Origin of the sequence: Marisediminicola senii, assembly GCF_011057645.1 — a bacterium.
GTDB classification, from domain to species: Bacteria; Actinomycetota; Actinomycetes; order Actinomycetales; family Microbacteriaceae; genus Marisediminicola; species Marisediminicola senii.
The window spans coordinates 1-52576 of the sequence record NZ_JAALGE010000017.1; the positions used below are offsets into that span (position 1 = coordinate 1).

A 52576-nucleotide genomic window follows, 5' to 3' on the forward strand; every position below is an offset into this window, starting at 1 on the left:
GGCGTCTACTCCCGAATCGCAGGCCGACTACTCGCCCTCGCCGCAGGAATCTGGCACAACTGGCTCATCGGAGCACCCAACAAACGCTCCCTCATCGCCTACGACCATTAGGACTCACTCATCTAGGTTTTACCACAGGGTCATCGGTTGAAATGAGCCGGAAACGTGCACCGTCAACGATGTCAGAACGCATTACGTCCCCGAGGAGAACCGTGACTGTTGTACGCGCCGCCATCACTCAGACCACCTGGACGGGTGACAAGGAGTCGATGATCGAGAAGCACGAGAAATTCGCCAGGGATGCCGCGGCCGACGGAGCGCAGGTCATCTGCTTTCAGGAGCTCTTCTACGGCCCGTACTTCGGCATCACCGAAGACAAGAAGTACTACGCATACGCGGAGCCGGCCGACGGGCCGATCGTGCAGCGCTTCGCGGCCCTCGCGAAGGAGCTCGGCATCGTCATGGTGCTCCCCATCTACGAGGAAGACATGACGGGGGTGTATTACAACACCGCCGTCATCGTCGAAGCCGACGGCACCATCCTCGGCAAGTACCGCAAGCACCACATCCCGCACCTCGACCGGTTCTGGGAGAAGTTCTACTTCCGTCCAGGCAACATGGGATACCCCGTGTTCCAGACCTCGGTCGGACCGATCGGCCTGTACATCTGCTACGACCGGCACTTCCCAGAGGGATGGCGCGAACTCGGCCTGAACGGCGCACAGATCGTGTTCAACCCCAACGCCACCAAGCCCGGCCTCTCCAACCGCCTGTGGGAGGTCGAGGGCCCGGCCGCCGCCGTCGCGAACGGCTACTTCGTGCTGCAGCCCAACCGCGTCGGCCGCGAAGACAACGAGTACGGCGAGCTCGCCGTCGACTTCTACGGCACCAGCCAGGTCATCGACCCGCGCGGCAACTTCGTCGGCGAGCGCGGCTCCGGCACCGACGAGGAGATCATCATCCGCGACCTCGACATGGACCTCATCAAGCAGATGCGCGACGACTGGCAGTTCTACCGCGACCGTCGCCCGGAGTCGTACACCTCGATCCCCAAGCCGTAGCCCCACTGCACCAGTGATCTCCACACCCCAGTGACTTCCACGAGAAAGGACGGTCGATGAAGACCCTCATCAAGAACGGCACGGTCGTGAACGCGACCGGTTCCGGAGCCGCAGACGTGATCATCGACGGCGAGACCATCGCCGCGGTGCTCGCCCCCGGTTCCACCCTCCTCGGGTTCGACCTCGAGGCCAACGTCGACACCGTGATCGACGCGGCAGGCAAGTACGTGATCCCCGGCGGCATCGACGCGCACACCCACATGCAGATGCCGTTCGGCGGCACCGAGGCATCCGACACCTTCGAGACCGGAACCCGGGCCGCCGCGCACGGCGGAACGACGAGCATCGTCGACTTCGTCGTGCAGTACGCGGGCGAGAACGTGCTCGACCAGTACGCGCTCTGGCAGCAGAAGGCCGCGGGCGAATGCGCCATCGACTACGGATTCCACCAGATCCTCAGCGACGTGCAGGACTCGTCGCTCACCGCGATGGACGAGCTCGTCGCCGAGGGGGTCTCCAGCTTCAAGCTGTTCATGGCCTACAAGGGAGTCTTCCTCTCCGACGACGGGCAGATCGTCAAGGCCATGCAGAAGGCAGCATCCAACGGATCGATGATCATGATGCACGCCGAGAACGGCAGTGTCATCGACCTCCTTGTGCAGCAGGCCGTCGCGGCAGGCAACACCACTCCGTATTACCACGGCCTTACCCGCCCGTGGCAGGCCGAGGAGGAGGCGACGCACCGCGCCATCATGCTCGCGCACCTCACCGGGGCGCCGCTCTACGTGGTGCACGTGAGCGCGAAGCAGGCCGTCGAGCAGATCGCCACCGCCCGCGACCGTGGACAGAACGTCTTCGGTGAGACCTGCCCGCAGTACCTCTACCTCTCGCTCGAAGACCAGCTCGGCGCGACGAGTGAGGAGTGGGGCGACTTCGAGGGCGCCAAGTGGGTGTGCTCCACCCCTCTGCGCTCCAAGCACGAGGGCCACCAGCACCACATGTGGCAGAGCCTGCGCACGAACGATATCCAGATGGTCTCCACCGACCACTGCCCGTTCTGCATGAAGGGCCAGAAGGATATGGGCCTCGGCAACTTCTCCAAGATCCCCAACGGCATCGGCTCGGTCGAGCACCGCATGGACCTGCTGTACCAGGGCGTCGTCGACGGCCAGCTGTCGCTCGAGCGCTGGGTCGAGGTCACCTCGGTCACCCCCGCCCGCATGTTCGGCATGTACGGCAAGAAGGGCGTCATCCAGCCGGGAGCCGACGGCGACATCGTCGTCTACGACCCCAACGGGCATACCTCCATCGGCATCGGCGAGGGCAAGACGCACCACATGAACATGGACTACTCCGCGTGGGAGGGCTACGAGATCGACGGTCACGTCGACACCGTGCTCTCCCGGGGATCCGTCGTCGTCGACGACAACCGGTACCTCGGTCGCAAGGGCGACGGAAAGTACATCAAGCGCGGCCTGTCGCAGTACCTGATCTGAATCGAGGAACCGTGGACTTCGGAGCAGTACTCCAAACCAACCCGCCAGCGTCGCGCACCGTCTACCTGGCGAAGCTCGCCGAGCAGCACGGATTCAGCCACGTCTGGACGTTCGACTCGCACCTGCTCTGGCAGGAGCCGTACGTGATCTACAGCCAGATCCTCAACGAGACCAAGCGCGTGATCGTCGGCCCGATGGTCACCAACCCGGCCACCCGGGACTGGACGGTTACCGCGTCGACCTACGCGACCCTCAACGAGATGTACGGCAACCGCACCATCTGCGGCATCGGGCGCGGCGACTCCGCGGTGCGCGTCACCAACGGGGCGCCCACCACGCTGAAGACGCTGCGCGAATCGATCCACGTCATCCGCGAGCTCGCCAACTCCCGCGCCGTCGAGTACAACGGGGCCACACTGCAGTTCCCGTGGAGCACCGGGTCGACGCTCGACATCTGGGTCGCGGCCTACGGACCGCTGGCGCTCAAGCTGACTGGAGAAGTCGGTGACGGATTCATCCTGCAGATGGCCGACCTCGACGTTGCGGAGTGGATGATCCGCACGGTGCGCGACGCGGCAGAGAAGGCCGGGCGCGACCCGATGTCGATCAAGTTCTGCGTCGCGGCCCCGATGTATATCGGCGACGACTGGGCGCACATGCGCGACCAGAACCGCTGGTTCGGCGGAATGGTAGGCAACCACGTAGCCGACATCGTGAAGAAGTACGGCGCAGACAGCGCGGTGCCGAAAGCGCTCACCGACTACATCGCCGGTCGCCAGGACTACGACTACAACGAGCACGGCCGTGCGGGCAACACCCACACCGCGTTCGTGCCAGACGAGATCGTCGACAGGTTCTGCCTGCTCGGCACCCCGCAGCAGCACATCGAGAAACTGACCGCCCTGAAGGAGCTCGGGGTCGACCAGTTCGCCGGGTACCTCCAGCACGACAACAAGGAGGAGACCCTGAGGGTGTACGGCGAGACCGTGATCCCCGCCATGCGGGACACCATCGTGGCCAGGTCGTGACCGCCCCGTCGGCTCTCGACGCCCCACCCGCAGTGCGACCGGCACGGGGGAGGGGCACCTCCCCGCGCGCCAACCTCATGCGCATCGGGCTCGGGGCCGCCGCGCTGCTCGGGATCGCCGTCGTCTGGGAGCTCTACAAGTGGCTCGGGCCCTCCGATGGGTTGGTGATCGGCGAGGCGCGGCTACTGCCCCGCACCAGCGACCTCGCGATGCCGCATATCCCCGACATGCTCACGAGGCTGTTCGAGCCCGTGACCAGGGCAGACGGTTCCCCGCCACTATGGCTCGAGGTCGCGAACGCCGCGGCCGTCACGCTCGGCATCGCGGCCGTGGGCTGGCTGCTCGGACTCATCGTCGGCCTCGCGCTCTCCCTCGTGATGGTGCGCTGGCGCCTCGCCGAATCCAGCCTGATGCCGTGGATCGTGCTCAGCCAGACCGTTCCCCTCATCGCCTTCGCGCCCGTCGTGCGCAGCTGGGGGTCGAGGATCGAGATCGGCGCCTTCGAATGGCAGGACTGGATGTCGGTTGCCCTCATCGCCTCCTACCTCGCGTTCTTTCCCATCGCGATCGGTGCCCTCCGCGGCCTGCAGTCGCCCACCGCCATGCACAACGACCTCATGAAGTCCTACGCCGCGGGGTGGTGGGCGACCCTCATCAAGCTCCGGCTGCCGGCGAGCGTGCCGTACCTGCTCCCCGCCCTCCGCCTCGGGGCAGCCAACGCCGTCGTCGGCGCGATCGTCGCGGAGGTCTCCACCGGACTCCGCGGCGGCATCGGCCGCATGATCGTGCAGTACGCCGGACAGGCCAGCGGTGACCCGGCCAAGTCGTGGGGTCCCATCTTCGGAGCCATCATTCTCGGGCTCCTCGCAGCGGGTTCGGTCGCCCTCATCGGCGGCGGGCTGCGCAACTATCGCAGAGCAGAGGTGAGTGCATGACGCTCCACAACCCGTCCGTCAAATCCGTCCAGACCACCGACGCCGTCGTCGCCACGGGCGTCAGCAAGGTCTTCGACGCCGCAGGCGTCACGGCGCTCGACGGCGTCGACCTCGTCGTCAGGGCTGGCGAGTTCGTCTCGCTGATCGGCCCTTCGGGCTGCGGCAAGAGCACGCTCCTTCGGCTCATCGCCGACCTCGACGAGCCGTCCGGCGGCACCCTGCAGATCTTCGGCAAGTCGGCGAAGCAGGCCCGCATCGACCAGGACTACGGCATCGCCTTCCAGCAGGCCGGGTTGCTGCCGTGGCGCACCGTCGCCGCCAACATCGAACTGCCCCTCGAACTGCACGGCTTTCCCAAGGCGCAGCGCGCGGACCGCTCCCGCGAGCTGCTCGACTTGGTCGGCCTGTCGGACTTCGGGCAGCGCTACCCCGACGAGCTGTCGGGAGGGATGCAGCAGCGCATCGCCATCGCGCGGGCGCTCGCAGAGAAGCCCAACCTCCTCCTCATGGACGAACCGTTCGGCGCCCTCGACGAGATGACCCGCGAGCGCATGCAGACCGAGCTCACCCGGATCTGCGCCGAGACCGGCGCTGCGGTCGTCTTCGTCACCCACTCCATTCCCGAGGCGGTGTTCCTCTCCGACCGCGTCGTCGTCATGTCGCCCCGCCCCGGCCGCATCGAGACCGTCGTTCCGATGGCGCTCGGCCCCGCGCACGAGCGTGGCGACCAGATCCGCGAAGACCCGACGTTCTTCAGCATGGTCACCGCGGTGCGCGAGGCCCTGCACCAGGGTGCCCCCGCGCGGGGCACGGACAACCGATGAGCGCCCGCTCCCGCGACACCCTCGTGCGCGCAGGCGCACCGGTCGCCCTCGGTGTCTTCGTGCTCGTCGCCTGGCAGCTCATCGTGACCGTCGGCGAGATCGACGACTACCTCCTCCCCAGCCCGCTGAGCATCGCCGGGCAGGTCGTCGAGTTCTGGCCGTCGCTCGTCGCCGCGGTCGGCAGCACGGGGCTCAACGCGCTGATCGGCCTGGTCGTGGGATCGGTCGTCGGGGTGGGCATCGCGCTCCTCGCCTCCCTCAGCCGCGTCGTCGACTACCTGTCGGCCCCCCTCGTCGCCGGCCTGGCGGTCGTGCCGATCGTTGCCCTCGCCCCGGTGCTCAACACCATGTTCGGTGCCGACTCAGAGACGGGCAGGCGCACCATCGCCGGCCTCGCGGTGTTCGTGCCGGTGTTCATCAACACGCTCCGTGGCCTGCGCCAGACGGCGCCAGTGCACCGCGACCTGATGCGCTCCTACGCCGCGAAGCCCGGCCAGGTCGTGCGCGTGCTCACCATTCCCGCCGCGCGCCCCTACATCTTCACCGGTATCCGCATCGCCTCGTCGCTCGCCGTGATCTCCGCGCTCGTCGCCGAGTACTTCGGCGGCCCGCGCGGCGGCCTCGGTTCGCTGATCTCGTCGTCCGCCGCCACGAGCGCCTACGCACGGGCGTGGGCCTACGTCGTCGGTGGCATCGTGCTCGGCCTCCTCTTCTTCGTCGTGACGTCTGCCCTCGAGCGGCTCGTCACTCCCTCCGCAGCATTCCCGCACGGCACCACCGACAGCACCACGCGCACCAGCAGCACCAGCAGCACCAACCTCTCGAACACAGCACCACGAAAGGAACTGACATGACACACAGCAGGCGCAGGTCCCTCGTCGTCGGCGCGGGGCTCCTCACCTCGGCACTCATCCTGTCGGGCTGTTCGACCTCCGGGGACGACTCCGGCGGGGGAGACGGCGGATCGGACGACCTCACCCCCGTGAGCCTCCAGCTGCAGTGGCTGCCCCAGGGGCAGTTCGCCGGCTACTACGCGGCGCTCGACCAGGGCTTCTTCGAAGAGGAGGGCCTGGACGTCGAGATCATCCCGAGCGGCGGCGACATCGTGCCGCAGGACGCCCTCGTCGCGGGCGACGTCGACTACGCCATCGCGTGGGTGCCCAAGGCGCTCGGATCGATCGAGGCCGGTGCGAACATCACCGACATCGCCCAGATCTTCCAGCGTTCCGGCACCCTGCAGGTGGCCTGGGCCGACAGCGGCATCGAGACCGTCGCCGACTTCGAGGGCAAGCGCATCGGCAGCTGGGGCTTCGGCAACGAGTGGGAGATCTTCGCGGCCATGGCCGCGGAGGGACTCGATTCCACCAGCGTCGAGATCATCACGCAGGACTTCAACATGAACGCCTTCCTCGAGGGCGACATCGACGCGGCCCAGGCGATGACCTACAACGAGTACGCGCAGCTGCTCGAGAGCACCGACCCCGACACGGGTGAGCTCTACCAGCCGGAGGACTTCTCGGTCATCGACTACAACGAGGCGGGCGGCGCGATGCTGCAGGACGCCATCTGGGCCGACACCGAGCGCCTCGAGAGCGACGAGGAGTACCAGGAGACCACGGTCGCGTTCCTCAAGGCCGTCATCAAGGGCTGGGCGTACGCGGCCAGCGACCCCGAGGCCGCCGCCGACATCACCATCAATGAGGGCTCGGGCTGGGGCCTCACCCACGAGCTGTGGATGGTCAACGAGACCAACAAGCTCATCTGGCCGTCGGACAACGGCATCGGCATCATCGACGAAGAGGCGTGGAACAGCACCGTCGAGGGGGCCCTCTCGGCGACCAACGAGAGCGGCGCCTCGCTCATCACCGAAGAGCCGCCGAGCACCGCATACACGAACGAGTGGATCCAGATGGCCCACGACGAACTCGAGGGAGACGACATCGACCTCACGGGGGCCGACTTCGAGCCCATCGAGGTCGAACTCACCGAGGGCGGCGAGTAGCAGCAGGGCGCCCGGCAACGGGACGGAACGTCAGGGGCGGTAGGTATGGTGCGACCATGTCGACCGCCCCTGATGTGTCCCCTGACAGCTCTCCCTCCGAATCCGGCGAGACCGATACCGGCGAATTCGCGCCGACCCGCGCCGCCGGCCTCGACCTCCTCACCGACTTCGTTCCGCACGCCGGACGTGACTACGCGACCGGCCGCAACACCGACCCGGGTCCCGGCCGTGAGACCGCGGTCTCGATGCTCTCGAGGTACGTCAGCCACCGGCTGGTTACCGAGCGCGAGATCGTCGAGGCGGTGCTCGCGCGGCACAGCCAGGCCGCCGCACAGAAGTTCGTGCAGGAGGTGTTCTGGCGCACGTACTGGAAGGGGTGGCTCGAGCTGCGGCCCAGCGTGTGGGCCGGCTACCGGGCCGACGTAGACAGGCTCGCGGCGGCATCCATCGACGCGTCGCAGTTCGGTGCGTCAGACCTCGACTCCGCCGATGACCTCGCGCGGGCCCTCGAGGGCCGCACCGGAATCGAATGCTTCGACGCGTGGCGCGACGAGCTGGTCGAGACCGGCTACCTGCACAACCACACCCGCATGTGGTTCGCGAGCATCTGGATCTTCACCCTCGGCCTGCCGTGGCAGCTCGGCGCCGACTTCTTCTACCGGCACCTGCTCGACGGCGACCCGGCGTCGAACACGCTGTCGTGGCGATGGGTCGCGGGGCTGCAGACCACGGGCAAGACCTACCTCGCGACCGCCGACAACATCGAGAAGTTCACCGAGGGGCGCTTCCGGCCCACCGGGCTCGCTCCCGTGGCACCCGCCATCGACGACGACCCGGTTCCCGAGGCGCGCGAGCTTCCCGCGGCCGACGCCGCACCCGACGGCCGCGTCGTGCTGCTGCTGCACGACGACGACACCCACGCCGAGAGCCTCGAGCTCGGCACGGCTACGGTGGTCGCGGTCGGCGGCTTCTCGGCCGCGGCGGCGCGATCGCCGCTCGGCACCGCGGAGCCCGTGCTGCGGTTCGCTGCCGCAGCCGTGCGCGACGGCGTCGACCGTGCGCGACGGCACTTCGCCGCCGACGAGCTGCCCGGCCTCGACGGGCCCGGCCCCGACGGCACAGACGCCGATGGCACCGCTGCCGATGCAGGCCTCGACGTCGACCAGCTCGTCGAGGCGATGGCCAGGGTGGATGCCACCACGATAGTCACCCCGTACGCCCCGACCGGCCCCGTTGCCGAGCGGCTCGATGCCCTCGAACGCGCGCTGCCCGCGGGCATCCACCTCGTGCGCGTGCGCCGCGAATGGGACACCCTCGCCTGGCCGCACGCCCGGCGCGGGTTTTTTCCGTTCCGCGAGCGCATCGCCGGGCTGCTCCGTGCGCAGGGCCTCGTGTAGGAGATGCTCGGGGCTCAGGGCCTCGCGTAGGAGCTGCTCGGGGCGCAGGGCCTCGCATAATAGTGTGAGACTCACCCAGAATCGGCACCAGCGGTGCTCTGCACCGGCTGGTATCGGCTGGCCCCGCCCCTGAGACCGCAGGAGACACCATGAACGGCATCGATCCAGCAGACGGGCAGGTCGCCTACGACCTCGACCGCTCCCACGTGTTCCACTCCTGGTCCGCGCAGGCGGCGCTCACGCCCTTCGTCATCGCCGGGGGACTCGCCTCCACCGTCTGGGACTTCGACGGCAAGAACTACCTCGACTTCTCGAGCCAGCTCGTCAACATGAACATCGGCCACCAGCATCCCAAGGTCGTCGCCGCGATCCAGGAGCAGGCGGGCCTGCTCACCATGGTCGCCCCTCCGCATGCCAACCTGGCCAGGGGCGAGGCGGCGAAGCGCATCCTCGAGCGCGCGGGCGAGTCGTTCGGCAAGGTGTTCTTCACCAACGGCGGCGCCGACGCCAACGAGAACGCCATCCGCATGGCCCGGCTCACCACTGGCCGCGACAAGGTGCTCTCGACCTACCGTTCGTACCACGGCAACACCGGCGCCGCCGTGGTCGCCACCGGCGACTGGCGCCGCATGCCCAACGAGTTCGCCCGCGGCCACGTGCACTTCTTCGGACCGTTCGCCTACCGCTCCGAGTTCTGGTCCGATTCGGTCGAGCAGGAGGGCGAGCGCGCCCTGCACCACCTCCGCCGTGTCATCGAGGCCGAGGGGCCGCAGACCATCGCCGCGATCCTGCTTGAGACGGTCCCCGGAACCGCGGGGGTCATCGTGCCGCCGCCCGGCTACCTCGCCGGCGTACGTGCACTGTGCGACGAGTTCGGCATCCTGCTCATCCTCGACGAGGTGATGGCCGGGTTCGGCCGCACCGGCGAGTGGTTCGCCTTCCATGGGTTCGATGTCGTTCCCGACCTGGTCACCTTCGCGAAGGGCGTCAATTCCGGCTACGTGCCCATCGGCGGGGTGGTGATCTCCCGCGACATCGCGAAACAGTTCGACGAGCGGGTGTTCCCCGGGGGACTCACCTATTCCGGGCACCCGCTCGCCGCAGCATCCATCGTCGCCTCGATCGACGCGATGGCCGACGAGGGCATCATCGAGAACGCCCGCATGATCGGCACCGACCATCTCGGCCCCGGCCTCGCCGCGCTGGCCGAGAAGCACCCGCTCATCGGCGAGGTGCGCGGGCTCGGCGTCTTCTGGGCGCTCGACCTGGTGGATGACCCGGCCACGCGCCGCCCCGTCGGGCCGTCGGTCATCGGGGCCCTCAAGAAAGAGCTCATGTCACGCGGGCTGCTGCCGTTCGCCGCAGACAACCGCATCCACGTGGTTCCGCCGTGCGTCGTGACCCCCGACGAGGTCGCCCGCGCCCTCGCGATCTACGACGAAGCATTCAGCGCGGTAGAAGCAGCCCTGTAGCTGACCTGCGGTCGTTGGCGCCACCTGCCCAGCCCCGCCCAGCCCCGGCCGCGCGACCGGCCGGGGCTGGCGCCCGGGTCGGGCCTGTAGAATCCCGTGGTGCAACATAACCCCACCACCCCGTTCACCATCCCGGTCTTCGACCTGATGCACCGTCCGGGCGAGATGCGCGAGAAGACCCTCGACCCCGTGCTCGACGACGCGATGGGCAACGCCGTGATCGGCGTCCCCGCCGGGGCACCCCTCCACATCGACGTTCGCCTCGAATCGCTGCACGACGGCATTTTGGTCAGCGCCGATGTCACCGGCGAGTCGGTCGGCGAGTGCGTCCGCTGCCTCATCGAGGTGCGCCAACCGCTCGAAGTCGACCTTCAGGAGCTTTTCGCGTATTCTCAGGACGAAGCTTTCGATTACGACGTTCACGACGAGACCATTGACCTCGAACCCGTAGTCAGAGACGCGGTAGTGCTGTCACTGCCGTTCCAGCCGGTATGTCAGGAAGATTGCCTTGGTCTGTGCCCGCAGTGTGGGGCACGACTTCTTGATGACCCGAGTCACGAGCACGAAGCACCCATCGATCCTCGGTGGGCTGCCCTGGCCGGACTCGGGGGACTGACCGGCACCTCGACCAATGATGTAGCTGGCGCCGACAACGACGACGCCACCGAAGAAAAGAGATAGTCATGGCTGTACCGAAGCGCAAGATGTCGCGTGCGAGCACCCGCATGCGCCGCGCCCAGTGGAAGGCGACCCCTCCCACCCTCGTGAAGACCGTCGAGAACGGCAAGACCACCTACAGCCTCCCGCACCGCGCGAAGGTCGTCGAAGACTCCACGGGCGACCCGATGTACATGGAGTACAAGGGCCGCAAGGTCGCCGACGTCTGATTCTCGGTCTCCCGTGCACTCGCCGGAATTACCCCCGGTCGGTGAACTGGCGTCGCAACTGACGGTGGACATCAGCCCGCAGCTCCTCGAGCTCGCGCTGACCCACCGTTCTTTTGCGTACGAGAACGGCGGAATTCCGCACAATGAACGCCTCGAGTTCCTCGGGGATTCGATCCTCGGCCAGGCCGTGACGGTGATGCTCTACACGGAGCACCCCATGCTCGACGAGGGGGACCTCGCCAAGCGCCGGGCATCGCTGGTCAGCTCCACCGCGCTGGCGGAGGTCGCCAGGTCGATCGGGTTGGGCAGGCACCTGCGCCTTGGCAGGGGTGAAGAGCTGACCGGCGGTCGCGACAAGTCGTCGATCCTCGCCGACACCGTCGAGGCCGTCATCGGTGCCGCCTACATCTCTGCGGGGGCGGATGCCGCGACCGGCCTCGTGCTGCGATTGATCGAACCGCTGCTCGGCGATCCCGAGCGCTTCGGTGCCTCCATGGACCCCAAGACGGCGCTCCAGGAGATCGCAGCGAAGCTCGGGCGGGGCGTTCCGCGCTATGTGATCACCGACAGCGGCCCCGACCACTCCAAGCGGTTCCATGCCGACGTGCTACTGGGCGACACCCTCGCCGCGTCCGGCGCGGGGTCGAGCAAGAAGCAGGCGGAGATGGCAGCCGCGCTGGACGCGTGGACGCGCCTCAGCGCCGCCGTGCGCTGAGCCATGCCAGAGCTCCCCGAGGTCGAGGTCGTTCGCGCCGGCCTCGCGCCCGCCGTGACCGGTGCGACCGTGGCATCCGTCACCGTTTTCGACGAGCGGTCGCTCAGACGGCACCCCGGCCCCGCCGAGGACTTCGTCGACCGGCTCATCGGCCGCACCATGCTTGCGCCGCAGCGTCGCGGCAAGTTCATGTGGATCCCGCTCGACGGCGGGAGCGGCGACCTCGGCGGTGGGTACGGCGACGGCGGCATTGAGCACGGTGCCGGCGGCGTCGAGCACCGCGACGGCACCAGCGACACCACGGGCGCCGGCGGCCCCGCAGCGCTGGTGGCCCACCTCGGCATGTCGGGGCAGGTGCTGCTGCGCGACACGGCGACCGACGACCTCCGCACCCGCATCCGCATCGACATCACGCACCCCGACCACGGCCCGCTGCGCCTCAACTTCGTCGACCAGCGCATCTTCGGCTCGATGGCCATCGATACCCTCGAGCCGACGACCGACCACCCGCACCAGCGGGTGCCCACCGCGGTGCGCCACATCGCGCGCGACCCGCTCGATGCGCTGTTCGACGACGCGCTGTTCCTCGCGCGGCTCGCGGCCAGGAGAACGACCGTCAAGCGGGCCATGCTCGACCAGACCCTGATCAGCGGCATCGGAAACATCTATGCCGACGAGTCGCTCTGGGCAGCACGCATCCACTACGACCAGCCGACCGCGACGCTGTCGCGTGCCAGGGCAAAGCTGCTGCTCGCCGAGGTGCGACTCGTGCTCACCAAGGCGCTGGCCGAGGGCGGCACAAGTTTCGACACGCAGTACCTCAACGTCAACGGGCAGTCCGGCTACTTCGCGCACTCACTCAATGCCTACGGGCAACAGGGCGAACCGTGCCCGCGCTGCGGCCGCCCGATCGTGCGCGAGTCGTTCATGAACCGCGGCTCGCACTTCTGCCCGCACTGCCAGCGCATGCGCCTGCGGGCGGCGGTCTGACCCACGCGGTCGCGGCGGTCTGACCCGCGCACGCTCGCGGCGCGCGGCCTGACCCACGAGATCCTGCGATGCGTCTCCGCCTCGAGGCGGAGGCCGGCAGGGCGCTCCGCCGGTAGGTTGGGCGGGAGATGACAGTCGATCCCGATTCCCGCGCCTGGCAGAGGTCGCCGGCGACCACCGACCAGCGACGAGTGGATGCCGCGACCGCCGCCATCCTGTTCGGCGCCGCCATCCTCTCCCTCGTCCTCGGCCGCGCGATCGGCATGTGGCCGGACCCGGCGAGCCCGGCGCTCAGCGCGGGCATCCTCGCGCTCCTGACGCTGCCGCTGGCGTTCCGCCGGGTCGCCCCGGTGCCCGTGCTCGGCATCCTCGGTGCGGCCTTCGTGCTCCTCGGCGAGCTGCGCGTGCCGGAGGTCACCATCAGCAACATCGCGCTGTTCATGGCGATCTACAGCGTGGGGGCGTGGGATGCGAATCGGTCACGGGCCGATTGGGCGCGCGGTGTGCTCGTCGCGGGCATGGCGTTCTGGTTGCTGACCTCGTTCTTCCGCGCCAGCACGCAGGAGCTCGACTTCGACGGCGAGGGCATCGGCGTGCTCACCCCGGTCGCGGCCTACATGCTGCAGCAGGTGCTCGTGAATACGCTCTATTTCGCCGGGGCCTGGTGGTTCGGCAACCACGCCTGGTCGTCGGCCCGGCAACGCGCCCTCACCGACTTTCGCACCCGGCAGCTCGAGAACGAACAGGCCAAGGTCGCCCGGCAGGCCATCACGATCGAACGGCTGCGCATCGCGCGCGAACTACACGACGCGGTCGCGCACCACGTCTCGCTGATGGGCGTGCAGGCGGCCGCCGCGCGAACGCTGCTCGACACCGACCCGGCGAAGGCACGCGACCAGCTCGAGGCGCTCGAGGGCACGTCGCGGTCGGCGGTCAGCGAGCTGTACAGCCTGCTCGGCACCCTCCGCGACGAGGAGGCGGCGATCGGACCGGTCACCGCCTCGCTCGGCCTCGACTCGCTGCGGGCACTCGTCGACGACGCCGTCGCCGCGGGCCTGCGGGTCTCCCTCGAGGAGGTCGGCGAGCCGTTCGCGGTGCCCCCACTGGTCGGCATCAATCTCTACCGCATCGCCCAGGAGTCGCTGACGAACGTGCTCAAGCACGCCGGTCCAGGCACCAGGGCGCGCATCCACGTGCGCTACGGCGACGACACGGTCGAGCTCGAGGTGACCGACGACGGTCTCGGGCGCCCCGGCCCTCCCCAGCGCGGCGGCGGGCTCGGCCTGCTCGGGATGCGCGAACGCGCCGCGACGCTCGACGGCACCCTGGTGGCCGCCCCGCGCACCGGCTCCGGGTGGGTGGTGCGGGTTACCGTGCCCGTGGGGGTGCGGGTATGAGCGGCATCCACGTCGTGCTGGTCGACGACCACGCCCTGATGCGCCAGGGAATCAGCACCATCCTCTCTGCCCAGCCCGACATCGAGGTGGTGGGCGAGGCGTCGAGCGGCGAGGAGGCCATCGACGTGGTGGCGCGCACCCGGCCCGATGTGGTGTGCATGGATGTCGAGATGCCGGGCATCGGAGGGCTCGAAGCCACCCGGCTCATCGTCGCCGACCCCGGGGTCACGGCGCAGGTGCTCATGCTCACCACCTTCGAACGCGAGGACTACCTGCTTGCCGCGCTCGACGCCGGCGCCAGCGGCTTCCTGCTGAAGAACTCCCGGCCGGAGCAGCTGGTCGACGGGGTGCGGGCGATCGCGGCGGGCGAGGCGCTCCTCGCCCCCGAACTGACGCGCGCCGTCATCGAACGCGCCGTCGCCCGCGATCGGACGGTGTCGCCCAGCACGACATCGAGCTCGCCCATCGGGGCGACACCCGACCAGCTGACCGAGCGCGAGACCGAGGTGCTGCGGCTCATGGCGCAGGGGCTGTCGAACGACGAGATCGCCGGGCAGCTCATCATCGGTCGCGCGACAGTGAAGACCCACGTGTCGAACGTGCTCATGAAGCTCGCGCTGCGTGACCGGGTGCAGGCCGTGGCCTATGCGTACCGCACGGGCCTCGTCGGCTGACGCCGCGCCCGCAACTCCCGCCCGCAACCTCGCCGCCCCGGAGCTCGCAGCTCCGCCCCCCCGTCTCCACCCGCAGGGGGAGCGCGCGGATCACCCTCCGGCCGGAGGTGCCAGGCTGCCGGCGCTCGTAGCGTTGGATCATCAACCGACCCAGGGAGGCCACATGCTCAGCGTGCGGAACATCAGTCGCAGTTTCGGAACCCACCGCGTCGTCGACGACGTCAGCTTCGACGTCGGCCGCGGACGCCTCACCGGCTTCGTGGGAGGCAACGGTGCGGGAAAGACCACCACCATGCGCATGATCCTGGGCGTGCTCAGGCCGGACTCCGGCTCGGTCACCCTCGACGGTGAGCCGGTCGGCCAGGCCGCGCTGCACGGCTTCGGCTACATGCCGGAAGAGCGCGGCCTGTACCCGAAGATGGAGATCGGCGAGCAGCTGGCCTACCTCGCCCGCCTCCATGGCATCGACAAGGCGACCGCGACGCAGCGGGGAGACGACCTGCTCGAGCGCCTTGGCCTCATCGAGCGGCGCCGCGACAAGCTCGAGGCGCTGTCGCTGGGCAACCAGCAGCGCGTGCAGGTGGCGGCGGCGCTGGTGCACGACCCCGACGTGCTCATCATGGACGAACCGTTCTCCGGACTCGACCCGCTCGCCGTCGACGAGGTCGTCGCGGTCATCGCCGAGCACGCCGCGCGCGGGGTGCCCGTGCTGTTCTCCTCCCACCAGCTCGACGTCGTCGAGCGCCTGTGCGACGACCTCGTGATCATCGCCGGAGGCAAGGTGCGCGCGGCGGGCGAGCGCGAGGCCCTGCGGGACCAGTACTCCGGAAACCGGTGGTCGCTGGAGATGAACGGCGATGTGGGCTGGGTTCGCGGCATCCCCGGCGTCACCGTCGACGAGCTCGCCGGTACGACGGCGCTGTTCGACGCCGAACCCGCCGCAGCCGACGCGGTGCTGCGGTCCGCGGTCGACCGCGGAACCGTGACGTCATTCCGGCCGGTCAGGCCGACGCTCGGAGAGATCTTCCGGGACATTGTGGTGAATGCGCCCGCGGGCGCCGAGGAGAAGGTGGAGGCAGCCTGATGAGCGACAGCAGCATCAGAACCAGCAACAGCGTCGGTACCACGAGCGGCAGTGCCACCGGCACCGCCAACCGCACCGGCGGCAACCGCAGAAGCAGCACGGGCAGCAACCAGGAGCGGGTCGGCACGTGGGGGGCGACGCTGCTCGTCGCCGAGCGCGAGATCCTCTCGCAGGTGCGATCGAAGGCCTTCATCATCTCGACCGTGATCACCCTCGCGCTGGTCATCGGCGGAATAGTCCTGTCGAGCGTGCTGGGCAATCGCGCGGTCGACGCCACTCCGGTGGCCGTCGTCGGCTCGGTGCCCGCTGAAGTGACCGACTCCGACGCCCTCGATGTCACCGCGGTCGCCGGTCGCGCCGAGGCGGAGGAGCTGGTGCGCGCGGGTGACGTCGACGCGGCGCTGGTTCCCGACGGCAGCGCGATCGGGTTCTCGCTCATCGCCCTCGACGAGGCGCCGGAAGGCCTGGTCTCCGCGCTGTCGGTGAGCCCGACCGTCGAACTGCTCGACGCCGCCGAGACCACGTCCGGGTTGCGCACCCTCATCGGCCTGGCATTCGGGCTGGTCTTCATGCTCGCCGTCATCGGCTCCGGCGCGACGATCATGCAGAACACCGTGCAGGAGAAGCAGTCCCGCATCGTCGAGATCCTGCTCGCGGCGGTTCCCGCCCGCGCGCTCCTGGCCGGAAAAATCCTCGGCAACTCGGTGATCGGGGTCGGAACCGCCGCCGCGATCTCTGCCGCTGCTGCCCTCGGGCTCGCAGTGACCGGCCAGACCGAGCTGCTCGACCTGCTGTCGGCGCCGCTGATCTGGTTCGTGGTGTTCTTCGTCTTCGGGTTCGTGCTGGTGGCGAGCGTCTTCGCGGCCGGCGCCGCACTGGTGTCGCGCCAGGAAGACACCGGCGCGGTCATGACCCCGGCGATGATGCTCGTGATGATCCCGTACTTCGGCGTCGTGTTCTTCGGCGACAACGCGCTGGTCATGACGATCCTGTCGTACATCCCGTTCAGCGCCCCGGTGGCGATGCCGGTTCGCCTGTTCTTCGGCGAGGCGGAGTGGTGGGAGCCCGTGCTCTCGCTCGGCCTTCTGGTCGCCGCGACCGCAGCCGTCATGCTCGTCGCCAGCAAGATCTACACGAACTCGCTGCTGCGAATGGGGTCGCGGGTCAGCCTGCGCGAGGCGCTCAAGGCGAGCTGAGGCCCGCCGCACGCACGACCGCACGAACGAACGAACGGCAGGTCCGCCGAGCTGGCGGGCCTGCCGTTCCGCGCTACTCGATCGTTCTGTCGTTGCTAGCTGCTCTTGCCGCGAGAGGCGAACCGCTGCTGCAGCAGCACCGCGACGACGATGATCACGCCCTTCGCGACGTTCTGCACCGACGTCGACAGGTTGTTCTGGGTGAACACGTTGGTCAGGGTGCTGAAGATCAGCACGCCGAGCACCGTGCCCACGATCGTGCCGCGTCCACCGATCAGCAGCGTGCCTCCCACGACGACCGCGGCGATCGCGTCGAGCTCGTACAGCGTGCCGTGGGTCGAGGTGCCCGCGGTGGTGCGGCCGAGCATCATGATCGCGGCGATGCCGGCGGTGAGACCCGAGAGTACGTAGAGGTAGACGATATGGCGCTTCACGTTGAGCCCGGCGAGCTTCGCCGCCTCGCGGTTGCCGCCGATCGCGACCGTGCGGCGTCCGAAGGTGGTGCGGTTGAGCAAGAACCAGGCGGCGGCCGCGACCAGGACGAAGATCCAGATCAGCACCGGCACCCCGATAAAGTCGGCCCGCGTGAACGACAGGAATCCGGTGTTGTTCACGATCTGCGTCGACCGGTTCGAGATCAGCTCGGCGAGTCCCCGCGCTCCCACCAGCATCGCGAGGGTCGCCATGAACGCGACCACATTGCCGTAGGCGATCACGATGCCGTTCACAAGCCCGGCTGCCATGCCGACCAGCAGCGCGATGAGCACCATCAGCACCCACGAGGTCTGGGTCGCCGCCAGCTGCACGGCGGTCAGGCTGGCCACCACGGTCGCGAGGCCCATCACCGACCCCACCGAGAGATCGATCCCGCCCGCCGTGATCACGAAGGTCATGCCGATGCTGATCACGCCGATGATCGACGCGAACCTGATGATGGTCAGCATGTTGTCGATGCTGAGGAACCGCTCGCCCGCCGTGGCCCCGCCGACGATCACCAGCAGCGCCAGGGCGATCACGAGCCCGAGGTTGCGCCCGGCCGACCCTGCCATCAGCCTCTTGAGGGGCGAGGGGGTGGATGCCGCGCCGCCGCCCCGCGGTGACGACTCCGTGGCCGGAGCCACAGTGCTTCTCTGCTCGCTCACGCGGCACTTCCTTTCATGACGAGATCGAGCACGCCGTGCTCGTCGATATCGGTCGAATCCTTCGTTGCCAGCACCCTGCCGTCGCCGATCACGAGAACGCGGTCGGCGAGGCCGAGCACCTCCTCGATTTCGCTGGAGACGATCACGATGGCGTTGCCCGCCGCGGCCAGCCGGCGGATGAGCGCGTAGATCTCGGCGCGGGCGCCGACGTCGACGCCGCGGGTCGGTTCGTCGAGCAGGAGCACCCGGGTGCCGTGCACCAGCCACCTCGCGAGCAGGATCTTCTGCTGGTTGCCCCCGGAGAGCGTGCGGGTGATGCGGTCGGGGTCGTCCGGCCGCAGCTCGAGCGCCGCGATCTGCTCGACGGCGGCGTCACGCTCGCGGCGGTCGTTGAGCACGCCACCGACGGCGAAGCGCCCGAACGTCGACAGAGTGATGTTCTTGAACACGGGTTCGTCGAGCAGCAGCCCCTGGCTCTTGCGTTCCTCGGGCGAGAGCCCGATACCGGCGGCGACCGCGGAATCCACCGACCCTGCCCGAAGCGCGGTGCCAGACACCGACACCCGCCCCGTCGAGGCCTTGCGTGCTCCGTAGACCGTCTCGAGGATCTCCGACCGGCCGGAGCCGACGAGGCCGGCGAGCCCGACGATCTCGCCGGCGCGCACCGTGAAATCCACCCCGGAGAACTCGCCCCGCAGGCCGAGGTCCTCGACCTGCAGCACGACGGGGGAGTCGGCGGCGACGGGCACCCTGGCCGGAAAGACGTTGGCGACATCGCGCCCGGTCATCAGCCGGATCAGCTCCGCAGTGGGAGTTGCAGACACGGCGAGGCCCGATGCGGTGCTGCGGCCGTCCTTGATCACGGTGATCCGATCGCCGATCTGGCGGATCTCCTCGAGCCGGTGCGAGATATAGATGACCGCGATGCCGCTCGCGGTCAGTTCCCGCACGACTCGGAACAGGTTCTTGACCTCTTCCGAGTCCAGCACCGCGCTCGGTTCGTCCATGATGATGAGCTTCGTGTCGTGCGACAGGGCACGCGCCATGCTCACGATCTGCTTGTTCGCGGCGCTGAGGGTGCCGACCTCGGTCTTCGGCGAGATCGAGCCGTGGCCGAGGCGGGTCATGAGCTCGCCGGCGAGGCGGTTCGACCCGGCGACGCGCAGTACACCGCCCCGCGCGTTCTCGTGCCCGAGGAAGATGTTCTCGGCCACGGTCAGGCCGTCGACGACGTCGAGCTCCTGGTACATGGTCGCGATGCCCAGCCCGAGCGCCGCGACGGGGCTGGCGATGGTGGTGGGCTCGCCCTGCCAGTGGATCGTTCCACCATCGGGCTGGTGCACGCCGGAGAGCGTCTTGATGAGGGTGGACTTGCCCGCGCCGTTCTGGCCGAGCACGCAGTGCACCTCACCGGCGCGCACCGTCAGGTCGACCCCCCGCAGGGCGGCCACACCGGCGAAGCTCTTGGTGATCTGGCGCACGTCGAGTAATGACGGTGAATGGTCGTCTTCGATCATGCGGAGAACATAACACAGGGCACGATCGGCCGATGAGCCCCATTCTCGAATGTTTTCCGGGCCCGGGGGAGGCCGATCCGGGGGACAGTGACCGATATTTGCGCGCCGCCAGCCTGGTAACGACTTATGACGAAGAACATAAATAAGTTGCCGAATAGCGGGCGGCGTTGCTAGCGTGACCCTCGTCAGGGTTGACAGGCGAGCTTGCCGCACGTGTCTCCTCCGGCACACACGCAGATCATCCACCAGGAGGAACCACATGCTTGCAGCAACCACGCGGCGTCGACGCTTTCTCGTCGCCGCCGGCGCATCCCTCGCGACAATCGGCCTGCTGGCCGGGTGCACGCCGGGCGACACCGACACCAACGTCGAGCCGGAGACCGCCACCGTCGAGGGCAACGAGGCCGAGGGTGACACAATCGCGATCGGCTTCTCCGGCCCCGCCGCCGACCACGGCTGGCTCGGCGCAATCAACGCCGCGGCACTCGCCGAGGCGGAGAAGTACCCCGACATCGACCTGCGGGTCGCCGAGGGCACCAATGACGCGAACCTGCAGATCAGCCAGGTCGAGGGCTTCATCAACGACGGCGTCGATGCCATCGTGCTGCTGCCGACCGACGGCGCCGCCCTCACCGAGGTCGCGATCCAGGCCATGGAAGCCGGTATCCCCGTGATCAACGTCGACCGGGAGTTCTCGAGCACCTTCGCCTCCCGCGTCACGATCCTCGGCGACAACTACGGAATGGGCGTCAGCGCCGGCACCTACATCTGCGAACAGCTCGACGGCAACGACGACGCCGTGGTCGCGGAGATCGCCGGCATCGACTCCCTCCCGCTCACCCAGGACCGCAGCGCGGGCTTCTCCGACGCGCTCGGTGACTGTGGACTCGAGGTCAGCAACCGCGTGGCGGCGGACTTCACCGTGCAGGGCGGCGAGGCCGCGGCATCGCAGCTGCTCGCATCGGCACCGCAGATCGACGCCATCTGGAACCACGACGACGACCAGGGCATCGGAGTGCTCGCCGCGATCGATGCGGCCGGGCGTGACGAGTTCTTCATGGTCGGCGGCGCCGGCTCCGCGAACGCGATGCGCGAGATCGAGTCCGGCGACGGCGTGCTGCAGGCGACGGTCATCTACCCGTCGACGCAGGCGGCAGACGGCATCCGCCTCGCCCGCCTCGTCGCCCAGGGCAAGGCGCTGAGCGACCTGGTCGAGGTCGAGGTGCCGAACCGCATCGTGCTCAACGCCCCGGTGGTCACCAGCGAGAACGTGGCCGACTACCTGCCGACGGCGTTCGAATCCTGACCGACTGATCGCATCACCCATCCAGGGCGCCCCGCCTTCCCGGCGCGGGCGCCCTGCCCATTCCCCGCACCACCCGCTGCCACTCTCGCGAAGGCAGCCACACATGAGAAGGCAGCACCGTGTCTGAAAACTCCCGCTCCCTGAGAATCGCCATGCTCGGCCACGGATTCATGGGAGCCGCCCATTCGCAGGGGTGGCGCGTCGCGCCGCGCTTCTTCGACCTGCCCGCCAGCCCCGAGATGGCGCTCGTCGTCGGCCGCCGCGCGGAGCCGGCGCGGGCAGCGGCCGAGAAGTGGGGGTGGGCAGAGGCATCCACCGACTGGCGCGAGGCCATCGAACGCGATGACATCGACGTCATCGACATCGTGACCCCCGGCGACTCGCACGCCGAGATCGCCATCGCCGCGCTCGCCGCGGGAAAGCACGTACTGTGCGAGAAGCCGCTGGCCAACACCCTCGCCGAAGCCGACGCGATGGCAGAGGCCGCGGTGGATGCCGCGAGCCGCGGCGTCTTCGCCATGGTCGGGTTCGTTTACCGCAGAACACCCGCCGCCGTCCTCGCGCGGCAGCTCGTCGCCGACGGTGCCGTGGGCGAGATCCGGCAGGTGCGCGCCGCATACCTGCAGGACTGGCTCGTCGATCCCGATGTTCCCCTCGGCTGGCGGCTGCAGAAGGAGCACGCCGGATCCGGGGCGCTCGGCGACATCGGGGCGCACGCCATCGACCTCGCCCAGTTCATCACCGGCCTCCGGCTGGATGCGGTGAGCGGCATCCTGCAGACCGCCATCACTCGTCGCCCGCTCGTCGAGGCGGCGGCCGGACCCTCAGGGCTGTCCGGGGCGGCCGACGGTTCCGGCGAGTACGGAGAGGTCACGGTCGACGACCTCGCGCTGTTCACCGGCCGGTTCGACAGCGGCGTCTACGGGTCGTTCGAGGCGACCAGGCTCAGCACCGGCCGCAAGAACTCCCTGCGCATCGAGGTCGCGGGCTCCGCCGGCGCGATCTCGTTCGACCTCGAGCGGTCGAACGAGCTCGAGTTCTACGACCGCACCGCGAACGCCGGCCGCCAGGGATTCGCGCGGGTGCTCGTCACCGAACCCGAGCACCCCTATATCTCGGCGTGGTGGCCCGCCGGACATATGCTCGGTTATGAGCACGGCTTCACGCACCAGGCGAAGGACTTCGTGGAGGCGATCTGCGCCGGCACCCAGCCGACGCCGTCGTTCGCGGATGGGCGGCAGGTGCAGGCGGTGCTCGACGCGGTGGCGGCCAGCGCGGCATCCAACAGTTCATGGACCAGCACGAGCTGACGCAGCACGCGGCACGATCGCCGGACCCGGCAAGACCTCACGCAACACCCAGCACGACCGAACACGCAGACCCCTCGATGAAGAAGGAGCACCACCGTATGTCTCGTCCTGTCACGTTGTTCACGGGCCAGTGGGCCGACCTGCCGTTCGAGGAGGTCGCGAAGCTGGCCTCGGGGTGGGGGTATGACGGCCTGGAGATCGCGTGCTGGGGTGATCACCTCGACCCGTGGCGGTGGGATGACGCCGAGTACGTCGCCGGCAAGCTCGCGATCCTGGAGAAGTACGACCTGAAGGTGTGGGCGATCTCGAACCACCTGAAGGGGCAGGCGGTGTGCGATGACCCGATCGACCAGCGGCACCGCGACATCCTGCCCGACGTGGTGTGGGGTGACGGCGACCCGGAAGGGGTGCGCCAGCGCGCGGCGGAGGAGATGAAGAACACCGCCCGCCTCGCCGCGAAGCTCGGGGTGAAGACGGTGGTCGGGTTCACCGGGTCGTCCATCTGGAAGTACGTGGCGATGTTCCCGCCCGCATCGGAGGCGATGATCGAGGCCGGGTACCAGGACTTCGCCGACCGGTGGAACCCGATCCTCGACGTGTTCGACGAGGTCGGGGTGCGGTTCGCGCACGAGGTGCACCCGTCGGAGATCGCGTACGACTACTGGACCACCGTGCGGGCGCTGGAGGCGATCGGACACCGGGAGGCGTTCGGGCTCAACTGGGACCCGAGCCACTTCGTGTGGCAGGACCTCGACCCGGTGTCGTTCCTCTGGGACTTCAAGGACCGGATCTACCACGTGGACTGCAAGGACACCAAGAAGCGGATGAGCAACGGCCGCAACGGGCGGCTGGGGTCACACCTGCCGTGGGCCGACCCGCGGCGCGGCTGGGACTTCATCTCCACCGGGCACGGCGACGTGCCGTGGGAAGACAGCTTTCGCATGCTCGGCGCGATCGGCTACGAGGGCCCGTTGTCGGTGGAATGGGAGGACGCCGGAATGGACCGGCTCCTCGGCGCCCCCGAAGCGCTCGAGTTCGTGCGCCGCCTCGGGTTCGAGCCCCCGACGGCCTCCTTCGACGCCGCCTTTAGCGCCCGGTGACTTTCACTAGCGACCCGCCCGACGCGGTGGTCACAGCGGCTAGCCCGCGGTGACCATCGCGTCGACGCGTTCGGGCGACAGTGCGAAGTGGATGGCGAGCATCGCGGCGCCGACGACGGCGGCCTGCGGTCCGACGCTCGAGTGCGTGATGTGCAGGTGCTGCGTCGCGAGCGGCGTCGACCGCGTGTAGATGACCTCGCGAACGCCCGCGATCAGGTGCTCGCCAGCCTGCGCCATCGACCCGCCGATCACGATGACCGACGGGTTCATGAGGCTCACGCACGTGGTGAGCACCTCGCCGAGGTCGCGTCCGGCCTGCCGCACCGCCTGGATCGCCTCCAGGTTGCCGCGCTTGACGAGGTCGATCACGGCCTGCGCGCCGTCGGCGTCGAGTCCGGTGTCGCGGAGTGCCTGGGCGAGGGCCCGACCGGAGGCGAGGGCTTCGAGGCATCCATGATTGCCACACCGGCAGAGCACGTCGCGGCCGCGGGAGATCTGCACGTGGCCGATGTCGCCGGCGATGCCCTGCGCGCCGCGCTGCAGGAAGCCGCCCGAGATGACGCCGGCGCCGATGCCGGTCGCGACCTTGACGAAGATCAGGTGCTCGACGTCGGGCCAGGCCAGCTCGCGCTCGCCGAGCGCCATGATGTTGACGTCGTTGTCGACCAGCACCGGCACGCCGAAGCGGGAGGTGAGGGCGGCCGGAACGTCGAAGCGATCCCAACCGGGCATGATCGGCGGGTTGATCGGCCGCCCGGTGCTGTGCTCGACCGGCCCCGGCAGGCCGACGCCCACCGCGAGCAGGTCGCTGGGGGAGCGCACCGCGCCGTCGACGAGCGCGGCACCGGCGATGGCGACCCAGTCGAGCACCGCGTCGGGTCCGCTCGAGACGGCCATCGGGGTCGAGTCCTCGGCCAGGATGCGACCGGTGAGGTCGCTGACCGCGAGGTGGATGTGGGACGCGCCGATGTCGACGCCGAGCACGACCTTGCCGCGGGCGTCGAGGGCAAACTGCGACGATGGGCGGCCGCCGGTCGATGCGGCGTCGGCGGTCGGACTCACCAGCCCGAGGCGCATCAGCGCGTCGACCCGCAGCGCGACGGTCGAGCGGGCGAGCCCGGTGATGGCCGCGAGCTCGGCGCGGGTGCGGGGTGTGCCGTCACGGAGGATCTGGAACAGGTCACTCGTGGCGACGGTGCGGAGCGGACTCGCACCACTTATGTCGACCATTGTGCAATTCAACCACGTCGATCAGCCGAAGGGGTGCGCGAGGGTGCCTCGCGGGGGCTTGCGCACCCGTCGCCCGTCGCGCCGCTACCGCGCCTGGCTTCGGGCCCGGCTCCACGCCCGCTTCGCCGTCCTCGCTACAGGTCGAGCCGCCAGCTGCCCGGGTAGCCGGCGGCGACGAATCCCAGCGCCTCGTTGACCGCGAGCATGTGGCGGTTCTCCTCGGCGTTCCAGGTATAGACGGATGGATGCCCCGGCGCCAGCTCCTCGAGCCTGGCGAGGTTCGCGGCCTTGACGACCATGCCCAGCCGGTGACCGCGATGGGCCTCGAGCACGACGGTGTCCTGCTGGAACACCGGGCGGGACAGGTCTGCCGGCACCGTCAGCTGGGTGAATCCGACCAGCGAGTCGGTGGCGTCGTGGCGCACGACGGCGGTGAGCCAGCGGCGGCCCTCGGCGTCGCCCCGGGTATCGACGTCGCGCACCCGAGCCTCGTCCCACACTTCCGGCTGGTAGTCGGTCTCGCCGAGCGGCGGCTCGGTGCTCATGGCCGCGTGCAGGATCGCGAGGTCGGCGAGCCGGTGCTCGGGAGTCGGGCCCTCCCACACCTCGAGCGAGTACCCGGCCGGCTGTTCGACGACGGGAGGGGAGGCCGGAAGCGGCAGCCGGCTCATCCGGTCCACCTGCGCGAGCCGGTAGCCGCGCGCGAGCAGGAACCGGGCGCCGGGGTCGTGCCGCGACACCGAACCGTAGCCGGTCGGCGACGTGATGCGCTCGCCGCCGGCGATATCGCGGTGCATCGCGAACACCTGCAGCACGGTGCGTCCCTCGTTCACCGCGATCGCGGCGGCGGTGTCGTACAGGGCACCGCCGATGCCGCGTCCGCGCACCTCGGGCAGCACGTCGACGGTGATCCAGGCCGAGGGCACCGCGTCGCCGCTCTGCACCTCGTGCACCGCCCTGCCGACGATGCGGCCATCCACCCGCGCCACGAACATGCGCCGCGGCTCGTAGGGGTCGTGCCAGGTCGGCAGCAGCTCCGCCGGCGTGTATGCGAGGTCGAACGAGCCGACGATGTCGGCCTCGACCCGGCTGACCACCCCGGTGGCCTCGATGAAGTCCGCGGCGTCCGCGGCGTCGATCGATGCGGGGATGGTCACTTCGTCGATGGTGAACGACGGCGTTCCGGTGGGTGTCGACGGCATGGTGCGCCCAGAATATCGCCGCCCGCGCACGCCCACCAGAGCGCGCACGGCGAGGCCTCTCCGGCCACCGGCGAGGTGTCGGGTACCGTTGTGCCAGTTCCGACCGAGACTTCACAGAACGGCTGCGCGTGTACCTGAAGAGCCTGACCCTCAAGGGATTCAAGTCCTTCGCCCAGCCGACCACCTTCGCCTTCGAGACCGGCGTCACCTGCGTCGTCGGGCCGAACGGCTCCGGCAAGTCCAACGTCGTCGACGCCCTCGCCTGGGTGATGGGCGAGCAGGGAGCCAAGACCCTGCGCGGCGGAAAGATGGACGACGTCATCTTCGCCGGCACCGCCACCAAGGGCCCGCTCGGCCGCGCCGAGGTCGTCCTCACCATCGACAACGCCGACGGCGCCCTCCCGATCGAGTACGCCGAGGTCACCATCAGTCGAACGCTGTTCCGCAACGGCGGCAGCGAGTACGCGATCAACGGGCAGGGCTGTCGCCTGCTCGACGTGCAGGAGCTGCTCAGCGACTCCGGACTCGGGCGCGAGATGCACGTCATCGTCGGGCAGGGCCAGCTCGATGCCGTGCTGCATGCGAGCCCGGAGGATCGCCGCGGATTCATCGAAGAGGCCGCCGGCATCCTCAAGCACCGCCGCCGCAAGGAGAAGACGGTGCGCAAGCTCGACGCGATGCAGGTCAACCTCACCCGCCTCAGCGACCTCGCGGGCGAGATCCGCCGCCAGCTCAAGCCGCTCGGGCACCAGGCCGAGATCGCGCGGGAGGCGCAGACGATCGCCAGCATCGTGCGCGATGCGCGTGCCCGCCTGCTGGCCGACGAGGTCGTCACCCTGCGCGGCACGATCTCGGTGCAGGGCCGCTCGGAGTCCGACCGCAAGACCGAGCGCATCGTGCTGCAGGAGCAGCTCGATGCGGCCAGGCTCCGCCAGCAGCGCATCGAGCAGCAGCAGGTGGGCGACGCCGTCGACCTCGCCCGCCGCACCGCGTTCGGTCTCGAGTCGGTGCAGGAGCGCCTGCGCAGCCTCTACACGCTCGCGAACCAGCGCCTCGCCCTCCTCGGCGAGCAGGCGGAGGCCCCGGAGCAGGCGCGCGGCGTGACAGACCAGGCCGTGATGGATGCCAGTACCGAGGCCGCCCGGTTGCGCGACCTCATCGCGGTGACCGAGACCGCGTGGGACACCGCACGCGCGGCGACGGCGACCGCGCGGCGCGAGCTCGACACCGTCGACGAGCACATCGCAGAGCAGAGTGCGCTGGTCTCCCGGCACGACCTCGAGATCTCTAAGCTCACGGGGTCACTCGATTCCGCGGCATCCCGCCTCGCCGCCGTTCGGGGAGAGGTGCTCCGGCAGTCCGCGGCCCTCGACGCCGCGCGCGCCCGCCGCGACACCGCGGCCGGGGAGCTCGCCGAGCTGGAGTCGGGCGCCGAGGAGTCGGCCGTCGGGGCGACCGACCTCGACGGGTCATATGTCATCGCCCAGGGCGTCGTCGTTGAGGCCGAGGCCGAGATCGAGCGGCTGCGCGACGAGCTGCACGGCCTGGAGAAGGAGCGCGAGGCGCTGTCGGCCCGCGCGACCGCGCTCGGCCAGGCCCTCGACCAGAAAGACGGCTCGGCGGCCCTCGTCGCCGCGGGCCTCGCCGGCATCAGCGGGCTGGTAGCCGAGAGGATCCGCGTGACGCCGGGATTCGAGGCGGCGATCGCCGCGGCCCTCGGGTCGCTCGCCGATTCCGTGCTCGCCGACGACCGGGCGTCGGCCGTCTCGGCCATCGACCACTCGCACGAGCGCGAGTTCGGCCGGGTCGAGCTGCTGATGGCCGACGCGGGTGGTGCGCCGGACGACGAACCGCTCGCCCTGCCCGACGGCGCGGTCCTGGCGACCGACGTGGTGACGGCGCCGGCTGGCGTGCTCGCGCTGCTCACCCGGGTCGTCGTCGCCGACGACGTGCCCGCGGCGCGCGCCGCGTGGCAGTCGCTCGAGACCGTTCCCGGACTGACCGTCATCACCCGCGGCGGAGACGTGCTCAGCCGCTACGTGCTGCGCGGCGGGTCGGGTGCGCAGCGGTCGAGGCTCGAGCTGGTGGCCGACCGGGATGCCGCGACCGACCGCCTCGGCGAGGTGACATCGCTCATCGAGCGCGCGAGATTCACGCTGGGCGAGCAGCGCGAGAGGCACGCGGTCGCCAAGCGACAGGCCGGCCAGGCGCTCGCCGCGCTGCGGGAGTTCGATGCGAAGCTGGCGTCGCAGACCGAGAAGCTCAACCGCGCCAGGGTGCGGGTCGAGGCGACCCAGGGCGAGGCCGACCGGCTCGAACGCGCCCTCGACCAGTCCGCGGGCGCCGTCGACGACGCGGAGCGCGCCGTCGAGAAAGCCAGGCGCGAGGTCGACGAGGCCACCTCCCGCCCCCGCCCGATCCTCGACGTCGCCGCCCGCGACGCTCTGTTCGAGGAGGTCGAGGCCGCCAGGGAGCGCGAGGTCGAGGCCCGGCTGCAGGTCGAGACCGCACGCGAGCGGGTCAGGGCCGAGGAGGCCCGTGCTGCCGCGCTCGAACGCCAGCTCGAGGAGGAACGCGTGCAGGCCGAGGCCGCTGCGCGTCGCGCCGTGATCCGACGCCGTCAGGTCGACGCGGCCCAGTCGGTGATCTCCGCGCTGCCCGCCGTGCTCGACTCCGTCGACCGGTCGGTCTCCGAGGCGCGGGTCGAACTCGCCGCCCGCGAGGCCGAGCGCTCGCAGCAGAATGCCGAGCTCCAGGCGCTGCGCACCGAGGAGGCGGGGCTGCGCGAGCGGCTGCACGCGATCAGCGAAGACCTGCACGGGCTCGAGATGCAGCTCTACGAGGCGCGACTGCACCTCTCCGCCCTGCTCGAGCGGGCCGGGTCGGAGCTCGGATTCGTCGAAGACGTTCTGGTAGCCGAGTACGGGCCGGACCAGCTGGTGCCCGCGGATGGCAGCATCCGTGCCGCCGATGGAGCGAAGCAGGCAGCCGACGCCGACGATGACCCCGGGAGCGAAGACGACGCCGACGGTGACGCCGCCGACGACGCGGGTGCTACCGCGCGTGCTGGCGACGCCGACGCGGAGACCGATGCGCAGGCCGGCGTGCCGTTCGTGCGCGCGCAGCAGGAGAAGCGGCTCGCGAAGGCCGAACGCACCCTCGCGCAGCTGGGCAGGGTCAACCCGCTCGCCCTCGAGGAGTTCAGTGCGCTCGAGCAGCGGCACAGGTTCCTCACCGAGCAGCTCACCGACCTCGCCAACACCCGCAAGGACCTGCTGACGATCATCGACGATATCGACGAGCGCATGCAGACCATCTTCGCGGCGGCGTTCGACGACACCAGGGCGGCGTTCGACCGGGTGTTCCCGATCCTGTTCCCCGGCGGGACTGGAAGCATACACCTGACCGACCCGGCGAACCTGCTTACGACCGGTATCGAGGTCACGGTCAAGCCGGCAGGCAAGAAGATCGAGCGGCTGTCGCTGCTCAGCGGAGGGGAGCGGTCGCTTGCGGCCGTCGCGCTGCTGATCGCCATCTTCAAGGCCAGGCCGAGCCCGTTCTACATCATGGACGAGGTCGAGGCAGCGCTCGACGACGCGAACCTCGGCCGGTTGCTCACGATCTTCGAGGACCTGCGCGAGTCGTCGCAGCTGATCATCATCACGCACCAGAAGCGCACCATGGAGATCGCCGACGCGCTGTACGGCGTCTCGATGCGCGTCGACGGCATCAGCGCGGTCGTCGGCCAGCGCGTGGTGCAGGAGCGCGCCGCGAGCTGACCCGAGCCGCGGCGATCAGTACTGCGTCGTGTCCGGGTGCCGGATGACCCGCAGCCAGCGGTATCCATATCCGACGAGGGGAATCACGGCGTGCCCCGACGCCGTGAGGTCGATGACTCCACCGTCGAGCATGTCGTTCAGCGAGGCATCCCCGTCGATCCCCGGAATGTCCAGGGACAGTTCCTTCGCCTCCGAGGAGAAGTTGTGCACGGCGATGACCTCGCCGCCGTTCCAGCGGAGTCGATGGGCGAGAACCGAGGGGAGGGCCTGGTCGAGGACCTCGAACTCGCCCCAGCCGAACTCCGGCGAGTTGCGGTAGTGGCGCACGAGCGACCGGATGAAGTTCAGCAACGAGTCGGGGTCGCGGCGCTGGGTCTCGACGTTGACGTGCTGCGGGCCGAACCCGCCCTCGACGATCGGGGTGCGCATGCGCGACGGCTTCGCGGCGGAGAACCCGCCGTTCTTGCCCGCGTTCCACTGCATCGGCGTGCGCACCGCCAGGCGGCCGTCGAGATCGAGATTCTCACCCATGCCGATCTCCTCCCCGTAGAACAGCACGGGGGTACCCGGAAGGGTGAACAGCAGGCTGTAGACCATCCGCACTCGCCGAGGGTCACCGCCGACCATGGGAGGAAGGCGCCTGGTCAGCCCTCGCCCGTACACCTGCATGCTCTCGTCCGGGCCGAACGCCGCGAAGACCTCCTCCCGCTCGGCGTCCGACAGCTTGTCGAGGGTCAGTTCGTCGTGGTTGCGCACGAAGTTCGCCCACTGGGAATCCGGATGCCCCGCGGGGCGTGAACGCAGCGCATCGGCGAGCGGCGTTGCATCCTGCCGCGCCATCGACAGGTACAGGTTCTGCATCGCGATGAAGTCGAACTGCATGGTGAGTTCGTCGCCGTCCTCGCCGTCCGCCCCGCCGAAGTAGAGGGCCTGCTCGTCGCGGGGGAGGTTCACCTCACCCAGCAGGACTCCGTCCCCCGTGCGGCGCCCGAGGAATGCGCGCAGCGACCGCAGGTAGGCGTGAGGATCGGGGAGAGCCTCCGGCCCGCCGACGATCCCGTCGGTGTCGAGCAGGAACGGAACCGCGTCGACGCGGAACCCCGACAGGCCCAGCTGCAGCCACACACCCATGATCTTCGCGATCTCGTCGCGCACGAGCGGGTTCGCCACGTTGAGGTCGGGCTGGTGCTTGTAGAAGATGTGCTGGTAGTACTGCCCGGTCTTCTCGTCGAGCTCCCAGTTGCTCGTCTCCTGGTCGGGGAACACCGGTTCGGCGTCCTCCTCCGGGGCCTCGTCCCGCCAGACGTAGAAGTCGCGGTACGGCGAGGTGACGCTGGAGCGCGCGGCCTTGAACCAGGGGTGCTGGTCGGACGTGTGGTTGATCACGAGGTCGGCGATGACCCGGATGCCACGGTCTTTCGCGATCCGGATCACCTCGACCAGATCGCCCAGATGACCGAGCCGGGAATCCACCCCGTAGAAGTCGGTGATGTCGTATCCGTCGTCGCGATCGGGCGTCGGATAGAACGGCATCAGCCACAGGCAGGTCACGCCGAGTTCGGCGAGGTAGTCGATACGGTGGGCGAGTCCCGCGAAGTCGCCGACGCCGTCGTTGTTCCAGTCCATGAACGTCTCGACATCGAGGCAGTAGACGACGGCGCTCTTCCACCACAGGTCGCCGGTGTCGGTGACCCTCATGCGGTGGCCCCGACGACCGCGGGCTTCGCCGTCGGGTTCAGCTGGGGGAGCACCCGGTCGCCGAACACGTCGAGAAAACGATTCTGCTCCTGCCCGACGTGGTGCAGGTACACCTCGTCGACCCCGACGTCGATGAGTTCCGACAGCCACTGCGCGTGCCGGTCCGGATCGGCGGAGATCATCACCGACTCGTGCATGTCCTCGGGGGTGACGTGCTTCGACGCCTCGTCGAATGCCTCCGGTGTCTCGAGGTCCCAGCAGATCGGCGGAGAGAACACGTTCGATCGCCATTGGTCGTGGGCGATGGCGAGCGCCTCGGCATCGGTGTCGGCGTAGCTGAGGTGCACCTGAACCGCCACGGTGCCATCACCGCCGGCGTCCCGATAGCTGCCGATGACGCGGCGGAGCGTCTCGATGGGCTGCGCGATGGTGGCGAGGCCGTCTGCCCAGCTCGCGACCCAGCCCGCGGTCTTCTCGCTCACCGCCGCGCCGATGAGGGCTGGCAGGGTGTCGGGGAGGGTCCACAGCTTGGCGCGGTCGACGGTGATGAGCCCGTCTGCGCTGACCTCTTCACCGGAGAGCAGCGCGCGGATGATCGCCACCGATTCGAGCAGCCGCTCGTTGCGGATCTCCTTACGGGGCCAGCCGCCTCCGGTGATGTGCTCGTTGGCCGCCTCGCCGCTGCCGAGGGCGACCCAGAATCGCCCCTCGTACATCGAGGCGAGGGTGGCGGCGGCCTGGGCGATGATGGCCGGGTGGTAGCGCTGGCCCGGCGCGTTGACTACGCCGAAGGGGAGGTTCGTCGACTGGAGCGCCGCACCGAGCCAGGCCCACGCGAAGGCGGAGTGACCCTGCCGCTCGCTCCACGGGGCGAAGTGGTCGGAGCACATGGCCGCGGTGAAGCCCACCTCTTCAGCGCGCTGCGCCGCGCGGAGGAGTTCGGCCGGGTGCACCTGTTCGTGCGAGGAATGAAATCCGATAACGGTCATATAACGACCATACGGTGACGGTGTCTCAGGCGCTCGGTTCGATGTGGTTCTCGTCGTTGATGGTGACGACGGTCCATTCGCCGTCGCGGTGCTCGATGACACTCGACGCCGCGTTGAGGATGGGCGGCACCTCCACCGGCGTCAGTGTGCGCAGCACCTCGCGGATCAGCGTGCCGTGCGCGACGACGATGACCGACTGCCCGCCGTGGTCGTCGATGATGCGGTCGAGGGCGGCGCGGCCGCGCGCGGCGACCGACTCGCGTTCCTCCATGTCGGCGTAGTCGCCGTTCGGCCACAGCTCGGCGAGCTCGGCGGCGTTCTTGCCCTCGCCCTGGCCGTAGTCGCGTTCCTTCAGCTCGTCGTAGTGCCCGTGCACCTCGAGGCCGATGCCCTCGGCGATGATGCGGCCGGTCTCGGCGGCGCGCGACAGCGGCGAGGTGACGACGCGGTGCCACTCTTCGGAGGCGAAGCGGGTGGCGGCCTCCGAGGCCTGCCCGCGCCCGACATCGTTCAGCGGAATGTCGGAAACACCCTGCAGCTTGAACTGCGCGTTCCAGTCGGTCTGCCCGTGGCGGGTCAGGGCGATGACGGTCGTGCTGCTGGTCTTGGCGCTATTCACGGCATCAACCCTAGACGGCGTCGGTGAACAGCAGACGGCGCCGGTGAACAGCATGCGATGTCGGCCGGTCGCGCGCCGGTACCCGCCGGTCTGCCGCCGCGCACGCCCCGATTAGGCTGGCCCCATGGCAGATCGTTCGAGTCCGTGGTCCCTCGGTGGAGCCCTCCGCGGCATGTTCGCGAAACCCACCATCGACGAGACGACGTGGGACGACCTCGAAGACGCCATGATCACCGCCGACTTCGGCCCCGCGGTCACCGAAGAGGTGCTCGAGCACCTGCACGCCCAGGTGCGCCGGTACAACACGACCGATCCGGTCGACCTGAAACGGATGCTGCGCGAGACGCTCGAAGAGAGACTCGCGAGACTCAACCCCACCCTCACCCTCAGCGCGCGTCCCGCCGTGGTGCTGGTCGTCGGCGTCAACGGCGTCGGCAAGACCACCACGATCGGCAAGTTCTCGAGATTCCTCGTCGGGCACGGCCGCACCGTCATCGTCGGGGCAGCGGACACCTTCCGCGCCGCGGCCGTCGACCAGCTGGCGACCTGGGCAGAGCGCGGGGGAGCCGCGATCCAGCGCCCCCAGCAGGAAGGCCAGGATCCGGCATCCGTCGCCTACCAGACGATCGAGCGGGCACAGCGCGAGGGCATCGACATCGTGCTCATCGACACGGCCGGCCGGCTGCAGACCAAGAGCGGCCTGATGGATGAGCTGGCCAAGGTGCGCCGCGTCATCGAGAAGCAGACCGAGATCGCCGAGGTGCTGCTCGTGCTCGATGCGACTACCGGGCAGAACGGGCTCGCGCAGGCCGAGGCGTTCATCCAGCACGCCGGGGTCACCGGACTCGTCATCACCAAGCTCGACGGATCGGCCAAGGGCGGCTTCGTCATCGCGGTGCAGGAGAAGACTGGAATCCCGATCAAGCTCATCGGCCAGGGCGAGCGGATCGGCGACCTCACCGGTTTCACGCCCCACGTCTTCGTGTCGCAGCTGATCGGCTGAGGCCGCCCCCAGCGTCGGCGCAACCGGTTGGCCCCGGCAGGTCAGCTCTCCGCCGGCTACGCGGTCAGTGCGCGGTGCTTCGCCGCGAGCACGCGATACCGTTCGGCATTGGCCTGGATGCTGCGCAACTCGTCATCGATGATCGCCCGGCGTACCTTCGCCGGAACCCCCGCCACCAGCGATCCCGGGGGCACGACCGTGCCCTCCAGCACCACCGACCCCGCCGCGACGAGCGACCCGCGCCCGATCACCGCGTTGTTGAGCACCGTGGCCGACATGCCGATCAGGCAGTCGTCCTCCACCGTGCAGCCGTGCAGCACGGCGGCGTGCCCGACGCTCACGCCGGAGCCGACCACGGTCGGCTTGCCGGTGTCGCAGTGCACGACCACGTTGTCCTGCAGGTTGCTTCCGGCGCCGAGGGTGATGGAGTCCATGTCTCCGCGCAGCACCGCGCCGTAGAACACGCTCGACTCCTCGCCGAGGGTCACCGCGCCGATCAGGGTCGCGGTGGGTGCAGCCCATGCGGAGTCGGCGATCGCGGGGGAGTTGCCGTCGAAATCGAGGATCGTCGTCATGCCGTCCAGCGTAGGTGCAGCGCCGTCGCCGTCGCCGTCGCCGTCACCGTCGCCCTCCGCCGTCACGCGTCGCCGGCGCCCGCAGCCTCAGCGCCCTCCGCTGGCGCCCGCAGCCTCAGCGCAGGCCGGCCAGTATCGCCGCGACGTCGTCGAGCACCGCTTCCGACCCCGCGTAGACGCCCTCCTGCCGCGGCCAGTGCACGATCACGTCGGTGAAGCCCGCGATGGATGCCCTGGCGACCGCATCCTCGAAGGCCGAGGTGCTGCGCAGCGAATACGCACCACCCGAGTCCAGCGAGAGGTAGCGGTCGATCGACCCGGCTGGCCGGCCCGCGCGATCGGCCGCGTCGTCCAGCCGCCCGGCGAGCGTCTCGACCGACGCCCACCACTCCTCGCCGGTCGCTCCCTCAGCACCCGTGGTCACCCAGCCGGCGCCGTGCCTGCACACCACGTCCAGTCCCTTCGGACCGTTGGCCGCGAGCACGAACGGCACCCGCGGGGACTGCGCGGGGGTGCCGACCATGCGCGCAGACACCGCCTCGAACCACTCGCCGGAGACGCTGATGCCGTCGGGCGAGCCCGCTTCCCCGGCGCTGTCCCCGCCCTGCTCGTATCGCAGCAGCGCATCGAGGGCGGTGACGAACTCGGCGTAGCGGTCGTGACGGTCGCGCGGTGACAGCGGGGGCTGGCCGAGCACGTCGGCGTCGAACCCGGTTCCCCCGGAACCGAGGCCAAGCAGCATCCGTCCACCCGCAATGTCGTCGAGGGTCGCGATCTCCTTGGCGAACGGCACGGGATGGCGGAAGTTGGGGGAGGCGACGAACGTTCCGAGCCTGATGCGCTCGGTCACGACCGCCGCGGCCGTCAGGGTGGGGACCGTCGCACCCCACGACTCACCGGCGAGGGAACGCCACGACAGGTGGTCATAGGTCCACGCGTGGTCGAACCCGAAGTCCTCGGCGGCCTGCCACCGGCGTCTCGCCGCTGGCCACGGATACTGCGGCAGGATCACTATTCCGAAGCGCACGCGCCGAGCCTAGCCCGGGTTAAACTGGCAGCACCATGGCCACCTTCGGAAACCTCACTGACCGCCTCGCGGATACCTTCAAGAACCTGCGCGGCAAGGGCAAGCTCACGCCCGCAGACATCGACGGCACGGTCCGCGAGATCCGCCGGGCGCTGCTCGACGCCGACGTCTCGCTCGATGTCGTCAAGGCGTTCACCGCGACGGTGCGCGACCGCGCCCTCGGCGGCGAGGTCTCCCAGGCGCTCAACCCCGCCCAGCAGGTCGTGCAGATCGTCAACGAGGAGCTCATCCAGATCCTCGGTGGCGAGGCGCGCCGCATCCAGTTCGCCAAGACGGCGCCGACCGTCATCATGCTCGCCGGCCTGCAGGGTGCAGGAAAGACGACCCTCGCCGGCAAGCTCGCGAAGTGGCTCGCCAAGGACAACCACACGCCGCTGCTCGTCGCGGCCGACCTCCAGCGCCCCAACGCGGTGACGCAGCTGCAGGTCGTCGGCCAGCAGGCCGGCGTGCAGGTGTTCGCCCCCGAGCCAGGCAACGGCGTCGGCGACCCGGTGCGCGTGGCCCGTGACGCGGTCAAGTTCGCGCGCGACAAGCAGTACGACGTGGTCATCGTCGACACCGCGGGTCGACTCGGCGTCGACGCCGAGCTGATGAAGCAGGCGTCGAACATCCGCAAGGCCATCGACCCCGACGAGGTGCTGTTCGTCATCGACGCGATGATCGGACAGGATGCCGTCGCGACCGCCAAGGCGTTCCAGGCGGGTGTCGACTTCACAGGAGTCGTGCTCTCGAAGCTCGATGGTGACGCGCGCGGTGGAGCTGCGCTCAGCGTGGCATCCGTCACCGGGCGTCCGATCCTGTTCGCCTCCACCGGCGAATCCCTCGATGCGTTCGAGCCGTTCTACCCCGACCGCATGGCCAGCCGCATCCTCGACCTCGGTGACATCCTCACCCTCATCGAGCAGGCGCAGCAGCACTTCGACGAGGAGGAGACCCGCAAGGTCGCCGAGAAGCTCGCGACGTCGACCTTCACCCTCGAAGATTTCCTCAGCCAGATGCAGCAGCTCAAGAACATGGGCTCGATCAAGAACATGCTCGGCATGCTGCCGGGAGCCAAGGGCATGCGCGAGCAGCTCGAGAACTTCGACGAGAGCGAGATCACCCGCACCGAGGCGATCATCCAGTCGATGACGCTGCAGGAGCGCCGCCAGCCCAAGGTGCTCAACGGATCGCGACGAGTGCGCATCGCCCGCGGTTCCGGCACCACCGTCACCGAGGTGAACGCGCTGGTCAACCGGTTCGACCAGGCCGCCAAGATGATGAAGACCGTCGCGAAGGGCGGGGTGCCACAGGTGCCGGGCATGGGGCCGATCCCCGGCGCCGGCTTCAGCGGCGGTCGCGGCAAGGTGCAGCAGAAGAAGAAGGGCTCGAAGTCGGGCAACCCCGCCAAGCGGGCGACCGAGAACGCCGCGCTCGCCGCGGGGGCCAGCGCGAACCCGACTGGCGCGGGCTTCGGCCTGGGCGGACGCACGGGCACCGATGCACCGAGCGAAGAAGAACTCGCGTCGCTGCAGAAGTTCCTCGGCCGGTAACCTCGGCTCTCCCGCGGGGGACCGGGGTCGCGATTAGGCTCGATTCATGACCTCCACGAAACGACCCGTTCGCATCGGCGTGCAGATTGCACCCCAGCACGCCCCCTACGAGAAGATCCGCGACACCGCCGCCGCCCTCGAAGATGCGGGCACCGACATCCTGTTCAACTGGGACCACTTCTACCCGCTCTCGGGTGAACCAGACGGGCTGCACTTCGAGTCCTGGACCATGCTCGCCGCCCTCGCCGAGCAGACCAGCCGCGTCGAGCTCGGCGCGCTCGTCAACTGCAACAGCTACCGCAATGCCAACCTGCAGGCCGACATGGCCCGCACCATCGACCACATCAGCGCCAAGGGCACCGGTGTAGGGCGCTTCATCTTCGGCACCGGCTCCGGCTGGTTCGAGCGCGACTACGCCGAGTATGGCTACGAGTTCGGCACCGCCGGTGAGCGTCTCAACGCCCTCGCCGCCGCCATGCCCGTGATCGAGGAGCGCTGGACGAAGCTCAACCCCGCGCCGACCCGCGACATCCCCGTGCTGATCGGCGGTGGCGGCGAGAAGAAGACGCTCAAGATCGTCGCGAAGCACGCCGATATCTGGCACAGCTTCGCCGACCCGGAGACCCTCGAGCGCAAGCTCGGAGTGCTCGCCGGCTGGTGCGACGAGGTCGGCCGAGACATGGCCGAGATCGAGGTATCGAACGAGTTGCGCGACAAGACGGTCGACGAGGCAGAAGAACTGTACGCGCGCGGCGTGACGCTCTTCACCCTCGGCATCAGCGGACCCGACTACGACCTCGCCCCCGCCGTCGACTGGCTGGCCTGGCGCGACTCGAAGAACGCGTAGCCCGGCTTTCATCATTCAGGAACGCTGCTGCCGAACCTTTCATCATTCAGGAGTTGCGGGCCCGATGTGACGTGTCGACGGGCGAAAATGCCCCGGTACGCCGCATCCGCCCGTCCAACTCCTGAATTCTGAACAGTGCCGACCGGGCTACTCCTGAATGATGAAAGCAGCCCGATCGCCGGCCACCCGCCGATGCGCGAGCCCGGAAAAGCCGCAGCTCAGCCGAGACCGTCGCGCAGTTCCTTCACGAGCGATCCGACCACGGCCTTCAGGCTGCCTCCGGATGCCTCGGCCACGCGCTGCTGGCGCTGGTAGCTGGCCCCGCGCTCGAGGATCACGAGCACGTCGTTCAGTTCGGCGACGCAGCCCAGGCGCTCCGCGATCGGCGTCAGGCGGGTCACGATGTCGCGCAGGTCGTCGGTGATGTGGCACTCGTCACCGGCGGCATTGCGGATGATGATCGCATCCATCCCATACCGCGCAGCGCGCCACTTGTTCTCTCGCACGTACCAGGGCGGCATGGTCGCGATCTCATGCCCGTCGTCGAGGGCGGTGGAGAACTCCTCGACGAGGCACTGGGTGAGGGCGACGATCGCCCCGACCTCCTGCACCGTGGCGAGCCCGTCGCAGACGCGCATCTCGATGGTTCCCCAGCGGGCAGACGGCCGGATGTCCCACCGCAGCTCGTTGTAGTGGTCGATCACGCCGACGTGCAGCATGTCGTCGACCATCGCCTCGTAGTTCGCCCAGGCACCGAACTGAGGGGGGAGGCCCGCTGTCGGCAGCTGCTGGAACAGCATCGCGCGGCTCGACGCGTATCCGGTCGACTCGCCCGCCCAGAACGGGCTCGATGCCGACAGTGCCTGAAAGTGCGGGTAGTAGGTGAGCAGGCCGTTGATGATCGGCAGCACCTTCTCGCGATCCTCCACTCCGACGTGCACGTGCACGCCCCAGATCATCATCTGGCGACCCCACCACTGCGTGCGGTCGATGAGCGTCGCATAGCGCTGCTTGTCGGTGACCTGCTGCGTGTGCCACTGGCTGAACGGGTGCGTGCCTGAGCACATCAGGTCGACGCCCATGGGGCCTGCGACCGTGCGCACCGCCTCGATCATGCGCGAGAGGTCGGCGAGGCCGTTCGACACGGTGCCGTGCACGCCGGTCACGATCTCGACGGTGTTGGTGAGCAGCTCGGCGGTGATCTGCTGGTTCTCGGTGCCGTCCGGCAGCTCGACGGCCGCGAGGATCTCGGGGGCCGCCGGGGCGAGCTCGCCGCTGGCATGGTCGACGAGCGCGAGCTCCCACTCGATGCCGAGCGTCGAGCGCCCCGACTTCGCGAATTCGATCTCCACGGCTGGCACCTCCGGATTGGGGAGGGGCACCAACAGGTGACCCGAGCCCATCCTGACACCGCACGGGCCGATCCGGGTGGGCGCCACCCGGAGGCGTGCCCGCGAGTCGCGGTATCCGACACCGTGCGGGGAATGGATGCCGCCGGCTGCCGTTACCGTCAGGTATGACCTCCGCCGACCCGACGCCCCCGCCCGCGGGCACCCCGCCGACCGGCGTCCCGCCCGTCACCGGCGCGGCAGTGGCACGGGGTGCGGCGTCGCTCCCTGCGCCCGTGCTCATCGCGATCGTCGTCACCGTGATCGCCTGGGCCAGCGCGTTCATCGTGATCCGCGGCGTCGGGCCGCACTTCGAGGGCGGCTCGCTCGCGCTGATCCGCCTCGTCGTCGGTGCGGTGCTGCTCGGGGTGATCATGATCGGCCGCCGGTGGGTCGCGCCGACGAGGCGGGAGTGGCTGCTCATCGCCGGGTTCGGCCTCGCCTGGTTCGGGCTCTACAACGTCGCGCTCAACATCGCCGAGCAGACCCTCGACGCCGGCACCACGGCGATGCTGGTGAACATCGCGCCCATCCTGATCGCGCTCGGGGCCGGGCTGTTCCTCGGCGAGGGCATCCCCAAATGGCTCGCGATCGGCGTCGGCGTCGCATTCGTCGGGGTGCTGCTCATCGGCTTCGGCACCTCGGGCGGTGCGGACGGCCAGGGCGTCGGCATCCTGTGGGGACTCGTCGCCGCCGTCACCTACGCGATCGGCGTGCTGCTGCAGAAGCCGGCGCTCCGCCGGCTGCCCGCCGCCCAGGTCACGTTCATGGGGTGCGCCATCGGGGCCGTCGGCTGCCTGCCGTTCGCCGCGCAGGCCGTCACCGACCTGCAGTCGGCGCCCGTGGCATCCATCGTCGGGGCTGTCTACCTCGGTGCGGTGCCCACCGCACTCGCGTTCAGCACCTGGGCATACGCGCTGTCGCGCATGCCGGCCGGGCAACTCGGCGTCACGACCTACGTGGTGCCGCCGCTCGCGATCCTGTTCGGGTTCCTGCTGCTCGGGGAGGTGCCGGCGCCGCTCGCGATCGTGGGAGGTGCGATCTGCCTCGGGGGAGTGGCGCTGTCGCGCAGGCGCTGACCGCGCACCCTATACACCGTGTCACCGCGGTGCCGGATTCTCTGGCAGAATGGTCAGTCGAGTGCTCGCACGCCCGACCCTCTAATCAGGCCGCGAGACGCTCCCTTCGAGCTCGTGTCGAGTGTGCCCCCACGCTCACGCCATCAGTTCAACCACTCAAGATAATTCAGGAGAATTGTGGCTGTAAAGATCCGTTTGAAGCGCATGGGCAAGATCCGTGCACCGTACTACCGCATCGTCGTCGCCGACGCACGCACAAAGCGTGACGGCCGCGCGATCGAGGAGATCGGGCTGTACCACCCCACCGAGGAGCCGTCGGTCATCAAGATCGACTCCGAGCGTGCGCAGTACTGGCTCAGCGTCGGCGCGCAGCCGACCGAGCAGGTCGCTGCCCTCCTCAAGCTCACGGGCGACTGGGGCAAGTACAAGGGCGACGCCGACGCCGTCAGCACCGTCAAGGTGAAGGAAGCCAAGGCCGAATTCGTCGCCGACGAGAAGAAGAAGGCCGTTCTCAAGCCCAAGGCCAAGGTCGAAGCACCCGCGCCCGTCGAGGCCGACGCTGACGCGCCTGCTGCCGACGCCGCGGAGAACGACGCCGAGGCGCCTGCCGCCGACGCCGACAAGGCCTAGTAATGCTCGCCGGAGCCCTCGAGCATCTCGTCAAGGGGATCGTCGATCACCCTGACGATGTTCAGGTGGTCGCAAAGAATTCCCCGCGCGGCGATGTCCTCGAGGTGCGCGTGCACCCCGAGGACCTCGGCCGGGTCATCGGACGATCGGGTCGCACCGCCAAGGCGCTGCGCACCCTCGTCTCGGCCATTGCCGATGGCAAGCGCGTGCGAGTTGACGTGGTGGATACCGATTTCTGATCAGCCGTCACCCCATCAGACCGAGCTCCGGATCGGTCGCCTCACGAAGGCCCATGGCCTCAAGGGCGCCCTCAAGGTAGAGCTGTATACGGACGACCCCGCCCGGCGCTTCGTGCCGGGCGCGGTCTTCCAGCTCCAGGTACCCACCGAGTCGGTGTGGCACGGCAAGACCATCGAGCTCGCCGAGCTCAAGTGGTACAACAGCCACGCGGTCGCGTTCTTCAAGAACGTCGTCGACCGCGACGGCGCTGAGTCGCTCGTCAAGGCCATCCTCTGGGTGCACCAGGACGCCGCCGAGCTGCCAGAAGAAGATGACGCCTGGTACGACCACCAGCTGGTCGGCCTGGCCGTCGTGCGCGACGGGGCCACCGTCGGCGTCGTCGCCCGCGTCGACCACATGCCGGCGCAAGACCTGCTCGCGGTCACGACCGACGCCGGCGAGGTGCTCGTGCCGTTCATCAAGGCATTCGTGCCCGCCGTCGACATCGCGGCGAAGACCGTCACCGTCACGCCCCCGCTCGGCCTGTTCGAGGAGATCCCGGACGACGGAATCTCCGAGCAGCCCGCGCCGTCCGACGACGCGGTGGATGCCGCATCCATCGACACCGCAGACGAACCGTCGTCACCCGCATCCGTCGACGACCTGCTCGACGCCCTCGTGGTGAATGACGACAGCGCTGCTGACGACAGCGCTGCCGACGACGGTGCTGGTGCTGGCGAGGCTAGTGCTGGCAGGGCTGCTGCTGGCGAGGCCGCTGCCGACAGCGGCGCCGCCGCCACGCGCACGGAATAGCCCGGCGCGATGCGCATCGACATCGTCACCATCTTTCCCGAGTTCTTCTCGGTGCTGGATGTCTCGCTGCTCGGGCGAGCGCGCCAGAGCGGCATCATCGACCTCGGCGTGCACGACCTGCGTGACTACGCGTACGACCGGCACCGCACCGTCGACGACACCCCGTACGGCGGGGGAGCCGGCATGGTCATGCGTCCAGAGCCGTGGGGCGACGCGATCGACGGCATCCTCTACGCCAGCGAGGGCCGCGGCATCGTCGACCCGGTCATCCTGTTCCCGTCACCGGCGGGCGAGCTGTTCACCCAGTCGCTGGCGCAGCAGCTCTCGACCGAACAGCAACTGGTCTTCGGCTGCGGCCGGTACGAGGGCATCGACCAGCGGGTCGTCGACTACGCCGCGACGCGCGCCCGGGTCAAGCTCGTCAGTATGGGCGACTACGTGCTCAACGGCGGCGAGGTCGCGACGATGGCAATGATCGAGGCCATCGGGCGCCTCATCCCCGGTGTCATCGGCAACCCCGCGAGCCTCGTCGAGGAGAGCCACTCCGACGGGCTGCTCGAATACCCCAGCTACACCAAGCCCGCCACGTGGCGCGGGCTTGCGGTGCCGCCGGTGCTCATGGGCGGCAACCATGGCGCGATCGCCGCGTGGCGCCGCGAGCAGCAGCTCGAGCGCACCCGCCGCGTGCGCCCCGACCTGCTGCCGCCGGAGTAGCCGGGCCTCGGGCGGTCAGCCGCCCGGGCGCAGGCGGTCGCGCCGCCGCGGAGTAGCCGACGCCTCGGGCGGTCAGCCGCTCAGGCGGGGCGGGCGGTGAGCACGACGGGTCCGTCATCCGTCACCGCGATGGTGTGCTCGGAGTGCGCGGCCCGCGACCCGTCGAGGCTGCGCAGCGTCCAGCCGTCGGGGTCGGTGAAGATGCGGTCGGTGCCCTCGATCAGCCACGGCTCGATGGCGAACACCAGGCCGGCGCGCAGCGGAAAGCCGCGGCGGGCACGACCGTCGTTCGGAATGTGTGGATCGCCGTGCATGGTGCGTCCCACCCCGTGGCCACCGAAGTCGGTGTTGACCGAGTACCCGGCCTCGCGCGAGACCCTGCCGATCTCGGCCGAGATGTCGCCGATGCGGTTTCCGACCACGGCCGTTGCGATCGCGGCATCCAGGGCGGCCTCTGTCGTGGCGATGAGGCGCAGGTCCTCGGCGCGGGGCGTGCCCACGACGAACGAGACCGCGGAGTCGGCGACCCAACCGTCGACGCTGACCGCGAAGTCGAGGGTCACCAGGTCGCCGTCGCGGATCGCGTAGTCGTAGGGGAGGCCGTGCAGGGCGGCGTCGTTCACCGACGTGCAGAGCACCTTGCCGAACGGGCTGGCGCCGAACGACGGGTGGTAGTCGATGTAGCAGCTCTCCGCGCCGCGCTCGCGGATCATCTCGTGCGCCATCCGGTCGAGTTCGAGCAGGTTGACGCCCACCGCGGAGCGTGCCCTGAGCTCCGTCAGCACCTCGCCGACGAACGATCCGGCGGCCCGCATCTCGGTAATCTCTCTGGGGGTTCTCAACTCGATCATCCAGCCATTGTCCCGCGTGATCCGCGTACGCTGGAACCATGTGGGTACGCAAGGCGTTCTATTGGGTACAGCTGGTGGCGATCGCGGTCGTGCCGGTGTGGATCATCGTGGCCACATCCATCGCGCCGACCGGCCTCGGGGCTCAGGACATCCTGGTCTTCCTTGCCTGGCCGGCCCTCGCGCTCGCCCAGGTCGCCGTGCTCGGCATCACCAGGGCCCGCAAGGCGGTGCGTCAACAGCACATCCTGTCGTGGGTGGATGTCGCGGCCCTGTCCACCTGGTACGCGGTCGCCATCGCGTACGGCGGATTCGTGGCCGCCGCATCCCGCCTCGGCGCGGGCCTCACCGGAGGTCTCCTCATCGTCGTGACCATCGCGGTCATCGCCCTCGCGGTGTGGCAGCTCGTCACCGCCGCCCGCGCCCACGTGCGCACCGTCATGGCGAGCCTCGACTACACCGCCGTTCCCGCGGGGGAGTACCGGGCATCGGCGAACACCGGCCCGACATCGCCCGGCAGCGGCGACGGGGACGTGTACCGCATCACCCCGCCCCAGCGCTGACGAGCACCGCCGCGGGGTCGCCGCGTCGCCTGCATCACGGTCGCTCGCGTAGCCGTGGTGTGCCGGAGTATGACAGACTTATCGATTGTGCCACCGCAGGACCCTGCCACAGGGGGGTTCGAGCTGACTTCGGCACACACAATCGCGAGCAACACCGAGAACGTGGTCGACCCGTGGCGGTCACAGGAAGCGAAACACCATGCATATCCTCGACAGCGTCGATGCGGCATCACTCCGCACCGACATCCCAGAATTCCGCGCCGGCGACACCGTGCGCGTGCACGTCAACATCGTGGAAGGCGCGCGTTCGCGTATCCAGGTCTTCCAGGGCGTCGTCATCGGCCGCTCGGGTGAAGGCGTGCGCGAGACGTTCTGCGTTCGCAAGGTGAGCTTCCAGGTCGGCGTCGAGCGCACGTTCCCCGTGCACTCCCCGGTGATCGACCACATCGAGGTCGTCACCCGTGGAGACGTCCGCCGCGCGAAGCTGTACTACCTCCGCGACCTGCGCGGCAAGAAGGCGAAGATCAAGGAAAAGCGCTGACTCCAGCGTCGACCTTCCGGCGCTGACACTCTGGCGCCGACCCAGACTTCACTGAGCTCCCCACCACGTACCATGGTGGGGAGCTCAGGGGTTTAATGACAGGAACAGATCCCTCGACGCGCGCGGACGGCGCGGTCGAGGACCGCGGCGGCAGGGCGCGAGGTGTGCGGCTCTTCCTCCGCGACATCCTCATCATCTTCCTCGCCGCGATCATCATCTCGGTCGGCATCAAGGCATTCCTGGTGCGCTCGTTCTACATCCCCTCCGGGTCGATGGAGAACACGCTGCAGATCGACGACCGCATCATCGTGAACCAGCTCGTTCCGAACCTCATCGACCTCGAACGGGGCGACGTCGTCGTGTTCCAGGATCCGGGCGGCTGGCTGCCCCCGTCGTTCGCGCCGGAGGTCGGCCCCATCGCGGCCGGCGTCGACTGGTTCCTCACCCTCGTCGGGCTGAGTGCGTCCGACAGCAACGACCACCTGATCAAGCGCGTCATCGGCCTTCCCGGTGACGTGGTCACCTGCTGCAACGCCGTCGGACAGATGGAGATCAACGGGGTGCCGCTCGACGAGCCGTACCTCAAGCTCCCCGACGACGTCACCGCGGTGTCTGGCGACGATTTCTCGGTCGAGGTGCCAGCCGGCTCCCTCTGGGTGATGGGCGACAACCGGTACTCGTCGAAGGACTCCCGCTACAACACCGAGACGCCGTCCGGGGGGTTCGTACCCATCGACAACGTCGTGGGGCGCGCCTTCGTCATCACCTACCCCATCGACCACTGGAGCTTCCTCGACAACTACCCGTCGACGTTCCGCGGCGTCGACGCCGGTGCAGGCGACGGTGCTGGTGCAGGGGCAGGCCCCGATCCGGATCCCGTGTCCGGCGCTGGCGGCGACTGAATGGCCGTGACCGAGCCGACCCTGACGACCGAGGCACAGCTGCACTCCGGCGGTCACCGCTACGTGATCGGGTGCGACGAGGTCGGACGCGGGGCGATCGCCGGGCCGGTTGGCGTCGGCATGGCGCTGGTCGACGCGGGCTGCGGCGCGTTCCCGGTCGGCCTCCGCGACTCGAAGCTGCTCAGCGAGAAGCGCCGAGAGGCACTGGAACCGCTTGCCGCATCCTGGGCGCTGCACACCTCGGTCGGGTTGGCGTCGGCCGAGGAGGTGGACCGCATCGGCCTCTCCGCGGCGCTCGGGCTCGCGGGTGCGCGGGCGTTCGGCGCGCTGGTCTCCGCGGGGGCGGATGCCGCGGCATCCATCGTGCTCCTCGACGGCTCGTTCGACTGGCTGAACCCGGCCCTCGCGTCACCGGTGGCGGTGCGCACCCGCATCAAGGCCGATCGCGACTGTGCGTCGGTCGCCGCGGCGTCGGTGGTCGCCAAGGTGCACCGCGACCGGCTGATGATCGAGGCGGATGCTGCCACTCCCGGGTACGGATGGTCGGGCAACAAGGGCTACGGCTCGTCTGCACACTATGCCGCGATCGCGGAGCTCGGTCCGACGCCGCTGCACCGTCACACCTGGCTGCGGCAGCCAGCGCTCGACCTGTTCGACGATGCCCAGACGGCATGAGCATAGGATTGCAGCAGCATGGATGACGACGAATTCGACGAATACGACCGCGAAGCAGAACTTGCGCTGTTCCGGGAGTACCGCGACGTGGTCGGGCAGTTCCGCTACGTCGTCGAGACCGAGCGTCGGTTCTACCTCGCGAACGAGGTCACCCTGGTTCGCCAGGACACCAGCCACGACTTCTACTTCGAATTGACGATGAACGACGTCTGGGTGTGGGATGTCTACCGCTCGGACCGGTTCGTGAAGTCGGTGCGGGTGCTGACCTTCAAGGACGTCAACGTCGAGGAGCTCTCGTCGAAGGAGCTCGAACTGCCCAAGGAACTCGCGCTCGACGAGTAGCAGTCCCGATCCGGCCCTCACGTCGCGGTGTGTCCTTCACCACTCACGCCTCCGCGCGTAGTGAACGTATGACGCTCCTCCCGGGCCGACCTCGCGTCCCGCCCCGCATGCTCGGTGTTGGGAATTCAGGCGGCGGCGAAGGAAGAACTGGGCAAGCGCGGCGAATCGAGGTGGCACTCCTGGTGCATGGCGGGTACGACATCCTGGGGCGTAACTGGTGCTGCTCGCAGGGGGAGATCGACGCAATTACTCAGATCGAGTTACTCCGACTGAACGAGTGTCTACCTAGTCCTCGACTTTCGACGGCCCCACAGCATCACGCAGGCGTTGTTCGGCTTCGCTGCTCTGTGCCCGCAACTTCGGCAACTGGGTAAGGGTCCAGATGCCCCAGCAGAAGAAGTAGACGCCAGCCGCGATGGAGAACCAGTTACCGCCGTTACCCCAGTTGACCAGCGAGTAAATGGCGTTGCCGACTTGGAGCGCACCGATCACGACCATGAACACCCCAAAGAAACGGGCCCATTTGTAGGTGCGGCTCGCGACCTCCACGGAGTTCATCTTCACACTATGACGCCGATCGTGAAGAAAGGACAACGCTGCTGCGGTGACCGGCGCCACCGATGACCGACCGAAGTACGCGGAGGCGCTGCTATTGGTGGAGGACGGTGAGGCCGACATCGTGATCGTGTCGTCGCTCGATCGACTGGCTTACATTCTCACAGTGCACTAGGGCTTGCTCAGCCGTGCCTGGTCTTTGGGTGCTGAGGTCCACGCCGAGACCGCCATTCGATGCCGCCCTTCAGGACGTTCGCCAAGACCGGCCGACTCAGCAGAACCAACTCGCGCTCGACGAGTAACCCACGACCGCGTGGCCGTGGCCGTGGCCGCGTTCCTTCACTGCACCGCGTGCGTTTCGCCGCTCCGTGCACAGTTGACCGGCAGCACGGCCTGACCGCGTCCGCCATTCGGCATCCTCGGTGTCGGAGGTGCTCATGGCGGCGAAAGACGAGCTCGGCAGGCGGGGCGAAGACATCGCGGTCGCCTTCCTGGTGCATGGCGGGTACGACATCCTGGGGCGCAACTGGCGGTGCCCGCAGGGCGAGATCGACGTCATCGCCCGCGACGGGGCAGACACGGTGTTCGTCGAGGTCAAGACCCGGTCTGGCACCGGATTCGGCCACCCCCTCGAGGCCATCACCGCGCAGAAGCTCGCCCGGCTGAGGCGGCTCGCGGGGGCATGGTGCGACGTCAACCCCGGGCACGGGCGACAGATCCGCATCGACGCCATCGCCGTCGTCGCGACCACCGGCACCGTACCGGTGGTCGACCACCTCAAGCGGGTGTTCTGATGGCCATCGGGCGCACCTCGGCCGTCGCCCTGCTGGGCATGAACGGCGCGATCGTGCACGTCGAGGCCGACATCTCGAGCAACCTGCCGGGCTTTTTGCTCATCGGGCTGCCCGACGCATCGCTGAACGAGGCGAAAGACCGGGTGCGCGCGGCGGCCACGAACTCGGGATGCGACCTGCCGACGCGCAAGATCACGGTCAACCTCTCGCCTGCCGCACTCCCGAAGCACGGCGCTGGTTTCGACCTCGCCATCGCGATCGCGGTGCTCGCGGCCGCGGGCAGCGTCAGTGCGGCGTCGGTCGAACGCGTCGTGCACATCGGCGAGCTGGGGCTCGATGGGCGCCTGCGCCCCATGAACGGCATCCTCCCGTCTGTGCTCGCCGCATCGAGGGCGGGCTCCGGCGTGGTGATGGTGCCGGCGGGCAACGCCGACGAGGCGGCCCTCGTGCCCGGCATGCGCGTGGTCGCCGTCGCCTCGCTGCGCGACGCCGCGATCTGGCACGGCGGTGAGTTCGACCCGCTGCCCGCCGACCCGATCCTGCGCGACGCCGGCCTTCCGTCGACCCCCGACCACGAGCCCGACCTCGCCGACGTGATCGGCAACGACGACGCGGTCGAGGCCATGCAGGTCGCCGCGGCGGGTGGGCACCACGTCTTCCTGCTCGGGCCACCCGGGGCGGGCAAGACCCTCCTCGCCACCCGCCTCCCCGGTTTGCTACCCGACCTCGACGCCGAGGCCGCGCTCGAGGTGAGTTCGATCCGGTCGCTCGCGGGGCTGCCGGTCGGCACGTCGCTGGTCACCCGCCCGCCCATCGAGGCACCGCACCACACGGCGACGGCCGCGGCGATCGTGGGCGGCGGCAGCGGCGCGATCCGGCCGGGGGCCGCAGCGCGGGCGTCACACGGGGTGCTCTTCCTCGACGAGGCGCCGGAGTTCGCGTCGGCGGTGCTCGACGCCTTGCGGCAGCCCCTCGAGTCGGGCCTGATCACCATCCACCGGGCGAACGCCGTTGCGCACTTCCCTGGCCGGTTCCAGCTCGTGCTCGCGGCGAACCCGTGCCCGTGCGGGCAGTACGGGGCGAATGACATGGAGTGCACGTGCGCGCCGAACGCGCGGCGACGGTACCTGGCCCGCATCTCGGGTCCCCTGCTCGACCGGGTCGACATCCAACTCAGGGTGTCCCGCATCACCTCGGCGCAGCTCCGCGTCGCGCGCGACGAATCGGCGCGCCCCCGGCTCTCCACCGCGATGGCGAGGGAGCGCGTCATCCAGGCCAGGGCCCGCACCCGGCAGCGCCTGGCCGGCACCCCGTGGAAGCTCAATTCCGAGGTCCCAGGGGCGTGGCTGCGCGGGCCGGACGTGCGGCTCGACGTGTCGACCACGCGTTCCATCGACCGCGCACTCGAACGCGGCGGCCTCACCATGCGCGGCTACGACCGGGTGCTGCGCATCGGGTGGACCCTCGCCGACATCGACGGGGCCGAGCGGCCCACGGCAGACCACATCGGTCGGGCCCTGTACCTGAGGAGGGCGATCGCCGCATGAGCATGTTCGGCATCAAGGAGGCGGTGGTCGCACCACTCATCCGGCGACTGGTCGACGACCACGACATCGCGCTGGGCAGGCCGGCGATCCAGGACCTGTTCGCCAGGGCGACCTGGAGCGGCCTCGTGGAGCCGGGAGACGGCACCGCGGGGGCGATGATCGCCGTGCTGGGGCCGGCGGCGGCACTCACCGCGGTGATCGAGGGGTGGGAACCGACCCGCGTCCTCGACGTCATGGCGGAGGCGGTCGCCGACCCGGGTGGCGATTCCGTGGTCGGGGTGGGCCTCGCGCCGCGCGACGTCGCCGCGGCCCTGGCCAGGTGGCAGCCCCGGGTGTCGTCGGCGCACACCGTGACGGCGCTGCAGCGGGCCGTGCGCGCCGGTGCCCGGCTGCTGACCCGCGACGACGCGGCCTGGCCGCAAGGCTTCGCCGACCTCGGTCACCACGCCCCGATCGCGCTGTGGATGCGAGGCAACCTGCCTGCGATGCACGCGCTGTCGTCGTCGTATTGGTGTTCAGCGGTATTCGTTCGCGCGCTATTCGCCTTGGTTGACGCAAGGTTGATCAGGCAGAGCGCTGCTTGAGCCAACCTCGTCGCCGCGGTGCCGTCGCGAGTTCAGGATGGGCTGGGGTGAGAGTTTCAGCGCGGCGTAGTGACCGTTGCTGGCGGAGACGGCCTCCGCCCAACGGGATGCGGTGGCGGTGTGCATCCCGGTTAGCCGGGCCAGGATAGGTGGAGGCAACTGTTGGGCGAGCGAGGCGAGAGCGCTGGCTCGGGCGCGTCCTGCCGAGATGCCGAGCGCATTGAGGCGCGCGGTGAGCGTGTCAGTGGAGAGGGGACGGCCAGCGCGTATGCCGGGAAAGAGCCAGTCGTGGTCCTGAACGGCGCCGAAGAGCCGTGCCGCGGTTCGGCTCCGGGTCGCGCCATCCGCGATGTCACCGAGCTCGTCGGGAAGCGCGAGCGGTTCTCGTCCGAGCCGGATGAGGATCAGTCCGTCGCGACGGGTGACGTCGTCGGTGCGGAGCTCGACGAGTTTCGAGACGCGGATGCCATAGAGCAGCACCAGCGCAGCCGCGAGTCGTGTTGACGGATCGACCGTGCTCGCCGCAGCGAGGATGCTGGCGAGGAGCTGCCAGCGGTGGTCTTCGTCGACGCCGGTGACGGCCGGTAGGCGGGTGTCACGGAAATTGATCACGATGCGGTTCGAGTGGTGGTTGCGGCCGGTCCACTCCAGGAACGCCTTCACTCGGTGCCGTTCCTGGGGTCCAGCAGCGCGCCAACGATCGACGTCGCCTTGCTCGAGTGTGGCGAGAGTGCGACCGCGGCTGCGAGTCCAGGTGAGGAGTTCGACGACGAGGGCGAGTTCCCGTCGCCGACTCGACGCCTGGCCGACCCGGGTCGGAGCCCCGGACTCGCGCAGGAATCGCAGGTGCCGCCAACGGGCGAACCGGATAAAACCGCGCCGCTCGCCCGGGTCCAGGATTGAGCCTGCCGTCGCGGTAATCCAACGTTCAAGGCGGGCTAGGTGTTCGTCACGGCCGGGCAATAAGCCGTGCTCGATGAGCAGCGACCGGACCGCTCTCGTCGCCGAATCCGAGCCTGCCTGATCCAGCATCTCGTGTGATGGGCCTCCGGGCGTGGTGAGCGCGCGGTGTAGCAGCGCCGCGCTGGTCTTTCGCCGAAACACGCCCAGGCTCACAGCCGCGTCGGCCGCGAGACAGGCATTCCGCATCCGTTCGATGGCCGGATCCGCTGTGACCAGCTCGGGCGGGAACAGGACGTGGATTCGATCGTCGGCGGTGCAACGATCGCAGAGCCCCGATGCCCGTAGGTGCGCAACCCGTTCGCAGCGTGAGCACGTGCGGAACGAACCCGGAGTCCGGGCGTAGCAAGTGGAACAGAAGGGAACGCCATCGACGCGGCCATGGACTCGTCGCTCACGGCCGCACCCGGTGCAAGGTTCAATGATCGGCTCGGCGCAACCATGACAGACCGGCAAGCCCGCCTCAGTGCGGTTGTGGACGATACGTGCTTTCCCGCAACTCGAGCATGTCTCCCGTTTCGTAGCGCAGACCTCACAGATCGCCTCGGGAGTGCCAGCGAACCGGCAGGCCGTCTCTCGGCCGCAACGGCGGCAAGAATCGACCAGCTCCAGGCGTCGGCAGCTGTCGCAGAGCGGACCGGCCGGGGTGCGAATCGCGACGATTCGGATGTTCCCGCAGGACGAGCAGTCGGTGCGCTCGTCCTCGAGCGTGTTCGTGCAACGCTGACAGAGCCGCGACCCGTCGGGCAGACGCCGCTCGAGGCTCTGGTGTCGGCCGCAGCCATCACAAACCACCAGGTGACCGGCGCGGTAGCACTTCCGGCAGCAGAGCAGCCCGTCCAGCCGGTTCATCGCCGACGTCGGCAGCCGGCAATGACCGCAGACTCGTTCCGCCAGCAAGGCGCCCCCGTCGCGGAGCCGCTGATGAAACCCCGCGAACAACCTCGACGCCTGCTCGGGAGCAGTAAACCACTCCCCGAACGCCGTGCACTCCAACACCAACCGCAGCAACCGATCACTACCACCGAGCAAGGCGCCCTCAGCATCGACGACTGACTCCGCGTTCACTTCCGGAATGAGAACTCGAAGTTGAGCCGCGAGATGGCCAGCCGCGCCGGACCGACGCCGAACCCAACAGATTCGGCAATAGTCACGGCCGGCGACCTGCGCGTGGCGCCGCCTGGTGACACCGCAGTCCGAACAGGACACATCGATCCGGCGGGCGGTGACCATGCAGCGGGCGCAGACACGTTCCCCTGCAAGACGGCCAAGCAACTCCCGCTCGAGCCTGCAGGACGCGCAACGCGGGCGGCGGAGGACAGTGCCAC

General features: G+C 69.1%; 50 protein-coding genes and 2 pseudogenes. 39 read left to right on the forward strand and 13 right to left on the reverse strand.

Translation table 11 applies throughout. The features are described 5' to 3' along the window. From G5S38_RS07545 to G5S38_RS07630, 18 genes and pseudogenes are all read left to right on the forward strand, one after another. Positions 1–111 (forward strand): annotated as a pseudogene (locus G5S38_RS07545) (IS982 family transposase); the annotation flags it as partial. A gap of 101 nt (positions 112–212) precedes the next feature. Beyond that, complete coding sequence (locus G5S38_RS07550) at positions 213–1061, forward strand: nitrilase-related carbon-nitrogen hydrolase (RefSeq protein WP_201276618.1); 849 nt, start codon at positions 213–215, stop codon at positions 1059–1061. Between the two features lie 56 nt (positions 1062–1117). Next, positions 1118–2557: a dihydropyrimidinase gene (gene hydA / locus G5S38_RS07555; protein WP_165066737.1), complete on the forward strand. Its 1440-nt coding sequence runs from the start codon at positions 1118–1120 to the stop codon at positions 2555–2557. 11 nt (positions 2558–2568) lie between these two features. Then, positions 2569–3585, forward strand: a complete 1017-nt coding sequence (locus tag G5S38_RS07560) for a TIGR03842 family LLM class F420-dependent oxidoreductase (RefSeq protein ID WP_165066740.1) — start codon at positions 2569–2571, stop codon at positions 3583–3585. Positions 3586–3662: 77 nt separating this feature from the next. After that, positions 3663–4520, forward strand: a complete 858-nt coding sequence (locus G5S38_RS07565) for an ABC transporter permease (RefSeq protein ID WP_165066865.1) — start codon at positions 3663–3665, stop codon at positions 4518–4520. Then, positions 4517–5344 carry an ABC transporter ATP-binding protein gene (locus G5S38_RS07570; protein ID WP_165066742.1) on the forward strand — a complete coding sequence of 276 codons (828 nt, stop codon included), beginning with the start codon at positions 4517–4519 and terminating at the stop codon, positions 5342–5344. The genes G5S38_RS07565 and G5S38_RS07570 overlap by 4 nt, the downstream gene beginning before the upstream one ends. Beyond that, the gene (locus tag G5S38_RS07575; RefSeq protein WP_165066745.1) at positions 5341–6198 is read left to right on the forward strand and encodes an ABC transporter permease; all 858 of its coding nucleotides are present in this window, start codon (positions 5341–5343) and stop codon (positions 6196–6198) included. The genes G5S38_RS07570 and G5S38_RS07575 overlap by 4 nt, the downstream gene beginning before the upstream one ends. Further along, positions 6195–7346, forward strand: a complete 1152-nt coding sequence (locus G5S38_RS07580) for an ABC transporter substrate-binding protein (protein ID WP_165066747.1) — start codon at positions 6195–6197, stop codon at positions 7344–7346. The genes G5S38_RS07575 and G5S38_RS07580 overlap by 4 nt, the downstream gene beginning before the upstream one ends. 56 nt (positions 7347–7402) lie before the next feature. Next, positions 7403–8743 carry an FAD-binding domain-containing protein gene (locus G5S38_RS07585; RefSeq protein ID WP_165066750.1) on the forward strand — a complete coding sequence of 447 codons (1341 nt, stop codon included), beginning with the start codon at positions 7403–7405 and terminating at the stop codon, positions 8741–8743. Positions 8744–8892: 149 nt separating this feature from the next. Then, a complete protein-coding gene (locus G5S38_RS07590) occupies positions 8893–10215 on the forward strand; it encodes an aspartate aminotransferase family protein (RefSeq protein ID WP_165066752.1) in 1323 nt (440 codons plus the stop codon). Positions 10216–10380: 165 nt separating this feature from the next. Then, positions 10381–10896: a YceD family protein gene (locus G5S38_RS07595; protein ID WP_235928958.1), complete on the forward strand. Its 516-nt coding sequence runs from the start codon at positions 10381–10383 to the stop codon at positions 10894–10896. A gap of 2 nt (positions 10897–10898) precedes the next feature. Next, positions 10899–11102: a 50S ribosomal protein L32 gene (rpmF, locus tag G5S38_RS07600; RefSeq protein ID WP_165066754.1), complete on the forward strand. Its 204-nt coding sequence runs from the start codon at positions 10899–10901 to the stop codon at positions 11100–11102. Positions 11103–11160: 58 nt separating this feature from the next. Beyond that, a complete protein-coding gene (rnc, locus tag G5S38_RS07605; RefSeq protein ID WP_407943831.1) occupies positions 11161–11817 on the forward strand; it encodes a ribonuclease III in 657 nt (218 codons plus the stop codon). Positions 11818–11820: 3 nt separating this feature from the next. Continuing rightward, on the forward strand, positions 11821–12807 hold the full coding sequence (mutM, locus tag G5S38_RS07610; protein WP_165066760.1) for a bifunctional DNA-formamidopyrimidine glycosylase/DNA-(apurinic or apyrimidinic site) lyase: 987 nt from the start codon (positions 11821–11823) through the stop codon (positions 12805–12807). A 128-nt stretch (positions 12808–12935) separates the two neighbouring features. Next, entirely contained in the window at positions 12936–14204 is a 1269-nt protein-coding gene (locus G5S38_RS07615) for a sensor histidine kinase (protein ID WP_165066763.1), read from the forward strand. After that, complete coding sequence (locus tag G5S38_RS07620) at positions 14201–14878, forward strand: response regulator (protein WP_165066766.1); 678 nt, start codon at positions 14201–14203, stop codon at positions 14876–14878. Before G5S38_RS07615 ends, G5S38_RS07620 begins: the two co-directional genes overlap by 4 nt. 163 nt (positions 14879–15041) lie before the next feature. Then, complete coding sequence (locus G5S38_RS07625) at positions 15042–15962, forward strand: ABC transporter ATP-binding protein (RefSeq protein ID WP_165066768.1); 921 nt, start codon at positions 15042–15044, stop codon at positions 15960–15962. After that, the gene (locus G5S38_RS07630) at positions 15962–17158 is read left to right on the forward strand and encodes an ABC transporter permease (RefSeq protein ID WP_165066771.1); all 1197 of its coding nucleotides are present in this window, start codon (positions 15962–15964) and stop codon (positions 17156–17158) included. Before G5S38_RS07625 ends, G5S38_RS07630 begins: the two co-directional genes overlap by 1 nt. A gap of 95 nt (positions 17159–17253) precedes the next feature. Here the strand turns inward: G5S38_RS07630 and G5S38_RS07635 are convergent, their stop codons facing one another. Then, complete coding sequence (locus G5S38_RS07635) at positions 17254–18300, reverse strand: ABC transporter permease (RefSeq protein ID WP_407943830.1); 1047 nt, start codon at positions 18298–18300, stop codon at positions 17254–17256. Next, complete coding sequence (locus G5S38_RS07640; RefSeq protein ID WP_201276619.1) at positions 18297–19817, reverse strand: sugar ABC transporter ATP-binding protein; 1521 nt, start codon at positions 19815–19817, stop codon at positions 18297–18299. Before G5S38_RS07640 ends, G5S38_RS07635 begins: the two co-directional genes overlap by 4 nt. 259 nt (positions 19818–20076) lie before the next feature. On the opposite strand from G5S38_RS07640, the gene G5S38_RS07645 reads away from it, so the two are divergent. From G5S38_RS07645 to G5S38_RS07655, 3 genes are all read left to right on the forward strand, one after another. Then, positions 20077–21123 carry a substrate-binding domain-containing protein gene (locus G5S38_RS07645; protein WP_165066774.1) on the forward strand — a complete coding sequence of 349 codons (1047 nt, stop codon included), beginning with the start codon at positions 20077–20079 and terminating at the stop codon, positions 21121–21123. A gap of 152 nt (positions 21124–21275) precedes the next feature. Next, positions 21276–22433, forward strand: coding sequence for a Gfo/Idh/MocA family protein (locus G5S38_RS07650; protein WP_165066877.1), 1158 nt, complete (start codon positions 21276–21278; stop codon positions 22431–22433). Between the two features lie 98 nt (positions 22434–22531). Next, positions 22532–23533 (forward strand): sugar phosphate isomerase/epimerase family protein, encoded by a 1002-nt coding sequence (locus tag G5S38_RS07655; RefSeq protein ID WP_165066777.1) that lies wholly within the window; start codon positions 22532–22534, stop codon positions 23531–23533. A 39-nt stretch (positions 23534–23572) separates the two neighbouring features. Here the strand turns inward: G5S38_RS07655 and G5S38_RS07660 are convergent, their stop codons facing one another. Further along, positions 23573–24763 carry an ROK family transcriptional regulator gene (locus G5S38_RS07660; protein ID WP_165066780.1) on the reverse strand — a complete coding sequence of 397 codons (1191 nt, stop codon included), beginning with the start codon at positions 24761–24763 and terminating at the stop codon, positions 23573–23575. A gap of 134 nt (positions 24764–24897) precedes the next feature. Further along, positions 24898–25965, reverse strand: a complete 1068-nt coding sequence (locus tag G5S38_RS07665) for a GNAT family N-acetyltransferase (protein ID WP_165066783.1) — start codon at positions 25963–25965, stop codon at positions 24898–24900. Between the two features lie 128 nt (positions 25966–26093). Between G5S38_RS07665 and smc the strand changes: the two genes are divergently transcribed. Further along, positions 26094–29744, forward strand: a complete 3651-nt coding sequence (smc, locus tag G5S38_RS07670) for a chromosome segregation protein SMC (protein ID WP_165066786.1) — start codon at positions 26094–26096, stop codon at positions 29742–29744. A 15-nt stretch (positions 29745–29759) separates the two neighbouring features. Here smc and G5S38_RS07675 read toward each other — a convergent pair whose 3' ends face one another. Genes G5S38_RS07675 through G5S38_RS07685 form a run of 3 tightly spaced genes read right to left on the reverse strand, consistent with a single transcriptional unit; the run spans position 29760 to position 33050 of the window. After that, the gene (locus tag G5S38_RS07675; protein WP_165066789.1) at positions 29760–31442 is read right to left on the reverse strand and encodes an alpha-amylase family protein; all 1683 of its coding nucleotides are present in this window, start codon (positions 31440–31442) and stop codon (positions 29760–29762) included. Then, positions 31439–32431 carry a TIGR03885 family FMN-dependent LLM class oxidoreductase gene (locus G5S38_RS07680; protein WP_165066792.1) on the reverse strand — a complete coding sequence of 331 codons (993 nt, stop codon included), beginning with the start codon at positions 32429–32431 and terminating at the stop codon, positions 31439–31441. The genes G5S38_RS07675 and G5S38_RS07680 overlap by 4 nt, the downstream gene beginning before the upstream one ends. Before the next feature lie 25 nt (positions 32432–32456). Next, the gene (locus tag G5S38_RS07685; RefSeq protein WP_165066795.1) at positions 32457–33050 is read right to left on the reverse strand and encodes a histidine phosphatase family protein; all 594 of its coding nucleotides are present in this window, start codon (positions 33048–33050) and stop codon (positions 32457–32459) included. A gap of 124 nt (positions 33051–33174) precedes the next feature. On the opposite strand from G5S38_RS07685, the gene ftsY reads away from it, so the two are divergent. Further along, positions 33175–34053, forward strand: coding sequence for a signal recognition particle-docking protein FtsY (ftsY, locus tag G5S38_RS07690; RefSeq protein WP_165066798.1), 879 nt, complete (start codon positions 33175–33177; stop codon positions 34051–34053). 56 nt (positions 34054–34109) lie between these two features. Here ftsY and G5S38_RS07695 read toward each other — a convergent pair whose 3' ends face one another. Both G5S38_RS07695 and G5S38_RS07700 read right to left on the reverse strand, forming a co-directional pair. After that, positions 34110–34628 (reverse strand): gamma carbonic anhydrase family protein, encoded by a 519-nt coding sequence (locus tag G5S38_RS07695; RefSeq protein ID WP_165066801.1) that lies wholly within the window; start codon positions 34626–34628, stop codon positions 34110–34112. 115 nt (positions 34629–34743) lie between these two features. Continuing rightward, complete coding sequence (locus tag G5S38_RS07700; protein ID WP_165066804.1) at positions 34744–35655, reverse strand: LLM class flavin-dependent oxidoreductase; 912 nt, start codon at positions 35653–35655, stop codon at positions 34744–34746. 35 nt (positions 35656–35690) lie between these two features. Between G5S38_RS07700 and ffh the strand changes: the two genes are divergently transcribed. Together ffh and G5S38_RS07710 are read left to right on the forward strand one after the other, a co-directional pair. Further along, positions 35691–37247, forward strand: coding sequence for a signal recognition particle protein (ffh, locus tag G5S38_RS07705; RefSeq protein WP_165066807.1), 1557 nt, complete (start codon positions 35691–35693; stop codon positions 37245–37247). A 46-nt stretch (positions 37248–37293) separates the two neighbouring features. Next, entirely contained in the window at positions 37294–38094 is an 801-nt protein-coding gene (locus G5S38_RS07710) for an LLM class F420-dependent oxidoreductase (protein ID WP_165066809.1), read from the forward strand. A gap of 218 nt (positions 38095–38312) precedes the next feature. On the opposite strand, the gene G5S38_RS07715 is transcribed toward G5S38_RS07710, so the two are convergent. Then, the gene (locus G5S38_RS07715; protein WP_165066812.1) at positions 38313–39446 is read right to left on the reverse strand and encodes a glutamate--cysteine ligase; all 1134 of its coding nucleotides are present in this window, start codon (positions 39444–39446) and stop codon (positions 38313–38315) included. A gap of 164 nt (positions 39447–39610) precedes the next feature. On the opposite strand from G5S38_RS07715, the gene G5S38_RS07720 reads away from it, so the two are divergent. The 5 genes and pseudogenes from G5S38_RS07720 (at position 39611) to trmD (ending at position 42937) form a co-directional block, all read left to right on the forward strand. Further along, positions 39611–40561 (forward strand): DMT family transporter, encoded by a 951-nt coding sequence (locus G5S38_RS07720; protein ID WP_165066814.1) that lies wholly within the window; start codon positions 39611–39613, stop codon positions 40559–40561. Between the two features lie 177 nt (positions 40562–40738). Continuing rightward, positions 40739–41191, forward strand: a complete 453-nt coding sequence (gene rpsP / locus G5S38_RS07725) for a 30S ribosomal protein S16 (protein ID WP_165066817.1) — start codon at positions 40739–40741, stop codon at positions 41189–41191. Positions 41192–41193: 2 nt separating this feature from the next. Beyond that, positions 41194–41430, forward strand: coding sequence for an RNA-binding protein (locus G5S38_RS07730; RefSeq protein ID WP_165066820.1), 237 nt, complete (start codon positions 41194–41196; stop codon positions 41428–41430). After that, positions 41387–42004 (forward strand): annotated as a pseudogene (rimM, locus tag G5S38_RS07735) (ribosome maturation factor RimM); the annotation flags it as partial. The gene G5S38_RS07730 and the pseudogene rimM, both read left to right, overlap by 44 nt. A gap of 228 nt (positions 42005–42232) precedes the next feature. Continuing rightward, positions 42233–42937, forward strand: a complete 705-nt coding sequence (gene trmD / locus G5S38_RS07740) for a tRNA (guanosine(37)-N1)-methyltransferase TrmD (RefSeq protein WP_165066826.1) — start codon at positions 42233–42235, stop codon at positions 42935–42937. Positions 42938–43017: 80 nt separating this feature from the next. Here the strand turns inward: trmD and map are convergent, their stop codons facing one another. Further along, positions 43018–43788 (reverse strand): type I methionyl aminopeptidase, encoded by a 771-nt coding sequence (map, locus tag G5S38_RS07745; RefSeq protein ID WP_165066829.1) that lies wholly within the window; start codon positions 43786–43788, stop codon positions 43018–43020. Between the two features lie 38 nt (positions 43789–43826). Here map and G5S38_RS07750 point away from each other — a divergent pair, with 38 nt between their 5' ends. The 5 genes from G5S38_RS07750 (at position 43827) to G5S38_RS07770 (ending at position 46808) form a co-directional block, all read left to right on the forward strand. Continuing rightward, positions 43827–44348, forward strand: coding sequence for an MFS transporter (locus G5S38_RS07750; RefSeq protein WP_165066832.1), 522 nt, complete (start codon positions 43827–43829; stop codon positions 44346–44348). A 199-nt stretch (positions 44349–44547) separates the two neighbouring features. Beyond that, positions 44548–44889: a 50S ribosomal protein L19 gene (gene rplS / locus G5S38_RS07755; RefSeq protein WP_165066835.1), complete on the forward strand. Its 342-nt coding sequence runs from the start codon at positions 44548–44550 to the stop codon at positions 44887–44889. A 95-nt stretch (positions 44890–44984) separates the two neighbouring features. Beyond that, a complete protein-coding gene (gene lepB / locus G5S38_RS07760; RefSeq protein WP_165066839.1) occupies positions 44985–45791 on the forward strand; it encodes a signal peptidase I in 807 nt (268 codons plus the stop codon). Further along, positions 45792–46466, forward strand: a complete 675-nt coding sequence (locus G5S38_RS07765) for a ribonuclease HII (protein ID WP_165066842.1) — start codon at positions 45792–45794, stop codon at positions 46464–46466. A gap of 18 nt (positions 46467–46484) precedes the next feature. Beyond that, complete coding sequence (locus G5S38_RS07770; RefSeq protein WP_165066845.1) at positions 46485–46808, forward strand: DUF2469 family protein; 324 nt, start codon at positions 46485–46487, stop codon at positions 46806–46808. A gap of 285 nt (positions 46809–47093) precedes the next feature. Here G5S38_RS07770 and G5S38_RS07775 read toward each other — a convergent pair whose 3' ends face one another. After that, the gene (locus G5S38_RS07775) at positions 47094–47366 is read right to left on the reverse strand and encodes a hypothetical protein (protein ID WP_165066847.1); all 273 of its coding nucleotides are present in this window, start codon (positions 47364–47366) and stop codon (positions 47094–47096) included. Positions 47367–47412: 46 nt separating this feature from the next. Between G5S38_RS07775 and G5S38_RS07780 the strand changes: the two genes are divergently transcribed. The 4 genes from G5S38_RS07780 to G5S38_RS07795 all read left to right on the forward strand — a co-directional run bounded on the left by G5S38_RS07780 (position 47413) and on the right by G5S38_RS07795 (position 50288). Then, complete coding sequence (locus G5S38_RS07780) at positions 47413–47538, forward strand: recombinase family protein (RefSeq protein WP_165066850.1); 126 nt, start codon at positions 47413–47415, stop codon at positions 47536–47538. Positions 47539–47800: 262 nt separating this feature from the next. Continuing rightward, positions 47801–48157: a YraN family protein gene (locus G5S38_RS07785; RefSeq protein ID WP_165066853.1), complete on the forward strand. Its 357-nt coding sequence runs from the start codon at positions 47801–47803 to the stop codon at positions 48155–48157. Further along, positions 48157–49704, forward strand: a complete 1548-nt coding sequence (locus tag G5S38_RS07790; protein WP_165066856.1) for a YifB family Mg chelatase-like AAA ATPase — start codon at positions 48157–48159, stop codon at positions 49702–49704. The genes G5S38_RS07785 and G5S38_RS07790 overlap by 1 nt, the downstream gene beginning before the upstream one ends. Next, complete coding sequence (locus G5S38_RS07795) at positions 49701–50288, forward strand: hypothetical protein (RefSeq protein ID WP_165066859.1); 588 nt, start codon at positions 49701–49703, stop codon at positions 50286–50288. The genes G5S38_RS07790 and G5S38_RS07795 overlap by 4 nt, the downstream gene beginning before the upstream one ends. Here G5S38_RS07795 and G5S38_RS07800 read toward each other — a convergent pair. Further along, positions 50241–52316, reverse strand: a complete 2076-nt coding sequence (locus G5S38_RS07800) for a tyrosine-type recombinase/integrase (protein WP_165066862.1) — start codon at positions 52314–52316, stop codon at positions 50241–50243. The genes G5S38_RS07795 and G5S38_RS07800 overlap by 48 nt on opposite strands. Positions 52317–52576 lie beyond the last annotated feature (260 nt).

What these genes read in the sequence shown, in the direction of transcription:
- hydA (WP_165066737.1), top strand. Translation starts at nt 1,118, where the DNA reads ATGAAGACCCTCATCAAGAACGGCACGGTCGTGAACGCGACCGGTTCC.
- G5S38_RS07565 (WP_165066865.1), top strand. Translation starts at nt 3,663, where the DNA reads ATGCGCATCGGGCTCGGGGCCGCCGCGCTGCTCGGGATCGCCGTCGTC.
- G5S38_RS07570 (WP_165066742.1), top strand. Translation starts at nt 4,517, where the DNA reads ATGACGCTCCACAACCCGTCCGTCAAATCCGTCCAGACCACCGACGCC.
- G5S38_RS07575 (WP_165066745.1), top strand. Translation starts at nt 5,341, where the DNA reads ATGAGCGCCCGCTCCCGCGACACCCTCGTGCGCGCAGGCGCACCGGTC.
- G5S38_RS07580 (WP_165066747.1), top strand. Translation starts at nt 6,195, where the DNA reads ATGACACACAGCAGGCGCAGGTCCCTCGTCGTCGGCGCGGGGCTCCTC.
- G5S38_RS07585 (WP_165066750.1), top strand. Translation starts at nt 7,403, where the DNA reads ATGTCGACCGCCCCTGATGTGTCCCCTGACAGCTCTCCCTCCGAATCC.
- G5S38_RS07590 (WP_165066752.1), top strand. Translation starts at nt 8,893, where the DNA reads ATGAACGGCATCGATCCAGCAGACGGGCAGGTCGCCTACGACCTCGAC.
- G5S38_RS07595 (WP_235928958.1), top strand. Translation starts at nt 10,381, where the DNA reads ATGCGCGAGAAGACCCTCGACCCCGTGCTCGACGACGCGATGGGCAAC.
- rpmF (WP_165066754.1), top strand. Translation starts at nt 10,899, where the DNA reads ATGGCTGTACCGAAGCGCAAGATGTCGCGTGCGAGCACCCGCATGCGC.
- mutM (WP_165066760.1), top strand. Translation starts at nt 11,821, where the DNA reads ATGCCAGAGCTCCCCGAGGTCGAGGTCGTTCGCGCCGGCCTCGCGCCC.
- G5S38_RS07615 (WP_165066763.1), top strand. Translation starts at nt 12,936, where the DNA reads ATGACAGTCGATCCCGATTCCCGCGCCTGGCAGAGGTCGCCGGCGACC.
- G5S38_RS07620 (WP_165066766.1), top strand. Translation starts at nt 14,201, where the DNA reads ATGAGCGGCATCCACGTCGTGCTGGTCGACGACCACGCCCTGATGCGC.
- G5S38_RS07625 (WP_165066768.1), top strand. Translation starts at nt 15,042, where the DNA reads ATGCTCAGCGTGCGGAACATCAGTCGCAGTTTCGGAACCCACCGCGTC.
- G5S38_RS07630 (WP_165066771.1), top strand. Translation starts at nt 15,962, where the DNA reads ATGAGCGACAGCAGCATCAGAACCAGCAACAGCGTCGGTACCACGAGC.
- G5S38_RS07640 (WP_201276619.1), bottom strand. Translation starts at nt 19,817, where the DNA reads ATGATCGAAGACGACCATTCACCGTCATTACTCGACGTGCGCCAGATC.
- G5S38_RS07645 (WP_165066774.1), top strand. Translation starts at nt 20,077, where the DNA reads ATGCTTGCAGCAACCACGCGGCGTCGACGCTTTCTCGTCGCCGCCGGC.
- G5S38_RS07650 (WP_165066877.1), top strand. Translation starts at nt 21,276, where the DNA reads ATGCTCGGCCACGGATTCATGGGAGCCGCCCATTCGCAGGGGTGGCGC.
- G5S38_RS07655 (WP_165066777.1), top strand. Translation starts at nt 22,532, where the DNA reads ATGTCTCGTCCTGTCACGTTGTTCACGGGCCAGTGGGCCGACCTGCCG.
- G5S38_RS07660 (WP_165066780.1), bottom strand. Translation starts at nt 24,763, where the DNA reads ATGGTCGACATAAGTGGTGCGAGTCCGCTCCGCACCGTCGCCACGAGT.
- G5S38_RS07665 (WP_165066783.1), bottom strand. Translation starts at nt 25,965, where the DNA reads ATGCCGTCGACACCCACCGGAACGCCGTCGTTCACCATCGACGAAGTG.
- G5S38_RS07675 (WP_165066789.1), bottom strand. Translation starts at nt 31,442, where the DNA reads ATGAGGGTCACCGACACCGGCGACCTGTGGTGGAAGAGCGCCGTCGTC.
- G5S38_RS07680 (WP_165066792.1), bottom strand. Translation starts at nt 32,431, where the DNA reads ATGACCGTTATCGGATTTCATTCCTCGCACGAACAGGTGCACCCGGCC.
- ftsY (WP_165066798.1), top strand. Translation starts at nt 33,175, where the DNA reads ATGGCAGATCGTTCGAGTCCGTGGTCCCTCGGTGGAGCCCTCCGCGGC.
- G5S38_RS07695 (WP_165066801.1), bottom strand. Translation starts at nt 34,628, where the DNA reads ATGACGACGATCCTCGATTTCGACGGCAACTCCCCCGCGATCGCCGAC.
- ffh (WP_165066807.1), top strand. Translation starts at nt 35,691, where the DNA reads ATGGCCACCTTCGGAAACCTCACTGACCGCCTCGCGGATACCTTCAAG.
- G5S38_RS07710 (WP_165066809.1), top strand. Translation starts at nt 37,294, where the DNA reads ATGACCTCCACGAAACGACCCGTTCGCATCGGCGTGCAGATTGCACCC.
- G5S38_RS07720 (WP_165066814.1), top strand. Translation starts at nt 39,611, where the DNA reads ATGACCTCCGCCGACCCGACGCCCCCGCCCGCGGGCACCCCGCCGACC.
- G5S38_RS07730 (WP_165066820.1), top strand. Translation starts at nt 41,194, where the DNA reads ATGCTCGCCGGAGCCCTCGAGCATCTCGTCAAGGGGATCGTCGATCAC.
- trmD (WP_165066826.1), top strand. Translation starts at nt 42,233, where the DNA reads ATGCGCATCGACATCGTCACCATCTTTCCCGAGTTCTTCTCGGTGCTG.
- map (WP_165066829.1), bottom strand. Translation starts at nt 43,788, where the DNA reads ATGATCGAGTTGAGAACCCCCAGAGAGATTACCGAGATGCGGGCCGCC.
- G5S38_RS07750 (WP_165066832.1), top strand. Translation starts at nt 43,827, where the DNA reads ATGTGGGTACGCAAGGCGTTCTATTGGGTACAGCTGGTGGCGATCGCG.
- rplS (WP_165066835.1), top strand. Translation starts at nt 44,548, where the DNA reads ATGCATATCCTCGACAGCGTCGATGCGGCATCACTCCGCACCGACATC.
- lepB (WP_165066839.1), top strand. Translation starts at nt 44,985, where the DNA reads ATGACAGGAACAGATCCCTCGACGCGCGCGGACGGCGCGGTCGAGGAC.
- G5S38_RS07765 (WP_165066842.1), top strand. Translation starts at nt 45,792, where the DNA reads ATGGCCGTGACCGAGCCGACCCTGACGACCGAGGCACAGCTGCACTCC.
- G5S38_RS07770 (WP_165066845.1), top strand. Translation starts at nt 46,485, where the DNA reads ATGGATGACGACGAATTCGACGAATACGACCGCGAAGCAGAACTTGCG.
- G5S38_RS07775 (WP_165066847.1), bottom strand. Translation starts at nt 47,366, where the DNA reads ATGAACTCCGTGGAGGTCGCGAGCCGCACCTACAAATGGGCCCGTTTC.
- G5S38_RS07785 (WP_165066853.1), top strand. Translation starts at nt 47,801, where the DNA reads ATGGCGGCGAAAGACGAGCTCGGCAGGCGGGGCGAAGACATCGCGGTC.
- G5S38_RS07790 (WP_165066856.1), top strand. Translation starts at nt 48,157, where the DNA reads ATGGCCATCGGGCGCACCTCGGCCGTCGCCCTGCTGGGCATGAACGGC.
- G5S38_RS07795 (WP_165066859.1), top strand. Translation starts at nt 49,701, where the DNA reads ATGAGCATGTTCGGCATCAAGGAGGCGGTGGTCGCACCACTCATCCGG.